At 73.5% G+C, this 57671-nt stretch carries 46 protein-coding genes, 1 other RNA gene and 2 riboswitches (1 of these 49 running past the window's edge); of the genes, 25 read left to right on the top strand and 22 right to left on the bottom strand.

All coding sequences use genetic code 11. The annotated features are described in order from the left end of the window. On the bottom strand, window positions 1-35 hold the 5' end (the start) of the coding sequence (locus DOO78_RS05700) for a hypothetical protein (protein WP_111468782.1). It extends 148 nt beyond the left edge of the window; 35 of the gene's 183 nt are visible here — the first part of the coding sequence; the start codon lies at window positions 33-35; the stop codon falls past the left edge of the window. A 192-nt stretch (window positions 36-227) separates the two neighbouring features. Between DOO78_RS05700 and DOO78_RS05695 the strand changes: the two genes are divergently transcribed. After that, window positions 228-2468, top strand: a complete 2241-nt coding sequence (locus tag DOO78_RS05695) for a TonB-dependent siderophore receptor (RefSeq protein ID WP_243634413.1) — start codon at window positions 228-230, stop codon at window positions 2466-2468. Between the two features lie 119 nt (window positions 2469-2587). Here the strand turns inward: DOO78_RS05695 and DOO78_RS05690 are convergent, their stop codons facing one another. The 4 genes from DOO78_RS05690 to ispH form a co-directional block, all read right to left on the bottom strand. Beyond that, the gene (locus tag DOO78_RS05690; protein ID WP_111468780.1) at window positions 2588-3574 is read right to left on the bottom strand and encodes a Bug family tripartite tricarboxylate transporter substrate binding protein; all 987 of its coding nucleotides are present in this window, start codon (window positions 3572-3574) and stop codon (window positions 2588-2590) included. A gap of 102 nt (window positions 3575-3676) precedes the next feature. Continuing rightward, window positions 3677-4126 carry a ribonuclease HI gene (gene rnhA, locus DOO78_RS05685; RefSeq protein WP_243634412.1) on the bottom strand — a complete coding sequence of 150 codons (450 nt, stop codon included), beginning with the start codon at window positions 4124-4126 and terminating at the stop codon, window positions 3677-3679. Window positions 4127-4130: 4 nt separating this feature from the next. Next, complete coding sequence (locus tag DOO78_RS05680) at window positions 4131-5111, bottom strand: homoserine kinase (protein WP_111468778.1); 981 nt, start codon at window positions 5109-5111, stop codon at window positions 4131-4133. Window positions 5112-5188: 77 nt separating this feature from the next. Next, a complete protein-coding gene (ispH, locus tag DOO78_RS05675; protein ID WP_111468777.1) occupies window positions 5189-6172 on the bottom strand; it encodes a 4-hydroxy-3-methylbut-2-enyl diphosphate reductase in 984 nt (327 codons plus the stop codon). A gap of 213 nt (window positions 6173-6385) precedes the next feature. Between ispH and DOO78_RS05670 the strand changes: the two genes are divergently transcribed. The 5 genes from DOO78_RS05670 to DOO78_RS05650 all read left to right on the top strand — a co-directional run bounded on the left by DOO78_RS05670 (window position 6386) and on the right by DOO78_RS05650 (window position 12334). Next, window positions 6386-6841 carry a hypothetical protein gene (locus DOO78_RS05670; RefSeq protein WP_128080004.1) on the top strand — a complete coding sequence of 152 codons (456 nt, stop codon included), beginning with the start codon at window positions 6386-6388 and terminating at the stop codon, window positions 6839-6841. Window positions 6842-7047: 206 nt separating this feature from the next. Next, a riboswitch (glycine riboswitch) is annotated at window positions 7048-7159 on the top strand. A 3-nt stretch (window positions 7160-7162) separates the two neighbouring features. Further along, window positions 7163-7255, top strand: a riboswitch (glycine riboswitch). A gap of 49 nt (window positions 7256-7304) precedes the next feature. Next, window positions 7305-8411 carry a glycine cleavage system aminomethyltransferase GcvT gene (gene gcvT / locus DOO78_RS05665; RefSeq protein ID WP_279387771.1) on the top strand — a complete coding sequence of 369 codons (1107 nt, stop codon included), beginning with the start codon at window positions 7305-7307 and terminating at the stop codon, window positions 8409-8411. 16 nt (window positions 8412-8427) lie between these two features. Continuing rightward, window positions 8428-8805, top strand: coding sequence for a glycine cleavage system protein GcvH (gene gcvH / locus DOO78_RS05660; protein ID WP_111468774.1), 378 nt, complete (start codon window positions 8428-8430; stop codon window positions 8803-8805). Next, entirely contained in the window at window positions 8802-11732 is a 2931-nt protein-coding gene (gene gcvP / locus DOO78_RS05655) for an aminomethyl-transferring glycine dehydrogenase (protein WP_111468773.1), read from the top strand. The genes gcvH and gcvP overlap by 4 nt, the downstream gene beginning before the upstream one ends. Beyond that, entirely contained in the window at window positions 11729-12334 is a 606-nt protein-coding gene (locus tag DOO78_RS05650) for an NUDIX hydrolase (protein WP_243634411.1), read from the top strand. The genes gcvP and DOO78_RS05650 overlap by 4 nt, the downstream gene beginning before the upstream one ends. A 69-nt stretch (window positions 12335-12403) precedes the next feature. Here DOO78_RS05650 and DOO78_RS05645 read toward each other — a convergent pair whose 3' ends face one another. After that, window positions 12404-14056, bottom strand: coding sequence for a flavin-containing monooxygenase (locus DOO78_RS05645; protein WP_111468772.1), 1653 nt, complete (start codon window positions 14054-14056; stop codon window positions 12404-12406). Window positions 14057-14207: 151 nt separating this feature from the next. After that, complete coding sequence (locus tag DOO78_RS05640; RefSeq protein WP_111469064.1) at window positions 14208-15431, bottom strand: ABC transporter substrate-binding protein; 1224 nt, start codon at window positions 15429-15431, stop codon at window positions 14208-14210. A 223-nt stretch (window positions 15432-15654) separates the two neighbouring features. Between DOO78_RS05640 and DOO78_RS05635 the strand changes: the two genes are divergently transcribed. The 12 genes from DOO78_RS05635 to DOO78_RS05585 all read left to right on the top strand — a co-directional run bounded on the left by DOO78_RS05635 (window position 15655) and on the right by DOO78_RS05585 (window position 26950). Next, window positions 15655-17817, top strand: coding sequence for an acetate--CoA ligase family protein (locus DOO78_RS05635; protein WP_165838741.1), 2163 nt, complete (start codon window positions 15655-15657; stop codon window positions 17815-17817). A 22-nt stretch (window positions 17818-17839) separates the two neighbouring features. Beyond that, window positions 17840-18136 (top strand): DUF6166 domain-containing protein, encoded by a 297-nt coding sequence (locus DOO78_RS05630; RefSeq protein ID WP_111468770.1) that lies wholly within the window; start codon window positions 17840-17842, stop codon window positions 18134-18136. 151 nt (window positions 18137-18287) lie between these two features. Then, entirely contained in the window at window positions 18288-19601 is a 1314-nt protein-coding gene (locus DOO78_RS05625; protein WP_111468769.1) for a PQQ-dependent sugar dehydrogenase, read from the top strand. Window positions 19602-19681: 80 nt separating this feature from the next. After that, complete coding sequence (locus DOO78_RS27845; RefSeq protein WP_207802801.1) at window positions 19682-20539, top strand: phosphate/phosphite/phosphonate ABC transporter substrate-binding protein; 858 nt, start codon at window positions 19682-19684, stop codon at window positions 20537-20539. Further along, window positions 20539-21285 carry a phosphonate ABC transporter, permease protein PhnE gene (gene phnE, locus DOO78_RS27840; RefSeq protein WP_207802800.1) on the top strand — a complete coding sequence of 249 codons (747 nt, stop codon included), beginning with the start codon at window positions 20539-20541 and terminating at the stop codon, window positions 21283-21285. The genes DOO78_RS27845 and phnE overlap by 1 nt, the downstream gene beginning before the upstream one ends. Further along, a complete protein-coding gene (locus DOO78_RS05615; RefSeq protein WP_111468768.1) occupies window positions 21285-21914 on the top strand; it encodes a phosphonate ABC transporter ATP-binding protein in 630 nt (209 codons plus the stop codon). The genes phnE and DOO78_RS05615 overlap by 1 nt, the downstream gene beginning before the upstream one ends. Further along, window positions 21902-22741 (top strand): metallophosphoesterase family protein, encoded by an 840-nt coding sequence (locus DOO78_RS05610; protein ID WP_243634409.1) that lies wholly within the window; start codon window positions 21902-21904, stop codon window positions 22739-22741. Before DOO78_RS05615 ends, DOO78_RS05610 begins: the two co-directional genes overlap by 13 nt. Window positions 22742-22803: 62 nt before the next feature. Beyond that, window positions 22804-23280, top strand: coding sequence for a regulator (locus DOO78_RS05605; RefSeq protein WP_111468767.1), 477 nt, complete (start codon window positions 22804-22806; stop codon window positions 23278-23280). A gap of 305 nt (window positions 23281-23585) precedes the next feature. Continuing rightward, the gene (locus tag DOO78_RS05600) at window positions 23586-24257 is read left to right on the top strand and encodes a GntR family transcriptional regulator (RefSeq protein ID WP_165838740.1); all 672 of its coding nucleotides are present in this window, start codon (window positions 23586-23588) and stop codon (window positions 24255-24257) included. Window positions 24258-24381: 124 nt separating this feature from the next. Next, window positions 24382-25206, top strand: coding sequence for a sterol desaturase family protein (locus DOO78_RS05595; protein ID WP_207802799.1), 825 nt, complete (start codon window positions 24382-24384; stop codon window positions 25204-25206). A 5-nt stretch (window positions 25207-25211) separates the two neighbouring features. Then, the gene (locus DOO78_RS05590; protein ID WP_111468765.1) at window positions 25212-25418 is read left to right on the top strand and encodes a hypothetical protein; all 207 of its coding nucleotides are present in this window, start codon (window positions 25212-25214) and stop codon (window positions 25416-25418) included. A 353-nt stretch (window positions 25419-25771) separates the two neighbouring features. Beyond that, window positions 25772-26950 (top strand): hypothetical protein, encoded by a 1179-nt coding sequence (locus tag DOO78_RS05585; RefSeq protein ID WP_111468764.1) that lies wholly within the window; start codon window positions 25772-25774, stop codon window positions 26948-26950. Window positions 26951-26968: 18 nt separating this feature from the next. Here DOO78_RS05585 and DOO78_RS05580 read toward each other — a convergent pair whose 3' ends face one another. The 12 genes from DOO78_RS05580 to DOO78_RS05525 form a co-directional block, all read right to left on the bottom strand. Beyond that, the gene (locus DOO78_RS05580) at window positions 26969-28024 is read right to left on the bottom strand and encodes a 2-oxoacid:ferredoxin oxidoreductase subunit beta (protein ID WP_111468763.1); all 1056 of its coding nucleotides are present in this window, start codon (window positions 28022-28024) and stop codon (window positions 26969-26971) included. Then, window positions 28021-29859 carry a 2-oxoacid:acceptor oxidoreductase subunit alpha gene (locus DOO78_RS05575; protein ID WP_111468762.1) on the bottom strand — a complete coding sequence of 613 codons (1839 nt, stop codon included), beginning with the start codon at window positions 29857-29859 and terminating at the stop codon, window positions 28021-28023. The genes DOO78_RS05580 and DOO78_RS05575 overlap by 4 nt, the downstream gene beginning before the upstream one ends. Window positions 29860-29866: 7 nt before the next feature. After that, window positions 29867-31666, bottom strand: coding sequence for an FAD-dependent oxidoreductase (locus DOO78_RS05570; RefSeq protein ID WP_111468761.1), 1800 nt, complete (start codon window positions 31664-31666; stop codon window positions 29867-29869). Window positions 31667-31965: 299 nt separating this feature from the next. Further along, window positions 31966-32193 carry a ribbon-helix-helix domain-containing protein gene (locus DOO78_RS05565; protein ID WP_111468760.1) on the bottom strand — a complete coding sequence of 76 codons (228 nt, stop codon included), beginning with the start codon at window positions 32191-32193 and terminating at the stop codon, window positions 31966-31968. Next, window positions 32193-33602, bottom strand: coding sequence for a class II fumarate hydratase (locus DOO78_RS05560; protein ID WP_111468759.1), 1410 nt, complete (start codon window positions 33600-33602; stop codon window positions 32193-32195). Before DOO78_RS05560 ends, DOO78_RS05565 begins: the two co-directional genes overlap by 1 nt. Window positions 33603-33750: 148 nt before the next feature. Continuing rightward, window positions 33751-34149, bottom strand: a complete 399-nt coding sequence (locus DOO78_RS05555; RefSeq protein WP_111468758.1) for a VOC family protein — start codon at window positions 34147-34149, stop codon at window positions 33751-33753. A 39-nt stretch (window positions 34150-34188) separates the two neighbouring features. Further along, a complete protein-coding gene (locus DOO78_RS05550; RefSeq protein WP_111468757.1) occupies window positions 34189-34614 on the bottom strand; it encodes a RidA family protein in 426 nt (141 codons plus the stop codon). A 175-nt stretch (window positions 34615-34789) separates the two neighbouring features. Next, window positions 34790-36391, bottom strand: coding sequence for a fumarate hydratase (locus tag DOO78_RS05545; protein ID WP_111469062.1), 1602 nt, complete (start codon window positions 36389-36391; stop codon window positions 34790-34792). A 356-nt stretch (window positions 36392-36747) separates the two neighbouring features. Beyond that, on the bottom strand, window positions 36748-37239 hold the full coding sequence (locus DOO78_RS05540) for an SspB family protein (protein ID WP_111468756.1): 492 nt from the start codon (window positions 37237-37239) through the stop codon (window positions 36748-36750). 84 nt (window positions 37240-37323) lie between these two features. Further along, window positions 37324-37653: a transfer-messenger RNA gene (gene ssrA / locus DOO78_RS05535) on the bottom strand. A gap of 39 nt (window positions 37654-37692) precedes the next feature. Continuing rightward, complete coding sequence (locus DOO78_RS05530; protein WP_165838739.1) at window positions 37693-38979, bottom strand: hydantoinase/carbamoylase family amidase; 1287 nt, start codon at window positions 38977-38979, stop codon at window positions 37693-37695. Then, the gene (locus tag DOO78_RS05525; protein WP_111468754.1) at window positions 38976-40106 is read right to left on the bottom strand and encodes a CaiB/BaiF CoA transferase family protein; all 1131 of its coding nucleotides are present in this window, start codon (window positions 40104-40106) and stop codon (window positions 38976-38978) included. Before DOO78_RS05525 ends, DOO78_RS05530 begins: the two co-directional genes overlap by 4 nt. A gap of 59 nt (window positions 40107-40165) precedes the next feature. On the opposite strand from DOO78_RS05525, the gene DOO78_RS28375 reads away from it, so the two are divergent. The 4 genes from DOO78_RS28375 (at window position 40166) to DOO78_RS05510 (ending at window position 43805) form a co-directional block, all read left to right on the top strand. Next, on the top strand, window positions 40166-40645 hold the full coding sequence (locus DOO78_RS28375; protein WP_207802798.1) for a Bug family tripartite tricarboxylate transporter substrate binding protein: 480 nt from the start codon (window positions 40166-40168) through the stop codon (window positions 40643-40645). Further along, window positions 40614-41153, top strand: coding sequence for a tripartite tricarboxylate transporter substrate-binding protein (locus DOO78_RS28070; protein WP_341538230.1), 540 nt, complete (start codon window positions 40614-40616; stop codon window positions 41151-41153). Before DOO78_RS28375 ends, DOO78_RS28070 begins: the two co-directional genes overlap by 32 nt. A 68-nt stretch (window positions 41154-41221) precedes the next feature. Next, complete coding sequence (locus DOO78_RS05515; RefSeq protein ID WP_111468753.1) at window positions 41222-42235, top strand: NADPH:quinone oxidoreductase family protein; 1014 nt, start codon at window positions 41222-41224, stop codon at window positions 42233-42235. A gap of 130 nt (window positions 42236-42365) precedes the next feature. Continuing rightward, the gene (locus tag DOO78_RS05510) at window positions 42366-43805 is read left to right on the top strand and encodes a DHA2 family efflux MFS transporter permease subunit (RefSeq protein ID WP_243634408.1); all 1440 of its coding nucleotides are present in this window, start codon (window positions 42366-42368) and stop codon (window positions 43803-43805) included. Window positions 43806-43958: 153 nt separating this feature from the next. Here the strand turns inward: DOO78_RS05510 and DOO78_RS05505 are convergent, their stop codons facing one another. Genes DOO78_RS05505 through DOO78_RS05495 form a run of 3 tightly spaced genes read right to left on the bottom strand, consistent with a single transcriptional unit; the run spans window position 43959 to window position 48538 of the window. Next, a complete protein-coding gene (locus DOO78_RS05505) occupies window positions 43959-44291 on the bottom strand; it encodes a DHCW motif cupin fold protein (RefSeq protein ID WP_111468751.1) in 333 nt (110 codons plus the stop codon). Continuing rightward, window positions 44288-47389: an efflux RND transporter permease subunit gene (locus tag DOO78_RS05500; RefSeq protein WP_111468750.1), complete on the bottom strand. Its 3102-nt coding sequence runs from the start codon at window positions 47387-47389 to the stop codon at window positions 44288-44290. Before DOO78_RS05500 ends, DOO78_RS05505 begins: the two co-directional genes overlap by 4 nt. Window positions 47390-47410: 21 nt before the next feature. Beyond that, window positions 47411-48538: an efflux RND transporter periplasmic adaptor subunit gene (locus tag DOO78_RS05495; protein WP_111468749.1), complete on the bottom strand. Its 1128-nt coding sequence runs from the start codon at window positions 48536-48538 to the stop codon at window positions 47411-47413. Window positions 48539-48796: 258 nt separating this feature from the next. Here DOO78_RS05495 and DOO78_RS05490 point away from each other — a divergent pair, with 258 nt between their 5' ends. The 3 genes from DOO78_RS05490 to DOO78_RS28065 all read left to right on the top strand — a co-directional run. Continuing rightward, a complete protein-coding gene (locus DOO78_RS05490; protein ID WP_111468748.1) occupies window positions 48797-53998 on the top strand; it encodes an alpha-2-macroglobulin family protein in 5202 nt (1733 codons plus the stop codon). Beyond that, complete coding sequence (gene pbpC / locus DOO78_RS05485; RefSeq protein ID WP_243634402.1) at window positions 53995-56049, top strand: penicillin-binding protein 1C; 2055 nt, start codon at window positions 53995-53997, stop codon at window positions 56047-56049. Before DOO78_RS05490 ends, pbpC begins: the two co-directional genes overlap by 4 nt. Before the next feature lie 131 nt (window positions 56050-56180). Next, window positions 56181-57671: acyltransferase family protein (locus tag DOO78_RS28065; protein ID WP_133258030.1), on the top strand; the 1491-nt coding region annotated here is incomplete at its 3' end.

The raw sequence follows: 57671 nt of genomic DNA, 5'->3' as shown, positions 1-57671 counted from the left end.
ATCCGCTCCTTCGCCCCCTGCGGCGGTTCGGCCATGCCTGGCGCCCTTCCTTCCGTTGCCGCCGGCCCAACGCGCCAGGACGGGCAAGGCTGCGGCCCGGCGCCGGCGCCGTGGCGCCAAAGCCACATGGATCCGCCATGGCAATGTCGCGCGGCCAGAATGCCCTTCACACTGCGACTGCGTCGCATTAGCAGACCGTCACGCTTCGGCATGGTGAGGAGGATCGGGTGCGTCGAGTTCCAGGTCAGCGCGGCAAGCGGCGGGGGTTCCGCCCGCTCGGCGCCGCGGTCCTTTCAACCCTCGCCATGGGCCCGGCCTGGGCGCAGGCGCCGGGCGAGGCGGCCGCCGACCCGACCGCCGCGGCCATCGAGCTGCCGCAGCTCGACGTGCAGGCGACGGCCTGGCGCTCCTGGCAGCCGGTCTCGGGCTATGTCGCGCCCGTCACCACCACCGGCGCCAAGACGGATACGCCGCTGATCGAGGCGCCGCAATCGGTCGGCGTCGTCACCCGCGACCAGATCGACGACCAGGGGGCGCTCAGCGTCTCGCAGGCGCTGCGCTACACCGCGGGCGTGCTGCCGGAGGTGCGGCCGAGCGCGCGCTACGACAGCGTCTTCGTGCGCGGCTTCGGCGGCCAGGGCACCGGCGCCGCCTATGTCAATTTCCTCGACGGGTTGCGCCAGGGCCGCGGCCTCTATTACGGCGTGCCGAACACCGATCCCTGGCTGCTGGAGCGCATCGAGGTGCTGCGCGGCCCGGCCTCGGTGCTCTATGGCCAGACCGGCGCCGGCGGCATCGTGAACCTCGTCAGCCGCCGCCCGACCCCGACGCCGGTGAACGAGGTGCGGCTCGAGGCCGGGTCTTACGGCCTCGCCCAGGCGGCCTTCGATTTCGGCTGGCCGCTCACCGAGGACGGCAAGTTCCTCTACCGGCTGACCGGCATCGGCCGCACCGCCAACACGCAATTCGACTTCAGCGACGAGAAGCGCATCGCCATCGCGCCCGCCCTGACCTGGCGGCCGACGGACAACACCTCCATCACCTTCCTCTCCTCCTACCAGTACGATCCCTACGGCGGCTTCTACAATTTCGTCCCGGCGCTCGGCACGGTGCTGCCCAGCCCCTATGGGCGGCTGCGGTCCAACTTCTTCGGCGGCGATCCCAACTACAACAAGTACGAGCGCACCCAGGCGGCGGTCGGCTACCAGCTCGAGCACCGGGTCGACAACGTCTGGACCGTGCGGCAGAATTTCCGCTACTCCTACGTCGATTCCGAGTTCAACGTCCTCTCGATCGCCGGCATCGGGGCGGATGGCCGCACCGCCACGCGCCGCGCCACCTTCGCCAAGGACCACGCCAACTCCTTCGCGCTGGACAACCAGGCGCAGGCCACCTTCACCACCGGGCCGCTGCAGCACACGGCGCTGTTCGGCCTCGACTGGCAGCGCACCTCCACGCGCGGGCGCATCACCACCGTCGCGGCCGGCATCCCGACCCTCAACATCTTCGCGCCGGTCTACTACCGCACCATCCCGGCCATCTACAGCGGGCTCGGCGACAAGACGAACCAGGAGACCGACCAGCTCGGCCTCTACGCCCAGGACCAGGTCTCCTACGGCCGCTGGCGGTTCAACATCGGCCTGCGCTACGACCATGCGACGCAGAACACCACCACCCACCTGGCGAGCGGCGCCAATGCGGGCCAGCAGTCGCAGGTGGATGACGAGGTGACCTGGCGCACCGGGCTGCTCTACCTGTTCGACAACGGCATCGCGCCCTATGCTAGCTACTCCACCTCCTTCCTGCCGAACGCCGGCACCTCCGCGCCGCAGCGCGGGGCCACGCCCTTCGCGCCGACGACCGGCGAGCAGTTCGAGGTCGGCGTGAAGTACCAGCCGCCTGGGATCGACAGCTTCATCCAGCTCGCGGGCTACCAGATCCGCCAGCAGAACGTGCTGACGCCCGACCCGGTCTACACCACCTTCAGCCAGCCGACCGGCGAGATCCGCTCGCGCGGCATCGAGCTCGAGGGGCGCGCCAGCCTCAACGACCACCTCGACCTCATCGGCACCTACACCTACATCGATGCCGAGATCACCAAGTCGAACACCGCGGGCGTCTCGGGCAACCGGGTGCCGCAGGTGCCGAACCACGTCGCCAGCGGCTGGGCCAATTACAGCTTCACCGATGGGGCCTTGCGCGGCCTCTCGCTCGGCGGCGGCGTCCGCTATGTCGGCTCGAGCTACGGCAACGACGCCAACGCCTTCAAGGTGAACGACGTCACCCTGTTCGACGCCGCGATCCGCTACGACATCGGCGCTCGCTTCGACCTGCCCACCAGGCTGGAGCTGACGGTGAACATGCAGAACCTGGGCGACCGCGAATACATCGCCAGCTGCTCCGCCGCCACCGCCTGCTATTTCGGCCTGCGCCGGCTGATCATCGGCGGGCTGCGGGTGCGGTGGTGAGCCGGGCCCGGGCGGCGCGCCGCTGGAGGGGGACCCACCGAAAGGCGTGACTCACGCGACCCAACACCGCGCCAGACCAGGGTCCGCGACCTTGCGGGAGCGGATCATGGTCCAGCCGGTCAATCCCGGTTCACCCCGGACTGGCGGATGATCGCCGTCCATTTCGTCACCTCGGCCGCGATGCGGGCCTGCATCGCGGCCGGGCCGCGTTCGGCCGGCGGCGACGGGCTGCTCGCCAGCTCCTGCAGCCGGGCCTGCAGGCCAGCATCCCCCTGCGCCGCCTCCAGCGCCTCCGCCAGCCGGGCGGTGACGGGGGCCGGCAGGCCGGGCGGGCCGGCGAAGCCGTTCCAGATCACCAGGTCGAAGCCCGGCAGCCCCGCCTCGGCGAAGGTCGGCACCTCGGGGAGCTGCGGGATCCGGTGCGGCGCGCTCACGGCCAGCGCAACCGCCGTGCCGCCGCGATGCGCCGGGATCATGGTCACGGTCTGATCGATGACGGCATCGACCACGCCGGCGGCGAGATCGTTCATGGCCGGGCCGGACCCGCGGTAGGATACCAGCGTGGCCTTCAGCCCAACGAGATGCAGGAGATAGCCTGGCGCCAGGTGGCTGGTCGTGCCGAGCCCGGCGGTGCCGAAGCTGACCCGCCCCTCGCTCCGGCGGATGTGGTCCAGCAGCCCGGCCAGGGTGCGTATGCCGCCGCGCGGGCTGGCCGCCAGCACCATCGGCACGTCGACGACGAGGGAGAGGGGCGTCATGTCGCGCCGCGGATCGAAGCCGCCGCCCGGGTTGAGCACGTAGCCGACCGCCATCACGCCCATGTTGCCGAAGGCCAGGGTATGGCCATCCGGCTCCGCCCGCGCCAGGCGCTGCATGCCGACCAGGCCACCGGCGCCGCTGACATTCTCGACGACCACGCTGCGGCCGAGGCCGGGGGCCATGGCCTGGGCGAAGAAGCGCGCGACCGCATCGAGCGTGCCGCCGGGGGCGGAGGGCACGATGATCGTCACGGTGCGCTGCGGAAAGGCTTCGGCACGGGCCCCCGCGGCGGGGGCCGCGAGCAACGGCGTGGCCAGCGCCAGGCGCCGGCTGACGGATCGTGGCATGGCGACCTCCCCTGACCGCACGGGACCGAGGCGCCGACTCTGCCGCCTGCGGCGCCGGGCGCCTAGGGCACTTCCCCTGAACACCGGTTCACGGGAAGCGCCCTAGCCCAGCCGCAGCCGCGCCTCGGTCGCCAGCCGGTCCGCCCGCTCGTTCATCGGGTCGCCGGCATGGCCGCGCACCCAGCGCCACTCCACCTCATGCGGCTTCGCCGCGGCCAGCAGGCGCTGCCACAGCGCCATGTTCGCCACCGGCTCCTTCGCCGCGTTGCGCCAGTTGTTGCGCACCCAGCCGTTGATCCAGCGGCTGATGCCGTTGCGCACGTATTCGCTGTCGGTGTGCAGCACAACCTTGCGCGGCCGCTTCAGCGCCTCGAGCGCGCTGATCGCCGCCATCAGCTCCATGCGGTTGTTGGTGGTCGCCGGGTCGCCGCCGGAGAGCTCCCGCTCCACCGCGCCGTAGCGCAGGATCGCCGCCCAGCCGCCGGGGCCGGGATTGGGCTTGCAGCCGCCATCGGTCCAGATCTCGACCGGCGCCGCCTCGTCAGGGGCCAAGGCGTCAGAGGCCAAGGGAGGCGGGCCCCTCGGCGCGGGCGAAGAAGCGCAGCTTGCGCAGGTATTCCAGCGGGTCCTTGCGGGTGACCAGCGCCCCGGCCGGCGTCGCCGTCCAGTCATAGAGCCGCGTCAGCAGGAAGCGCATCGCCGCGCCGCGGCAGAGCACCGGCAGCGCCGCCCGCTCCGCCGCCGAGAGCGGCCGCAGCCGCTGATAGGCGGCGAGCAGCGCATGCGCCCGGGTCACGTTGTAGGAGCCGTCCGCCTCGAAGCACCAGGCGTTCAGGCAGACCGCGATGTCATAGGCCAGCAGGTCGGTGCAGGCGAAGTAGAAGTCGATCAGGCCGGAGACGCAGGGGCGGCCATCCGCGCCGTCGAGGAAGAAGACGTTGTCGGGAAAGAGGTCGGCATGGATCTGCCCGAGCGGCAGCGTATCCGTCGCCGGCCAGGCGGCCAGGATGCCGGCGAGCGCCGCGTCCAGCTCGGCGACCAGGCCCGGCTGCACCGCATCGCCCCCCGGCCGGCAGCGCTCCAGCAGCGGCCCCCAGGCCTCGGGGCCGAGGCCGTTCGGCCGCATCTCGGCGAAATCCGCCCCCGCCAGGTGCAGCCGCGCCAGCGCCCCGCCGAGCGGCGCGCAATGCTCCGGCCGCACGCGGCGCGGCCAGAGGCCGGGGAGGAAGGTGCAGATCGCCGCCGGCCGGCCCGCCAGGCTGCGGAGCGCCAGCCCGTCCGTCGCCTTCACCGGCAGCGGGCAGCCGATGCCGCGCGCCGCCAGATGCTCCATCAGGGCGAGGAACCAGGGCAGCTCGCGCGGATCGACCCGCTTCTCGTAGAGGGTCAGGATGAAGTCGCCCGCCGCGGTCTTCAGCGCGTAATTCGAGTTCTCCACGCCCTCGGCGATGCCGCGGAAGGCGAGCAGCTCGCCGAGGGCATAATCGGCGAGGAAGGCGCGCAGCGCCTCGTCGGTGACTTCGGTGTAGACGGCCATGCGGGGCTTCTACAGCGGATCGCCCCGCGGGCGGAATGCCCCCGCCCCGCTCCTCCGCGCCGGCGCGGCGCCGGCCGTCAGGCGTGCTGCAGGCCGGAGGGCAGCTTGAAGGTGATGCGCTCCTCGGCCACCACCACCTCCTCGATGACGATCTCGAAATGCTCGGAGAGCCGGGTCAGCACCTCCTCGACCAGCACCTCCGGCGCGCTGGCCCCGGCGGTGATGCCGACGGTGCCGAGCCCGGCGGCGAGCGTGGGGTCGAGGTCGCGGCCGCGCTGGACCATGAGGGCGCGCGGGCAGCCGGCCCGCTTCGCCACCTCGACCAGCCGCAGCGAGTTCGAGGAATTGGGCGCGCCGACCACCACCATCAGCTCCGCCCGTGGGGCGATCGCCTTCACCGCCGCCTGGCGGTTGGTGGTGGCGTAGCAGATATCCTCCTTGGCCGGGGCGTGGATCGCCGGGAAGCGCTGGCGCAGCGCCGCGACGATGCCGGCGGTGTCGTCGACCGAGAGGGTGGTCTGGGTGATGAAGGCGAGCGGGCGCTCCGTCGGCACCGCGACGCTGCGCGCCTGCTCCTCGTCCTCGACCAGCGTCACCGTGCCCTGGGGGAGCTGCCCCATGGTGCCCACCACCTCCGGATGGCCGGCATGGCCGATCAGCAGGATGTGGCGGCCGCGGGAGAAATGCTGCTCCGCCTCCCGGTGCACCTTGCTGACCAGCGGGCAGGTGGCGTCGAGATAGAAGAGGTTGCGCCGGCTCGCCTCGGCGGGGACCGATTTCGGCACGCCATGGGCGCTGAAGACCACCGGCGCGTCGTCCGGCACCTCGTCCAGCTCCTCGACGAAGATCGCCCCCTGGCGCTCCAGGCTCTCGACGACGTAGCGGTTGTGTACGATCTCGTGCCGGACGTAGACAGGCGCGCCGTAGCGGCGGATCGCCTCCTCGACGATCTTGATGGCGCGATCCACGCCGGCGCAGAAGCCGCGCGGGCCAGCCAGCAGGACGTTGAGGCGGGGCTTGCCGCCGGCGTCGCTGGGGCGTGCGGTGGTGGTCTGGTGCATGGGCTGGGTTCGCTCGCGGGCCACGGGTTGCCGTGCCGGCCGGCCGGCGGGCAGGGTGCGTCTGGTATTGTCCAGTGGCGCACACTAGCCAGCGCGGCTTTGGGCTCAAGGGGGAAGATGGGGATGCGGGTGCGGTTTGTCCTGGGGGCCATGGGCGCCATGGCGGCCCTGGCGCTTTCGGGGTGCGGGGATACGAGCAATCAGCGGCTGCCGGTGGCCTGTCCGCGGCCGGGCATCCTGGGGGAGGGCGCCGACCTCACCCGCTACCGCCCCGGCGCGGTGCGCGACCTGACGACCCTGGAATGGGATGCGCGGCTGGCCGGGATCAGCGGCGGCTGCAACCCGGGCAACAAGAATCGCAGCATCGATGTCACGTTGAGCGCCAATTTCACCGTCGAGCGCGGCGCCGGCACCGAGGGGCGGGTGGTCGACCTGCCCTGGTTCGTCGCCGTGGTCGATGCCCGGGACGAGCGGATCCTGGCCCGGCACAGCTTCGTCGACCGCATCCTCTTCGCCCGCAACGAGACGCGGACCAACGCCGAGAGCGCGCCGGTCAGCCTCACCCTGCCGGTGGGGGAGGGGCGCCGCGGCACGGATTACCGCGTCTACGTCTCCTTCGACCTGACGCCGGAGGATCTCGCCCTCAACCGCCGGCGCGGGCCGCGCTGATTCATGTCCCCGCGACGCCGCCGCGCGTCTTCGCGGGGGGGGCCGGGATGTCCCTCCTGGCCGAGGGGGCGTCACAGCCTGCCGCGGCGAGGCCGCGGCAGGGCAACGGGGGGGCGAGGGCTTCGATGGGTGGGCCTGAACCTCAGGCGCCGCCGTGCGGCGCGGTTGCGCCGGGGGGGGCGCCGGGTTAGACCGGACGCTCCCGCTGATCCCGCGCGGGAGAGAGGGTGGCATCCGGCCGTGACGGCCGGGCGGCCGCCCCGCCGAAGGCGCAACCGGCCCCCGGAAACGCTCAGGCAGAAGGGCCGCGCGGGGAAGGGGCCTCTGGAAAGCCTGGCTGCCGCAGGGCGGCCGGCACCGACGGAGTAAGGCCGCAAGCCAGCCGGCCGAATCTCTCAGGTCACCGGACAGAGGGGGGCCACGGAGCAGCAACTCGCGCCACGCAGCCGTGGCAGGGGGAACCGTGGCGGAATCGGAGACATTGTTGGAAACGCCGCTCGGCGGCCTGCATCGCGCGCTCGGCGGGCGCATGGTGGGCTTCGCCGGCTATGCCATGCCGGTGCAGTACCCGGCCGGCATCATGGCCGAGCACCTGCACTGCCGCAGCGCCGCCTCGCTCTTCGACGTCTCGCATATGGGCCAGGCGGAGCTGCGGGGCGAGGGCGCCGCGGCGGCGCTGGAGCGGGTGACGCCGGCCGACATCCAGGGGCTGAAGCCCGGCCGCCAGCGCTACGGCCTGCTGACCACCGAGGCGGGCGGCATCTTCGATGACTTCATGGTGGCCAATCTCGGCGACCGGCTGTTCCTCGTCGTCAATGCCAGCCGCAAGGCGGTGGATTTCCCGCTGATCGAGGCCGCCCTGCCGGCCGGCGTCACCCTGCGCCCGCTGCCCGAGCGCGCCCTGCTCGCCCTGCAGGGCCCGGCCGTCGCCGGGCTGCTGGACCGCCTCGCCCCGGCCCTCGCCGCCCTCTCCTTCATGGGGGTGGCCGAGGCCGAGATCGGCGGCATCCCGGTGCTCGCCTCGCGCTCCGGCTATACCGGCGAGGACGGGGTCGAGATCAGCGTCGCCGCCGACCGGGCCGAGGCGCTGGCGCGGCGGCTGCTGGAGCAGCCGGGGGTGCAGCCGGCCGGGCTCGGCGCCCGCGATTCGCTGCGGCTGGAGGCCGGGCTTTGCCTCTACGGCAACGATATCGACGAGACGACCAGCCCGGTGGAGGCGGCCCTCACCTGGTCGATCGGCAAGCGCCGGCGCATGGCCTGGGATTTTCCCGGCGCCGCGCGGGTGCGGCAGGAGCTGGCCGATGGCCCGGCCCGGCTGCGCGTCGGCCTGCGGCCGGAGGGGCGGCAGCCGGCCCGCGCCCATACCCCGATCCAGGCCGCCGATGGCAGCCCGGTGGGCGAGGTGACCTCCGGCGGCTTCGGCCCCTCGCTGAATGCCCCGATCGCCATGGGCTATGTCGCCCGCGCCCAGGCCGAGGACGGCACGGCGCTCGATCTGATGGTGCGCGGCAAGGCCCTGCCGGCCCGCATCGCCCCCACCCCCTTCTGTCCCCATCGCTACAAGCGCTGATCCGGAGAGCCGCTCCATGTCCGAGCTGAAATTCACCAAGGACCATGAATGGGTGCGCCAGGACGGCGACGCCGCGGTGATCGGCATCACCGACCATGCGCAGAACGCGCTCGGCGACGTCGTCTTCGTCGAGCTGCCGGAGGTGGGCCGCGAGGTCGCGGCGGGCGAGGCCTGCGCGGTGGTGGAGAGCGTGAAGGCCGCCTCCGACGTCTATGCCCCGATCGCCGGCCGGGTGGTGGAGGTGAACGCCGCCCTCGCCGAGGATCCGGCGCTGATCAACCAGGACCCCGTCGGCCAGGGCTGGTTCTTCAAGCTCGAGCCGAAGGACCCGGCCGAGATCGCGGCGCTGCTGGACGAGGCGGCCTATGCCCGCTTCGTGGAGAGCGAGGCATGAGCCTCGGCACCCCGGACGGGAGGACGGCGGAGAGGGCGCCGCTCGACGCCCTCGCGGCGCTCGAGGATGGGGGCGAGTTCGCCCGCCGCCATATCGGGCCCGGCCCCGAGGACATCGCCGCCATGCTGCAGGTGGTCGGGGTGCCGAGCCTGGAGGCGCTGGCCGCGCGCACCGTGCCGGCGGCGATCGCCGGCGCCGATCTCTCGGCCCTGCCGCCGCCGGCGACCGAGGCCGAGGCGATCGCCGAGTTGCGGGCGCTGTCGGAGCGGAACCGCCGCGTGAAGTCGCTCATCGGCCTCGGCTACCACAACACCCATGTGCCGCCGGTGATCCTGCGCAACGTGCTGGAGAATCCCGGCTGGTACACCGCCTACACGCCCTACCAGGCGGAGATCGCCCAGGGGCGGCTCGAGGCGCTGGTGAATTTCCAGACCCTGGTGGCCGACCTCACCGGCCTGCCGGTCGCCAATGCCTCGCTGCTCGACGAGGCGACGGCGGCGGCCGAGGCGGTGGCGCTGGCGCATGCCGCGCACAAGGCCAAGGGCCGCATCCTGCTCGCCGCCGCCGACCTGCATCCGCAGACCCTGGCCGTGGTGCGGACGCGCGCGGAGCCGGTCGGCATCGAGGTGGTGGTCGCCCCGCCGGCCGAGATCGCAGCGCGTGCGAAGGCGGACAAGCCCTTCGCCGTGCTGCTGCAATATCCCGGCACCACCGGCGAGGTGCGGGACCTGGCGCCCGAGATCGCCGCGGCGCATGACGCCGGCGGCCTCGCCATCGTCGCCGCCGACCCGCTCGCCCTCTGCCTGCTGACGCCGCCCGGCGAGATGGGCGCCGATGTGGTGGTGGGCAGCACCCAGCGCTTCGGCGTGCCGCTCGGCTATGGCGGGCCGCATGCCGCCTATATGGCGGTGAAGGACGGGCTGAAGCGGCTGCTGCCGGGCCGCCTCGTCGGCGTCTCGGTCGATGCCGCCGGCAGCCCGGCCATGCGCCTCGCCCTGCAGACGCGCGAGCAGCATATCCGGCGCGAGAAGGCGACCTCGAACATCTGCACCGCGCAGGTGCTGCTGGCGGTGATGGCCAGCATGTACGCCGTCTGGCACGGGCCGGACGGGTTGAGGCGCATCGCCGGGCGGGTCGCGTTGCAGGCGCGGCTGCTCGCCGGCGCAGCGCGGCGGGGCGGCTTCGCGCTGCGCCACGACGCCGTCTTCGACACCATCGCCATCGAGGCGGGGGAGCGCGCCGGGTCGCTGGTGGAGGCGGCGCTGGCGCAGGGCTTCAACCTGCGCCGGGAGGGCGGGCTGGTCTGCCTCGCCCTCGACGAGACCGTCACCCGCGCCGAGCTGGCGACGCTCGCGGCGCTGCTCGGCGGCGGCGCGCTGGACGGCATCGCGCCCGAGGGCGGCATCCCGGCCTCGCTCCTCCGCCAGAGCGGCTTCTGCGCGGCCGAGGTGTTCAACAGCCACCATAGCGAGCATGCGATGCTCCGCTACCTGAAGCGGCTGGAGGACAAGGACGTCGCGCTGAACCGCAGCATGATCCCGCTCGGCTCCTGCACGATGAAGCTGAACGCGACCGCGGAGATGATCCCGATCACCTTCCCGGGCTTCGCCGAGATCCATCCCTTCGCCCCGGCGGACCAGGCCGAGGGGTATCTCGAGATGATCCGCCGGCTGCAATCCTGGCTCTGCGCCGTCACCGGCTTCGCCGCCGTCTCCGTGCAGCCGAATGCCGGCAGCCAGGGCGAATATGCCGGGCTGCTGGCGATCCGCGCCTGGCACCGGGCGCGGGGCGAGACGGAGCGGGATGTCTGCCTCATCCCCGCCTCGGCGCATGGCACCAACCCGGCGAGCGCGGTGATGGCCGGGATGAAGGTGGTCGTCGTCGGCTGCGACCGGGAGGGCAATGTCGACCTCGCCGATCTGCGGGCGAAGGCCGAGCAGCATTCGGCGCGGCTGGCGGCGCTGATGATCACCTATCCGAGCACGCATGGCGTGTTCGAGGAGGAGATCCGCGGCATCTGCGAGCTGGTCCATGCCCATGGCGGCCAAGTCTACATGGACGGCGCCAACATGAATGCGCAGGTCGGGCTGACCAGCCCGGCGGCGATCGGCGCCGATGTCTGCCACCTGAACCTGCACAAGACCTTCTGCATCCCGCATGGCGGCGGCGGCCCGGGCATCGGGCCGATCGGCGTCGCGGCGCATCTGGCGCCGCACCTGCCCAACCACCCGCTGCTGGCCGAGGCGGGGCCGGCGACGGGCTATGGCCCGGTCGCGGCCGCGCCCTTCGGCTCGGCCTCCATCCTGCCCATCTCCTACGCCTATATCCGCATGATGGGCGCCGAGGGGCTGCGGCGGGCGACCGCGGTCGCCATCCTCAGCGCCAATTACGTGGCGCGGCGGCTGGAGGGGCATTTCCCGGTGCTCTATCGCGGCCAGCGGGGGATGGTGGCGCATGAATGCATCCTCGACTGCCGCGGCTTCCAGCAGGGGGGCGGCGTGCTGGTCGAGGACATCGCCAAGCGGCTGCAGGATTACGGCTACCACGCGCCCACCATGTCCTGGCCGGTGCCCGGCACGCTGATGGTCGAGCCGACCGAGAGCGAGCCGAAGGAGGAGCTGGACCGCTTCTGCGACGCCATGATCGCCATCCGCGCCGAGATCCGGGCGGTGGAGCAGGGCCGCGCCGACAGGGCGGACAACCCGCTGAAGAACGCGCCGCACACCGCGGCCGAGGTCATGGCGGCGGACTGGTCGCATCCCTACAGCCGCGAGCAGGCGGCCTTCCCGCTGCCCTTCGTGCGGGGGCACAAATTCTGGCCGCCGGTGAAGCGCGTGGACAATGTCCATGGCGACCGCAACCTGGTCTGCACCTGCGCCCCGCTCGAGGACTATGCGCAGCAGATGCAGCTCCAGGCGGCGGAGTGACGGAGGAGACCCCGCCGGCCGGCTGGCCGGTGGGACCGCTGCCGGAGGCGGAGCGGCCCTGGCGGCTGCTCTCCCGCCGCGCGGTGGTGCGCGACCGGCATCTCGACCTCGATGCCGAGGCGGTGGAGACGGGCGCGGGCGCGGTGCTCGACCCCTATTGGGTGATGACCTACCCGGACTGGGTGCTGGTGGTGGCGCTGACGCCGGAGGACCGCCTGGTGCTGGTGCGGCAATGGCGCCAGGGGGCCAAGGCCTGGGTGCTGGAGCCGCCGGGCGGCGTGATGGATGTCGGCGACGCCGATCCTTGCGCGACGGCGGCGCGCGAGCTGCGGGAGGAGACCGGCTATGCCGCGGCGCGGCTGCGCCTGGTGGCCTCGCTCTGGTCGGACCCGGCGCATAACAGCAACCGCCTGCATGTGGTGCTGGCCGAGGAGGCGGTCGATACCGGGCGGCTGGCGCGCGAGGCCGGCGAGGAGCTGGAGACGGTGCTGCTGCCCGCCTCCGAGGCGCTGGCCGGCGCCGCGGCCGGCCGCTTCGCCCATGCCATGCATCTCGGCGGCCTGCTGCTGGCGCTGCGGGCCGCCGGGCGGCTGTCCTTCTGATATCGGGCGCCCGAATGGGCGCCACCGGCTTATGCCGCGAAGCCAAGCGAACCGGAGGTTCGCGCCCGGCTATTCCGCCGCGGCGGCGGGCGTCGTCTCCCCGGCCAGCGCGAAGCCGCGATAGCCCTCGGCGGCGATCGTGTCGCAGGTCTCGCGATAGGCGCCGACGCCGCCGATATAGGGCATGAAGACCCGCGGCTTGCCCGGGATGTTCGCGCCCATGTACCAGGAGGCGGCCGAGGGGTAGAGCGTCTTCTCCGCCACCTCCATGCCATGCCGCACCCACGCCTCCTGCGCCTGCTCGGTCGCCTCGACGCGGGCGAGGCCGCGATCCTGCATGTGGCCGAGCAGCCCGGTGATCCAGTCCACATGCTGCTCGACCGAGACGATCATGTTGCTGAGCACCGAGGGGCTGCCCGGCCCGGTGATCATGAACATGTTGGGGAAGCCCGCGACCATCAGGCCGAGATAGCTGCGCGGCCCGTGCTCCCACTCCGCCGAGAGGCGGCGGCCGCCGCGGCCCGCGAAATCGACCTTCAGCAGCGCCCCCGTCATGGCGTCGAAGCCGGTGGCGAAGACGATGACGTCGAATTCGCGGGTGCCGTCGCTGGTGCGGATGCCGGTCTCGGTGATGGTCTCGATCGGCGTCTTGCGCAGGTTGACCAGGGCGACGTTCGGCCGGTTGTAGGTCTCGTAGTAGTCGGTGTCGACGCAGATGCGCTTGGTGCCGATCGGGTGGTCCTTCGGTGCCAGCGCCTCGGCGGTCTCCGGGTCCTTGACGATCGACCGGATCTTGTTGCGCACGAACTCCGCCGCGGTGTCGTTGGACGCCTTGTTGAGGATCAGGTCGTGATAGGCGCCCATGAAGGCGGTGCCGCCATTGGCCCAGCGCCGCTCGTATTCCGCGCTGCGCGTCGCCTCATCGACCTCGATCGCCGATTGCGGGTTGATGTCGTAGAGGATGCCGGTGCGCATCAGGCGCGCCTGCCGCCGCTTCGCCGGGTAGTCGGATTTCCACCAGGCCTCGTATTCCGCATCCATCGGCGCGTTGCGCGAGGGGATGGAGAAGTTCGGCGTGCGCTGGAAGACCGTGACCTGCGCCGCCTCGGCGGCGATCACCGGGATCGCCTGGATGGCCGAGGAGCCGGTGCCGATCACCGCCACCCGCTTGCCGCTGAAATCCACCTTGCGATGCGGCCAGTAGCCGGTGTGGTAGGTCTCGCCGCCGAAGCTGGCGATGCCGGGGATGTCCGGCAGCCGCGCCGCCGAGAGGCAGCCCGTCGCCATGATGCAGAAGCGCGCCGAGACCACCTCGCCGGCCTCGGTGGCGACGGTCCAGCGATCCGCCGCCTCGTCGTAGCGGGCGCTGGCCACGCGGGTCTCGAAATGGATGTCGCGGCGCAGGTCGTAGCGGTCGGCGACGTGGTTGGCGTAGCGCAGGATCTCCGGCTGGGCGGCGAAGCGCTCGCTCCAGTGCCAGTCCTGCTGCAGCGCCTCGTCGAAGGAGAAGGAGTACTGCATGCTCTCGACGTCGCAGCGGGCGCCGGGGTAGCGGTTCCAGTACCAGGTGCCGCCGACCCCGTCCGCGGCCTCGAGGATGCGGGCCGAGAGGCCGAGGCCGCGCAACCGGTGCAGCATGTACAGGCCGCCGAAGCCGGCGCCGACGATGACGGCATCCAGGCGGGCGGGCAGGGGCTTCCTGGCGGGGCTGGTCTCGGCCATTCCTCTCTCCGGACTGCGATCTCTGGCGGATCATAGATTGCAAGCTAACTATATCGGCGCATGAAGCGGCGGCGCCTGTCAACTCATCTTGCGGCCGGCGCTCGCCGGCCGGCCGCACGATGTGGGCCTTCTCAAGGGGTTGGCGGCCGCTTCACCGCTTCACCAGCGGGCATTCGCTCTGCGCCAGGGAGCGGAAGGCCTCCTCGCCGGGGATGCGGGTGAGGATGCGGTAATAGTCCCAGGGGCCCTTGCTCTCCTCCGGCGCCTTGGCCTGGACCAGCAGCATGTCGTGCAGCACCCGGCCATCCTCGCGGATGCGGACGTTGTCGTTGTTCATGTCCTGCACCGGCATCCGCCGCATCATGGCGGCGACGGCCTCGCCGTCATCCGTGCCGGCCGCCTCCACCGCCCGCAGGTAGTGGCGCACCGCCGAATAGGTGCCGGCCTGCACCATGGTGGCGGCGCGGCCGCCATGCGCGGCGGCGAAGCGCCTGTGCCAGTCCCGCGTCCGCTCGTCGCGGTCCCAGTAATAGCTGGTCGTCGCCACCAGCCCCTGGGTCACCGGCAGGCCGAGGGCATGGATGTTGCTGATGAAGACCAGCATCCCGGCCATGCGCTGGCCGCCCTTCACCAGGCCGAATTCGGCTGCCTGCTTCAGCGCGTTGTCGAAATCCGTCCCGGCATTGGCGAAGCCGACCACCTTGGCGCGCGAGCCCTGGGCCTGCAGCAGGAAGGAGGAGAAGTCGGCGGTGTTCAGCGGGTGCCGCACCGAGCCGAGCACCCGGCCGCCGGCATCGCGCACGAAGGCGCTGGTGTCGCGCTCCAGCGCATGGCCGAAGGTGTAGTCGGCGGTGATGAAGAACCAGGAATTGCCGCCCTGCTGGGTCAGCGCCCGGCCGGTGCCGTAGGCGAGGGCGTAGGTGTCGTAGGTGAAGTGGAAGCCGGTCGGGCTGCAGAACTTGCCCGTCAGGTCGGAGGTCGCCGGGCCGCTCGCCAGGAAGACCTTCTTCTTCTCCTTCGTCACCTCCTGGATGGCCAGGGAGGAGGAGCTGGCCGAGCCGTCGGCGATGGCGTCCACCCGGTCGCTGTCGATCCAGCGCCGGGCGGTGGCGGAGGCGATGTCGGCGCGGTTCTGGCTGTCGGCGAAGACGATCTCGATCGGCCGGCCGAGCAGCGTGTTGCCGAACTCCGCCGCCGCCAGCCGCGCCGCGACGACCGAGCCCTGGCCGCCGATATCGGCATAGACGCTGCTCTGGTCGTTCAGCACGCCGATGCGGATGGCCTCGTCCGAGACCTGGGCATGAGCGGGGCGCGGCGCGGCGCAGGGCGCGGCGATGAGGCTGGCGCAGAGCAGCGCCGTCCAGCGAGGCAGCATGGGGTCCCGGTTCTCCTTGGGCGTGATGGGGTGTTGGGCCGGCCCGGATGCGCCGCATCCGGGAGCCGCAGCCGTTGCGGCGGCGAGAGTGGCGGATTCCCGCGGCCGCGAACATGCCGCGGCGCATCACCCTCCAGCTAGCGGCTTGACCACCGGCACGCCCTGTCTAGGCTGCCGCATGGGCAAGAACGCCGCGTCGCAGCGCGGGAGACGGGAGGGGCGATTGCAGCAGCAAGGCATGGCCGGCGAGACGTCAGGCGGTTCGGCGCCCGCGCCGCTGCGCGATCCGGCGGCATTGCGGCGGGTGCTCTCGCCGCGCAGCGTCGCGGTGATCGGCGTCTCGGCCGAGCCGACGCGCTTCGGCGGCCGCACCGTCACCAACCTCGCCAATTTCGCCGGGCCGGTCTGGGGCGTGAATCCCAAATATGCCGGCCGCGACCTGCATGGCCGCCCCTGCCTCGCCAGCCTCGACGACATCCCCGAGGTGCCGGACTGCGTGCTGATCGCCCTGCCGCGCGAGCAGATCATGGGGGCCGTCGAGGCCTGCATCCGCAAGGGGGCGGGCGGCGTCATCGCCTATGCCTCGGGCTATGGCGAGACCGGGCTGGCGGAGCGCGTCGCCGAGGAGGCGGCGCTGCGGGCGCGCTGCCGCGAGGCCGGCCTGCCGCTCGTCGGCGTCAACTGCCTCGGCATCGTCGACCATGTGCTGAAGGCCGGCGTCACCTTCATGCCGGAATATGCCCGCCTCGTCGCGCCGGCGGGCGGCGTCGCCATCACCAGCCAGTCCGGCGCGCTCGGCTATGCGCTGATGCAGGCGGCCGAGCGCGGCTTCTCCGTCTGCCACATGACGACGGCGGGCAACGCCACCGATCTCGATGTCTGCGACCTCGCCGCCTACCAGCTCTCCATGCCGGAATGCCGCGCCGTGGCGCTGGCGGTGGAGGGCCTGCGCGACGGAAGGCGGCTGCAATTGCTCGGCGAGGCGGCGCGCCGCGCGGGCAAGCCGATCGTCGCGCTGAAGCTCGGCCGCGGCGAGGCGGGCGCGGCGGCCGCCGTCTCGCATACCGGCTCGCTCGCCGGCAGCGCCGCCGCCTGGTCGGCCGCCTTCCGCCGCGCCGGCATGGCGGAGGTGGAGGATTTCGACGCGCTGCTCGAGACCGCCGGCCTCTTCGCCAAGGCCGGCCGGCCGAAGGCGAGGGGCGTCGCCATCGTCACCGCCTCGGGCGGCGCCGGCATCATGGCCGCCGACCATGCCGAGGCGCTGGGCCTCGACATGCCGCAGCCCGGCGCCGCCGCCAAGGCGGTGCTGGAGGCGGCGATCCCGGATTTCGGCGCGGCGCGCAACCCCTGCGACCTGACGGCGCAGGCGGCGGGCGACCCGACCAGTTTCGGCAAATGCGTGCTGGCGATGGCCGCCGACCCGCAATACGGCGTCATCGTCTATCCGCAGGTCTATTCCCACCACCAGACCACGCCGGGCCGCATCGCCGAGATCGCCAGCCTGACCGAGCAGTGCGGCAAGCCGATCATCGTCGCCTGGATCCCGGAGCAGCTCGAGGGCCCGGGCGCGGTGGCGGCGGATGCCTCGCCGGTGGTGCCGCTGTTCCGCTCCATGCGCCGGCTGATGAACGCGGTGCGGCTGTGGCAGGAGCATTACGCGACGCCGCCCGCGGGCGAGCCCGAGGCGCCCGCCGGCCTGGCCGGGGCGCTGGCGGCGCTGCCGGCCAGGGGCGCGGTGCTGACCGAGGCCGAGGCCAAGACGCTCTTCGCCCGCGTCGGCGTGCCGGTGGTCGAGGAGCGTCGCGCGGCGACGGCCGAGGCGGCGGCGGAGGCGGCGGCCGCGCTCGGCTTCCCGGTGGTGCTGAAGCTCGACAGCCCGGACATCGCGCACAAGACCGAGGTCGGCGGCGTGCGGCTGCGCCTCGGCGATGCCGCGGCGGTGCGCGCCGCCTTCGCCGAGATCATGGGCTCCGCCCGGCGGCACGCGCCCGCGGCGCGGCTGGACGGGGTGCTGGTGCAGCGCATGTCGCGCGGCGGCGTCGAGCTGATCCTCGGCGGGCGGCGCGACGGGCAGTTCGGCCCGATGGTGCTGGTCGGCACCGGCGGCGTGCAGGCCGAGCTGTGGAAGGACGTGGCGCTCGACATCGCGCCGGTCAGCCCGGCCCGGGCCGAGGCGATGCTGCGCAGCCTGCGGGGCTTCCCGCTGCTGGATGGCTTCCGCGGCGCGCCGAAGGCCGATCTCGCGGCGGTGGCGCGGGCGGTCTCCGCCTTCTCGGTGCTGCTCGCCGCGGCCGGGGAGCGGATCGCCGAGGCGGAGGTGAACCCGCTGATCGCCGGCGACTGGGGCTGCCTCGCCGTGGACGGGCTGGTCCGCGCCGGGGAATGAGGCTGGATCGGGAGGGGGCGCCATGAAGATCTACGAGGGCGGCCGCGGCCTGGGCGGGGCGCAGGTGACGGTGGATGGCGCCCCGCTCGATCCGCGCTTCGAGGTGAAGACCTTCTCGCCGATGGGCTTCGAATGGACCTATGAGGGCGATGGGCCGCGGCAGCTCGCCCTCGCCCTGCTCTGCGACCATCTCGGTGATCCGGCGCGCGCCCTGGCCCTGACCGAGGATTTCATGCGCCGCGTGGTGGCCGAGCTGGACAATGCCTGGCTGCTGACGAGCGAGGAGATCGCGGCGGCGCTGCCGGCTGGGGCCGGCTGACCGCGCGGCCCGCCCCACCCGCCAAGCCCGCGCCCCCGTCGCCGGCGATGGCGATGGCGATGGCGAGGCGGAACGGCGCTACCCGGATCCACCGGCCCGGGCCATCCTCCCCCGCGAGGCCGCCACGGCGGCGCAGCAGGAGCAGGGACCATTGAGCTTTTCGTCGGCATTCGCCCGCGTCGTCGCGGTGGTCGGGGGCGCGGCCCGGATGTCCCGGCGGCTCACCCAGGGCGCGCACGAGCCCGCCTGGGGCAACGGACCGCGGATCCCCGAGGCGCGGCCGCAGGGCAGCCTGCCGACCCTGAAGATGCCGACGGCCCGGGGCTGGCCGGACGGGATGCTGCCGGCGGCGGCGCCCGGGCTGCGGGTCAATGCCTTCGCCGCCGGCCTCGACCATCCGCGCTGGCTGCAGGTCCTGCCCAATGGCGACGTGCTGGTGGCCGAGGCGACCAGCGTCCTGCGCTCGCCGCGGTCGCTCTTCGACTACGCCATGGTGAGCACGATGCGCCGCGCCGGCGCGATGGGCGTGAGCGCCAACCGCATCATCCTGCTGCGCGACGCGGATGGCGACGGCGTCGCCGAGACCCGGCACGTCTTCCTCGAGGGCCTGAACCAGCCCTTCGGCATGGCGCTGGTCGGCGACACCTTCTATGTCGGCAACACCGATGGCCTGGTGGCATTCCCCTACGTCCCGGGCGCGACGCGTCTCACCGGCCCGGGCCGGGTGCTGGCCCGCTTCAAGCCCGGCGGCCACTGGACGCGCAGCCTGCTGCCCAGCCCGGATGGCCGCACGCTCTACATCGCCGTCGGCTCGCTCACCAACATCGCCGACGAGGGCATGGCGGTGGAGGAGGGCCGCGCCGCCATCCATGCCTACGACCTGGCGAGCGGCACGCTGCGCCCCTTCGCCACCGGCCTGCGCAACCCCGTCGGCATGGCCTGGGAGCCGCGGACCGGCGCGCTCTGGACCGTGGTCAACGAGCGCGACGGGCTGGGCGACGAGACGCCGCCCGACTACCTGACCTCGGTCCGCGACGGCGGCTTCTATGGCTGGCCTTATTGCTATTGGGGGCGGACGGTCGATGACCGGGTGCCGCAGGACCCGGCGCTGGTGGCGCAGGCCCTCACGCCGGATTACGCGCTGGGTGGCCACACCGCCTCCCTCGGCCTCTGCTGGCTGCCCGCCGGGACGCTGCCGGGTTTCCCCGAGGGCATGGCGATCGGCCAGCACGGCTCCTGGAACCGCAGCACGCTGAGCGGCTACAAGCTGGTCTTCGTGCCCTTCGCCGAGGGCCGCCCGGCGGGCCCCGCCCGGGATATCCTCTCGGGCTTCCTGGCGCCCGACGAGCGCGAATCCTATGGCCGCCCGGTGGGCGTGACGATCGGCCCGGATGGCAGCGTGCTGATGGCCGACGACGTGGGCAATGTCGTGTGGCGCGTGACCGCCGCCGGCAGCGGCGCGTGAGCGGGCGAGCCGGCCTCGCCGCTGGCGGGCCGCGCCGCGACGCCATAGGCTGCGGCCTCCACCCCCGGTCCGGAGTGCGCATGCGACGCAGACGCCTGATGAGCCTCGGCGGCGCCCTGGCGCTGCCGGCCTGGACTGCCCGGGCCCAGGCGCAGCCGTTGCGCTGCGCCGTCGGCCCCTTCCAGCCGACCGCCGGCGACACCCGCCGCGCCTACGAGCCCTTCTTCGCCCATCTGGCCGCGGCGGTCGGCCGGCCGCTCGCGCTGACGGTCACCACCGACTGGGCGGGCATCGCGGTCGCGCTCTCGACCGCGCAGGTGGACCTCGCCTGGATGGGCCCCTGGGGCTACGTGCTCGCCAAGGACCGCGCCGGGGCCGAGGCGCTGGCGGTGGTGAAGTACCAGGGCAAGCCGACCTACCACGCCATCATCCTGGCCCGTCCCGAGCTGCGGATCGCGCGCTTCCCGGAGGATGCGAAGGGCCTGTCCATCTCCTTCGCCGATGCCGGCTCGACCAGCGGCTGGCTGATCCCGCATTACTGGTTCAAGACCCAGGGCATCGATCCGCGCACCTATTTCCGCTACCGCGACGGGGCGTCGCACCCGGCCAACGACATGGCGGTGGCGAGCGGCCAGGTGGACCTCGCCACCGACTACGACCGCAACTTCGCCGCCATGGTCGCGGCGGGGCGGCTGCGGGAGGACCAGGCGCGCATCGTCTGGCGTTCCGAGCCGCTGCCGAACGACGCGCTGGCGGTGCGGGCGGGGCTGGAGCCCGCCCTGGCGGCGCGGCTGCGCGAGGCCGCGCTCGCCATCGACGAGGCCACCGCCGCCCGAGTGATGCCGGCCAATTACACCGGCTGGGTGGCCGCCGCGCCGGACAGCTACGCCCTGATCGAGGCGGCCGGCCGGGCGCTCGGGCGCATCGGCGCGGGCTGATGCGCCGCCTCGCCGGGCTGCTCGCGCTCGGCCTTCTCTATGGCGGCAGCCTGCTCGTCGTGCAGCCCGACCTGCCGCGGCTCTGGACCGGGCTGCCGCGCCTGGCCCATTGGCTCGGCGGCGCGGTCCCGCCCGATTTCTCCGGCCTGCCCGACCTGCTGCGCCGGGCCGCCGAGACGGTGGGCATCGCCACGCTCGGCACCACCCTGGCGGCGGCGATGGCGCTGCCCCTGGCGCTGCTGGCGGCCCGGCCGGTCGTCCCCCTGCCGGCGCTCTACCATCCGGCGCGCGCCCTGCTGGATGCGCTGCGCGGCGTCGACGGCTTCGTCTTCGCCCTGATCTTCGTCGCCGCGGTCGGGCTCGGCCCCTTCGCCGGCATGCTCGGCGTGGCGCTGCACTCCGCCGGCAGCATCGGCAAGCTGTGGTCGGAGGCGCTGGAGACCGCCGACCCGGCGCCGCTCGAGGCGGCGCTCAGCGCCGGCGCCAGCCGGGCGCAGGCCGCGGCCGTCGTGCTGCTGCCGGAGAGCCTGCCGCAGCTCGCCTCCGTCCTGCTCTATGTCTGGGAGTTCAACATCCGCGCTTCCACGGTGCTCGGCCTCGTCGGCGCCGGCGGCCTCGGGCAGGAGCTGAAGAACGCCGTCGACCTGCTCGACTTCGCCCGCGTCCTGGCGATCCTGATCCTCGTCGTCGCCCTGGTGCTCACGGCCGACCGGCTCTCCGCCCTGCTGCGGCGCCGCCTCGGCTGATGCTGCGGGTCGAGGGGCTGGTCGTCGCCCTGCAGGGACGGCGGGTGCTGCACGGCATCAGCCTCGCCGTCGCGCCGGGCGAGGTGGTGGCGATCGAAGGCCCCTCGGGCGCCGGCAAGACCACCTTGCTGCGGGCGATCGCGGGGCTGGTGCCGGCCGAGGCGGGGCGGATCGTGGCGCCGGAGACGGCCCTCGTCTTCCAGCAGCACGCCCTCGCCCGCCGCCTCTCGGCGCGGGACAACGTGCTGGTGGGCGCGCTCGGGCGCATCGGCTTCTGGCGCCCGGCGCTGCGGCTCTGGCCGGTGGCGGAGCGGGCCGAGGCGATGGCCTGCCTGGCGCGGGTCGGGCTGGGCGCGCTGGCGGGGCAGCGGGCCGACCGGCTCTCCGGCGGCCAGCGCCAGCGCGCGGCGGTGGCCCGCGCCCTGATGCAGCGCGCGCCCCTGCTGCTGGCGGACGAGCCGGTGGCGAGCCTCGACCCGGAGAATGCCGCCGCGGTGCTTGCGCTGCTGCGGGATCTGGCCTCGCATGGCGGCCGCTCCGTGCTGGTCGCCCTGCACCAGCCGGAGCTGGCCCGCCGCTACGCCGATCGCCGGCTGCGCCTGGAGGAGGGACGCCTGTGCCGCCGGTGACCGCGATGCGCTGCGACGGGCCGCTGCTCTGCTTCGGCGGGCCCTATTCCAACCTGCAGGCGTTGCAGGCCCTGCTGGCCGAGGCGGCGCGGCGCGGCATCCCGCCCGGGCGCATGCTCTGCACCGGCGATGTGGTGGCCTATTGCGCCGATGCCGTCGCGACGCTCGACCTGATGATGGCGAGCGGCATCGCCACGGTGATGGGGAATTGCGAGGAGAGCCTGGCCGCCGGCGGCGCGGATTGCGGCTGCGGCTTCGCCGCCGGCACGGCCTGCGACCGTCTCTCGCGCGACTGGTTCGCGCATGCCAGCCGCCAGGTGACGCCGCGGCACCGCGCCTGGATGGCGGCGCTGCCGCGGCGGATCCCGGTCGAGATCGGCGGCCGGCGGCTGGTCGCGCTGCATGGCGGCGCGACGGCGATCAACCGCTTCCTCTTCGCCTCCGCGCCCGAGGCGGCGCTCGCCGCCGAGATCGCCGCGGGCGGGGCGGAAGGCGTGATCGCCGGCCATTGCGGCCTGCCCTTCAGCCGCCTCCTCGGCCGCCGGCTCTGGCACAATGCCGGGGCGATCGGCATGCCGGCGAATGACGGCACGCCGCGCGGCTGGTTCTCGGTGCTGACGCCGCAGGGGGCGGGCCTGCGGATCGAGCATCTCGCCCTGGCCTATGATCACCGGTCGGCGGCGCGGGCGATGCGGCAGGCCGGGCTGGCGGCCTATGAGGCGGCGCTGGCGAGCGGCCTCTGGCCCTCCTGCGACGTGCTGCCGCCGGAGGAGCGGGCGCGCCGCGGCCAGCCGATCGAGGCCTGCGACCTGCGCTGGGCGGCCTGATGCGAGGCTGCCCGCCAGGGCAGGATCAGGCCAGGGAAGGGCCAGGAGGGGAGGGGGAGACGGTGCAGGAATTCCGGTTCGACGACCGCCATGTCACCTGGCAGCGGGTGCAGCCGATCGACGCGCAGGTCTATGTCCTGGCGATGGACGCGGCCCTCGGCATCGCCGATGTGCTCATCAGGTTCGAGCCCGACAGGCCGGGCAGGCTGCATCGGCATGTCTGCGACTTCAGCACCTTCGTCGTGCAGGGCGAGCTGCGCTTCTGGCGGCCCGACGGGTCGCTCCGGGAGATCCGCCCGACCGGCAGCCATGTGCGGGTTGCCGCGCATGGCGAGCCGCATGCGGAGGGGGCCGGCAGCCAGGCGGCGATCGTGCTGTTCAGCTTTCGCGGCAGCACCGGCGACATGATCCTGTATCTGGGCGAGGGATCGGAGGTGGTGTTCCGGCTCGGCTTCCCGGAATTCGAGGCCGTCCTGGCGCAGCAGGTGGCCACCGGCGCCACCGCGAAGCTCGCGCCGCGGCTGGTTCCCGCCGGCTGAGACCGAGCGCAGGCCGGCCTCACCCTCCTGCGCCTCGAACGCCGGGCGCAACCCTCCGGTTGGCCTGGGCCTTCGCCGCACGCAAGCGAACGGGCCACGCAGGGCGTTTCGCCAGGAGCAGATGCCCCTGGTCGGAAACCGCCCGCGCGGCCCGCACCCAACCTCCCCAAACTCGGCTTTTTCTGGTGCGGTGATATATCTCCCGCAGGACACAGGGTGTCCCAGGACCGATGGCCTGTCAATGGATGGAGGGCGCGTGACATCAGTTTTCCCGCATAGGCTGCACCATGCCTGACACCACACCCATGCCGCGCCACAACCGCCCAGCGGAGGCCGATGGCACGCTCACCGAGCAGGCCTACCGCGCCATCGAGGAGGCGATCGTCACCCTGCAGGTCCCGCCCGGGGAGGAGGTGAGCGAGGCCCAGCTCGCCGCGCGGGTCGGCTTCGGCCGCACCCCGGTGCGCGAGGCGCTGCAGCGCCTGGCGCGGGAACGGCTGGTCCGCATCCTGCCGCGCCGCGGGATCATCGTCGCGGCGGTGGATGTCGAGGAGCAGCTCCGCCTGCTGGAGGTGCGCCGGGAGATCGAGCGGCTGAGCGCCCGCGCGGCGGCGCGGCAGGCGGATGCGGCGCAGCGGGCGGCATTCCGGGCGATCGCCGGGGCGATGGAGCAGGCCGCGGCGGCGGAGGACGAGACCGGCTTCCTGCGGCTCGACCGGCAGCTCAACCTGCTGGTCCTGGCGGCGGCGCGCAACGAGTTCGCCACCGCGGCCATGGCCCTGCTGCACGGGCTGTCGCGCCGCTTCTGGTTCCTGCACTGGCGGCGCTCGGCCGGGCTGGAGGGCTCGGCGCGGGTGCATGCCGCCCTGGCGCGCGCCATCGCCGAGGGCGATGCCGATGCCGCCGGAGCCGCTTCCGATGCCCTGATCGACTTCATCGAGGCCTTCACCCGCCGCGTCCGGGCGTGCGGGGCCTGATGTCGGCGGGCCGGGGGCGGGTTTGGGGCGGGCTTGGGGGCGGCCATCTGCTGGATGGCCGCCTTGACCCCCGGCGCGGCGCACTGATATATCAGACGCACACCCTGCCCTGGGGAGGAATGCGATGGATGGCACCACGGCGCCGGCAACCGCCGCCCTGAAGCGGGAGCGCCTCTCCCGGCGGCAGCAGGCCTTCCGGGCCGATTTCCGCGAGCGGATCGGCCGGCTCTATCACGGCTGGGCGCATGTCGCGCTGATCTACGCCATCGGCGGCGCCGCCATCTGGTACTGCGCGCGGCAGATCGTGGCGCCGGCCTGGTACGAATGGCTGATCGTGCCGGCCGCCTTCGTCACCGCCAATGTCTTCGAGTGGTGGATCCACAAATACGTCATGCACCGCCCCCTCAAGGGCTTCATGGGGATCTACAAGCGCCATACCCTGGCGCACCACCAGTTCTTCACCGAGCACGAATACACCATCGACGATGCGCGGGATTTCCGCATCGTCTTCTTCCCGCCCTATGCGCTCATCACCTTCCTGGCGATGTCGCTGCTGCCGGCCCTGCTGCTGAAGGCGCTGGGCTTCCCCGATGCCGGCTGGCTGCTGCTGATCACCAACACCGCGCTCTACCTGAACTACGAGTTCTTCCACTTCTGCTGCCATGTGAAGGATGACCGGATCGTCCGGCACATCCCCTTCATCAACACCATCCGCCGCCACCATGCCGCGCACCACAACACGGCCATCATGATGGAGCGGAATTTCAACCTCACCTACCCGATCGCCGATTGGTTCTTCGGCACCAGCGATCTCCGGCGCGGGCTGCTCGGGCATCTGCTGAACGGCTACGACGCGCGCTTCGTGCGCGGCGACCTCAAGCGGGTGCGGAACAGCCTCGACGATCCGCGGGCGGGCATGCCGCGCGCGGGCGCCATGCCGGCGGAGTGACGGCGATGGCCGCGAAGCTCGCGCCGCTCGACGGCGGCGCCATCAAGACCTCCCGCGCCTCGCTGATCGGCGGCATCGCGGTGGCGATCGGCGTCTTCGTCCTCTGGCTCGCCCTCGCGGCCGATCTCGGCCTGCGCGGGGTGGGCAGCGCCATCCTGGGCGGGGCGGTGAGCCTCCTCATCGGCCTCTGGATCTGGCGCGCCGACCTGTAAGGACCGGGCGAGCCCCGCAGCGTCGGGAACTCCCAGCGGGGGAGCCGACGGCACGCGCATGGGGGATTTGCCGTCGGCCCAGGTGACGGTTAATGCTTCTGCATGCGATGCCGAGAGTCGCAAAAAGCATTTTGCTGCACTGCAAATCACCGCAGGCCGCCGGGCAGGATCATCGCGGCGCAGCATTTACCGGGCCGGCAGTTCCGCCGCCGCCCTGCCATTTCCACGCATGGCCGGCGCGGCACGGGCGGCGAGATCACAGCTGCAATCCTTCTTGGTGGTATCACGTCATTTCAATCCCATCTGCCGGTTCCGGCGCTTAAAGCAGGCTGGTGGGAATCGGGGAGCCCAGAGTGAACAAGGAGACGGAGCTGCACCCCACCGGGGCCATGCCGCAGCCGCCAACGGACGATGCCGCCCTGCTGGGCGCCTTGCCGAAGGGCTGGGTCATGCTCGGGCGCTGTCGTGCCGGCCTGGCCAAATCCGCCTATCCCACCGGCTGCTGGGCCCTGGCGCATCCCACCTCAGGGATCGCGCTGCTGGACATCGCGCCGAACGTGACGCCGAGCGCCGAGGCGCGGCTGCGCCAGGCCCTCGGCGCCGCCTATTTCTGGCCCGCCTTTCCCGGCTACCTGCCGGTCTGGCATGGGCGGATCGAGTCCGCCGCCTCGCGCAGCCTGCCGGGCCGCATGGCGCAGGGCTTCGCCGAGCTGCCGCCGCTGACGGTGCCGGGCAAGGGCGCCTGGATCGCCGCCGCGCGGGCGGCGCTGGCCGATGACCCGGCCTGGATGGTGCCGGGCGCCGCGCCCTGCGGCCGCCGGCCAAAGGCCATGATCGAGCCGCCCTTCGACCTGGACGACCCGCCGCCCGAACGGCCGCCGCTGTGGCGCGGCCGGTTCGGCATGGGCCTGGCGCTGCTCGGCACCTTCACCATCGGCGTGGTGAGCGGCGTCATCCTGCTCTCCGGCGCCACCTCCGACCCGGCGCCGCAGCCGGTGGCCTCGGTGGCCCAGCCGCCGCAGGCAGCGCCGACCAGCCTGGCGGCGGCCAGCCTGTCCAGCGACCCGGCGCCTGGTCCGGCCGAGCGGGGGCCGGTCCCCCCGCCGCAACGCCCGACCCAGACCTCCGCCGCGGCGGCGGTGGCTGCCCTGGCGGCCGAGCTGGAGGCGACGCTGGCCGCGGCGCGCGCCTCGGCGGCCTCGCCGCTCGTCTCCGAGACGCCGCCGCCTGCCGATGCGCCGGCGGAGCGGCCTGCCATGGCGGAGAAGCCCGCCGCGCCGGTCGAGGACGGGGCCAGCGCCGCCCCGCTGGCCATCGTCCCGGCATCGCTGCCGATCCCGCCGCCGGTCCCGGGCGCGCCGCCGGCGGCGCGCCAACGGCCGCAGCCACAGCCCCAGAAGGTGAGCAACCGGCCGCCGCCCGAGCGCATCGACCGGACCTGCGCCGCGGCCGTGTTCCGCTTCCAGCAGGGCCTGCCGCTGACCCAGGCCGAGTCCGGCTATCTGCGCAACGGCTGCGCCACCCGGCGATAGGGGCGCGCCGCCGCCGCCTCAGCGCAGGGCGGCGTTGATCCGCTCGAGCGCCGCGGCGCCCGGCACCAGCGCGGCATCCTCGAGCGCATTCAGCGGCCGCTCGACCGTGCCGAGATGCGCATGCATGTCCTGCGGCTCGGGATCGACATAGAGCAGGCCGGTGACGATCTCGCCCGCCGCCTTGCGCTCGTGCAGGTGGTGCAGGGCGGCGACGCGGTCGGTCGGGTCGTAGCCCTCGTGCAGCTTGCGCAGGCGCAGGACCGAGCCGTCATGCTGCGTCACCTCCCGCACCTCGCCCGGCGCGTATTCGGTGGTGATCGGCATGCGGCCGAGGATGACGTCGAGCTGGTTCATCGCCTCGTTGTGCTCGCGCACGAAGTCGTAGCTCTTGGTCGAGCCCTCATGGTTGTTGAAGGCGACGCAGGGGCTGATGCAGTCGATGAAGGCGGGGCCGGGATGCCGCAGCGCGCCCTTGATGAGGGGCACGAGCTGCGCCTTGTCGCCGGAGAAGCTGCGGGCGACATAGGTGGCGCCGAGCTGCAGCGCGATGCCGACCAGGTCGATCGCCTCGTCGGTGTTGACCGCGCCCTTCTTGGCCTTCGAGCCCTTGTCGGAGGTCGCCGAGAACTGCCCCTTGGTGAGGCCGTAGACGCCGTTGTTCTCGACGATATAGGTCATGTTCACGGCGCGGCGGATGCTGTGCGCGAACTGGCCGAAGCCGATGGAGGCGCTGTCGCCGTCGCCCGAGACGCCGAGATAGAGCAGGTCGCGGTTGGCCATGTTGGCGCCGGTCAGCACGCTCGGCATGCGGCCATGCACCGAGTTGAAGCCGTGGCTGGCGCCGAGGAAGTAGTCCGGCGTCTTCGAGGAGCAGCCGATGCCGGACATCTTCGCCACCCGGTGCGGCGCGATGGAGAGCTCCCAGCAGGCCTGGATGATGGCGGCACTGATCGAATCATGGCCGCAGCCGGCGCAAAGGGTGCTGATCGCCCCCTCGTAGTCGCGCCGGGTGAAGCCGAGCTCGTTCAGCGGCAGCTTCGGGTGATGCAGCTTGGGCTTGGGGAGGAAGCTCATTCCGCGGCGGCTCCGGCAAAGGGCACGACCTTCAGCGTCGAGGCGCGATCGGCGATGGCGGCGCGGATGAAGCGCGCGGTGATCGGCGTGCCGTCGTAGTGGAGGATGGGGATCAGGCGGGCGGGGTCGATGTTCCCCTCCGTCATCAGAAGGGTGCGGAGCTGCGCGTCGCGGTTCTGCTCGACGACGAAGACCCGCTCGTGGCGGGCGACGAAGTCCAGCACGTCGTCATGGAAGGGGAAGGCGCGGATACGCATGGCGTCGAGATGCACGCCATCCGCCTCCAGCGCCGCGAGCGCCTCCTTCATCGCCGCCGAGGAGCTGCCGAAATAGAGCACGCCGAGGCTGGCCGGCTCGGCCGCCTTACGCTCCACCGGGCGCGGCACCAGGGATTTCGCCGTCTCGAATTTCCGCAGCAGTCGCTGCATGTTGTCGACATAGGCGCTGCCGACCTCGGTGTACTTGGCGAAGCGGTCGCGCGAGGTGCCGCGGGTGAAGAAGGCGCCCTTCTCCGCATGCGTGCCGGGATAGGTGCGGTAGGGGATGCCGTCGCCATCGACGTCGAGGTAGCGTCCGAAGGTGCGGCCGGCCTCGAGCTCCTCGGCCGTCATCACCTTGCCGCGGTCGAGCCGCCGGCTGTCGTCCCAGGCGAAGGGCTCGCAGAGCCAGTCGTTCATCCCGATGTCGAGATCGAGCAGCACGAAGACCGGCGTCTGCAGCCGGTCCGCCAAGTCGAAGGCCGCGGCGCCGAAATCGAAGCACTCCCGCGGGTCCTCGGGCAGCAGCACGACATGCTTGGTGTCGCCATGGCTGGCATAGGCGGCGGCCAGCAGGTCGGATTGCTGGGTGCGGGTCGGCATGCCGGTGCTCGGCCCGGCGCGCTGGACGTCGAAGATGACGGCCGGGATCTCGGCGAAATAGGCGAGGCCGACGAATTCCTGCATCAGCGAGATGCCGGGGCCGGAGGTGGCGGTGAAGGCGCGCGCGCCGTTCCAGGCGGCGCCGATGACCATGCCGATCGAGGCCAGCTCGTCCTCCGCCTGCATGATGGCGTAGCGCTTGCGGCCGGTTTCGGGCTCGGTGCGCAGGCGCTTGCAGTGGCGCTCGAAGGCCTCGGCGAGGGAGGTGGAGGGGGTGATCGGGTACCAGGCGCAGACCGTCGCGCCGCCATAGACGGCGCCGAGCGCCGCCGCGGCATTGCCCTCGACATAGATGCGGTTGCCGACCGCGTCGGCGCGCGCGAGCTGCAGCCCGATCGGGCAGGAGAGATGGGCCAGCGCCCAGTCGCGGCCCATGTGGAAGGCGTCGCGGTTCGGCTTGGCGAGCTTCTCCTTGCCCTTGTACTGCTCGGCGAGGAGCTGCTCGATCACCGCCGGCTCGATGCCGAGCAGGGCGGAGAGGGCGCCGACATACATGATGTTCTTCAGCAGCTGGCGCTGCCGGGCATCGGTGTAGTTGGCGTTGCAGATCTGCGTCAGCGGCACGCCGATGACCTGGATGTCGTCGCGGAAGCGCGAGGCGGGCATCGGCCGCGTGCTGTCGTAGAGGAGGTAGCCGCCGGCATCGATCTCGGCGATGTCGCGCTCCCAGGTCTGCGGGTTCATCGCCACCATGAGGTCGACGCCGCCGCGCCGGCCGAGATGCCCCTCGCCGCTGACCCTCACCTCGAACCAGGTGGGCAGGCCCTGGATGTTGCTCGGGAAGATGTTGCGCGAGGCGATGGGGATGCCCATGCGCAGGATCGACTTGGCGAAGAGCTGGTTGGCGCTGGCCGAGCCGGAGCCGTTAACATTGGCGAATTTGACGACGAAGTCGTTGACCGCTTGACGGGGCATCTCGGCTTCACTCCGCCGCCATGGGCTGCGCGCAGGGGGCGGCCTGGGCGGATTGCAGCAGGAATTTCTGCATGTCCCAGGCGCCGGTCGGGCAGCGCTCGGCGCACATGCCGCAATGCAGGCAGACATCCTCGTCCTTGACCATGACGCGGCCGGTCTTCAGCCCGTCCGCGACATAGAGCGGCTGGTCCATGTTCAGCGCGGGCGCCTTCAGCCGCTGCCGCAGCTCCGCCTCCTCGCCATCGGCGGTGAAGGTGATGCAGTCGGTCGGGCAGACATCGACGCAAGCATCGCATTCGATGCAGAGCTTGGCGGAGAAGACGGTCTCGACATCGCAATTCAGGCAGCGCTGGGCTTCCTTGAAGGCGAGCGCCCGGTCGTAGCCGAGCTCCACCTCCAGCGCGATGTCGCGCAGCGCCACCTCCTCGGCCGCATGCGGCACCTTGAAGCGGAGGTCGAGCGAGACGTCGTTGTCATAGCTCCATTCGTGGATGCCCATCTTCTGGCTGATCAGCCGGGCATCGGGCGGCGGCCGGTTGCGCACATCCTCGCCGCGGCAGAAGAGGTCGATGGAGATCGCCGCGGCATGGCCATGCGCCACCGCCCAGATGATGTTCTTCGGACCGAAGGCGGCATCGCCGCCGAAGAAGACCTGCGGCACCGTCGACTGATGCGTCGCCGCATCCAGCACCGGCAACCCCCACTGGTCGAATTCCAGGCCGATGTCGCGCTCGATCCAGGGGAAGGCGTTCTCCTGGCCGATCGCCACCAGCACGTCGTCGGCCTCGATGGTGACGTCCGGCTCGCCGCTCGGCACCAGGCGGCGGCGGCCCCTGGCGTCGTACTCCGCCTTGACCGTCTCGAAGACCATGCCGGTGAGGCGGCCGGCCTCGTGCAGCACCTGCTTCGGCACCAGGTAGTTGAGGATCGGGATGCCTTCGCGCATCGCATCCTCCTTCTCCCAGGGGCTCGCCTTCATCTCCTCGAAGCCGGAGCGGACGACGACCGAAACCTGCTCGCCGCCGAGACGGCGCGCCGAGCGGCAGCAATCCATCGCCGTGTTGCCGCCGCCGAGCACGATGACCCGCCGGCCGATCTCCTTGACATGGCCGAAGGAGACGGAGGAGAGCCAGTCGATGCCGATATGGATGTTGGCCGCCGCCTCGGCGCGGCCGGGCACGTCGAGGTCGCGGCCGCGCGGCGCGCCGGAGCCGACGAAGACCGCGTCATAGCCTTCGGCCAGCAGCGCCTTCAGGCTCTCCACCCGCTGGCCGTAATGCGTCACCACGCCGCCGCGGTCGGTGACGTAGCCCACCTCCTCGTCGATCACCTCGGCGGGCAGGCGGAAGCGCGGGATCTGGCTGCGGATGAAGCCGCCGCCCTGCGCCGCGCCGTCATAGACATGCACCTCGTAGCCGAGCGGCGCGAGGTCGCGGGCGACGGTGAGGCCGGCCGGGCCGGCGCCGATGCAGGCGACGCGCTTGCCGTTCCGCGCCGCCGGGATCGGCGTCAGCCGGCCGCGGATGTCGGATTTGTTGTCGGCGGCGACGCGCTTGAGCCGGCAGATCGCCACCGGCTCCTCCTCCACCCGGCCGCGGCGGCAGGCCGGCTCGCAGGGCCGGTCGCAGGTGCGGCCGAGGATGCCGGGGAAGACGTTGGAGTGCCAGTTGACCAGATAGGCGTCGCTGTACCGGCCTGCGGCGATGAGGCGGATATATTCCGGGACCGGGGTATGGGCGGGACAGGCCCATTGGCAGTCGACGACCTTGTGGAAGGTGTCCGGGTTACGAATATCGGTCGGCTTCAAAGCGGACGTTTCCCTCAGCACGAGGATGCTCGGGCTGCTCCGCGGTCACGGCATCGAGTCGAACCCTCGGCGCCTGGCACCGGCCGGGCGCCGTGGCCGCGAGACCCATTGATTCCTCCCTCGCCCTTCCGGGCATCCCGCAGCTTGCCCCACAACCGCAAGTCCCGCAACGACCGCGCGGGCGATCAGGTATGGGCCATGCCGCCGGACGGCCCGGGGAGCAGGTCGCCTGATCATGGGCCTCGGCAGGGGGCGCTGCGAGGCGTGCGGCAGACACGTCAGCGTGCGAGCGCCCGCCCTCAGCCGCGGCCCGCCTCGGCGAGCGCATGCAGGCGGAGCGCGCTCGCCAGCGGATGCGACGCATCCGCGCGCGCGGTGTCGATCTCGGTCACCAGCGCCGCCAGGCTGAGGCCGCGGCGCCGCGCCGCGGCCTCCAGCGCCGCCCAGAATTCCGGCTCGAGCGCGACCGAGGTGCGATGGCCCGCCAGCTGGAAGCTGCGCTTGCGCAGGTGGCGGGCGGGCCGCATCAGTCGCCGAGCGAGGCGCCGGGGGCGATCATCGTCTCCGGCCGCACCCAGCGGTCGAAATCCTCGAGCGTGACATAGCCGAGCTGCGCCGCCGCGTCGCGCAGGGTCAGGTTCTCCGCCAGCGCCTTCTTGCCGATCCGCACCGCCTTGTCGTAGCCGATATGCGGGTTCAGCGCCGTCACCAGCATCAGCGACCGGGCGAGGTTGTCGGCGAGCCGCTCGCGGTTCGGCTCGAGCTTCAGGACCATGTGCTCGGCGAAGCTCTCGGCCGCATCGGCGAGCAGGGTCGCCGATTGCAGCACCGCCTGGATGATCACCGGCTTGAAGACGTTGAGCTCGAGGAAGCTCTGGGCGCCGGCGAAGGTGACGGTGGTGGTGTTGCCCATCACCTGGGCGCAGACCATGGTCAGCGCCTCCGCCTGGGTCGGGTTGGTCTTGCCCGGCATGATGGAGGAGGAGAGGCCGTCCGCCGGCACGATCAGCTCGGCGAGGCCCGAGCGCGGGCCGCTGCCGAGCAGGCGGATGTCGTTGCCAAGCTTGTTGAGCGAGACGGCGATGACGTTCATCACCCCCTGCAGCTCCACCATCGCGTCATGCGCGCCCATGCCCTCGAACTTGTTCGGGTTGGGGCGGAAGGCGAGGCCGGTGCGCTCGGCCAGGATCTCGCAGAAGACCTGGTCGAATTCCGGCCGCCGGTTCAGCCCGGTGCCGACGGCGGTGCCGCCCTGCGCCAGGGCCAGCAGCCGCGGCAGCACGCCGCGCAGCCGCTCCTGCCCCAGCTCCACCTGCCGCGCCCAGGCGCCGAATTCCTGGCCGAGCGTGACCGGCACCGCATCCATCATATGGGTGCGGCCGATCTTGATGATGGCATCCCATTCCTGCGCCCGCTGCCAGAGCGCCGCGTGCAGCCGCCCGAGCGCCGGCAGCAGCCGCCCCTCCACCACCTCGGTGGCGGCGATGTGCATCATGGTCGGGAAATTGTCGTTCGAGGACTGGCCGCGATTGACGTGGTCGTTCGGGTGCACCGGCTTGCGGCTGCCGAGCGGCTGGCCGAGCAGCTCGTTGGCGCGGTTCGAGATCACCTCGTTGGCGTTCATGTTGGTCTGGGTGCCGCTGCCGGTCTGCCAGACGGGGAGGGGGAACTCGGCGTCGCGCCGCCCCTCGGCGATCTCCTCCGCCGCCTGCTTGATCGGCCCGGCCAGCTCGGCCGGCAGCTCGCCGAGGCGGGCATTGGCCTCGGCGCAGGCCCATTTGTGCAGGCCGACGGCGCGGATCAGCCCGGGCGGGAAGCGCTCGCCGCCGATCCGGAACAGGCGCCGCGCCCGCTCGGTCTGCGGCCCCCAGTAGCGCTCGGCGGGGATGTCGATGGTGCCGAGGCTGTCGGTTTCGGTGCGGGTCTCGTCGGCCATGGCCAATACTCCCTTGCGGCGCCGGGCCCCGGCGTGGATGGGGCCGGGCGGTGCCTCCCGAACGCGAGCCGCCGCCGGCGGTGCCCGCCAGGGCCGGCCCGCCTCAGGACGAGTAGCCTCGGGGCAAGTAGCCTCGGGGCAAGTAGCCTCAGGGCGAGTAGGAGGAGACCTCGATCAGGTTGCCCTCCGGGTCCCGGCAATAGACCGAGCCCATGGGGCCGAGGGCGCCCTGGCGCGTCACCGGGCCGAGCTCGATGCGCACGCCGCAGCTATGGAACTGGCCGACGATGTCGGGGACCGCCACCGCCACGATGAAGCAGAGGTCCTGGGTGCCGGGCAGGCAGGTCTCGGCGGCGATCCAATCCTCGGCGCTGGCGTCATGCGGCCGCAGGTTGATCTTCTGGCCGCCGAATTTCAGGGCGACCCGCGGCGGGCTGCCGAAATCCTCGCGCTCCATGCCGAGGACGCGCTGATACCAGCTCGCCATCTTGTCGATGTCGCGGCAGTTGATGACGCAGTGGTCGAGGCGGTCGACGGCGAAGCGCATGGAATGGTGCTCCTGAGGGCTGCAATCGGCCGCCTGATATCATCCTTCGTGCCGCTCCGCGCCCGGCCCTGGGCGGGATGGCTGCGGCAGGCGGGCCGTGACCTCGATCTCGATGCGCATGGCCTCGGTCTGCAGCCCGGCATGGATCAGGGTGGAGGCGGGGCGGGCGCGGCCGAGCCAGCGCTTCACCACCGGCCAGCAGGGCTCCCAATCCTCCCGCCGCGGCACGATGAAGAGCACCCGCACCACCTCGTCGAGGCTGGTGCCGGCCTCGGCCAGCGCCAGGGCGATGTTGCGGAAGGCCTGGTCGGCCTGCGCCACCACGTCCTCCGCGATGGTCATGCGGGCATAGTCGTAGCCGGTGGTGCCGGAGACCCAGACATGCTCGCCATCGACGACGGCGCGGCTGTAGCCGATCTCCGCCTCGAAGCGGGAGCCGGAGGAGATGTGGCGGCGCTCGGTCATGCTGGCTCGGCTTCCTCTCCGGCTCTCCCGGGGCGCCGGGCGGCCGCCCGGGAGAGCGTCAGGGTAGGGAGATGCCCCGGCAGGGTCCAGCGCGGCGGCCGGCGGGGGGCTGTGGCGGATCGCGGTCGGGGGCGCTGCACGCGCCCAGCCGGTCACGCCCCTCCGCGATCGGCGCCTATTCCAGCCCCTCGTAGAAATCGTTCCCCTTGTCGTCCATGACGATGAAGGCGGGGAAGTCGACCACCTCGATGCGCCAGACCGCCTCCATGCCGAGCTCCGGATATTCCAGCACCTCGACCTTCTTGATGCAGTCCTGCGCCAGCCGCGCCGCCGGGCCGCCGATGGAGCCGAGATAGAAGCCGCCATAGGCCTTGCAGGCGTTCAGCACCGCCTTGCTGCGGTTGCCCTTGGCCAGCATCACCAGGCTGCCGCCGGCCTTCTGGAAGGCCTCGACATAGCTGTCCATGCGGCCCGCGGTGGTCGGGCCGAAGCTGCCGGTCGGCAGGCCCGCCGGCGTCTTGGCCGGGCCGGCATAGTAGACCGGGTGGTCCTTGATGTAGTCGGGCAGGCCCTGGCCGGCATCCAGCCGCTCTTGCAGCTTGGCATGCGCGATGTCGCGCGCCACCACCATGGTGCCGGTGAGGGAGATGCGGGTCTTCACCGGGTGCTTCGAGAGCTCGGCGCGGATCTCCGCCATCGGCCGGTTGAGGTCGATCTTCACCACCTCGCCGCCCAGGATCTCATCCGTCTGCTCGGGCAGGTAATGCGCCGGGTCGTGCTCGAGCTGCTCGAGAAAGACGCCCTCGGGCGTGATCTTCGCCTTGATCTGCCGGTCGGCCGAGCAGGAGACGCCGATGCCGATCGGCAGGCTGGCGCCGTGCCGCGGCAGGCGGATGACGCGGACGTCGTGGCAGAAATACTTGCCGCCGAACTGCGCGCCGATGCCGAGCTTCTGCGTCAGCTTGTGCACCTCCGCCTCCAGCTCGGGGTCGCGGAAGGCGTGGCCGGAGGCGTCGCCCGTGGTCGGCAAGCCGTCGAGATAGCGAGTGGAGGCGAGCTTCACCGCCTTCAGGTTGGTCTCCGCCGTGGTGCCGCCGATGACGATCGCCAGGTGGTAGGGCGGGCAGGCGCTGGTGCCGAGGGTCTTGATCTTCTCCTCGATGAAGCCGAGCAGCTTCGGCTTGTTCAGCACCGCGCGGGTCTGCTGGTAGAGGAAGGTCTTGTTGGCCGAGCCGCCACCCTTCAGCACGAACATCAGGTGGAACTCGTCGGCATGGTGCTCGCCGGGCGCGGCGAGGATGGTGAAGTCGACCGGCAGGTTGTTGCCGGTGTTCACCTCCTCGAACATCGAGAGCGGCGCCATCTGCGAGTAGCGCAGGTTGGTCTCGGTATAGGTGCGGGCCACGCCGAAGGAGAGGGCCTCCTCCTCGTCGCCCTCGACCCAGACGCGCTGGCCCTTCTTGCCGAAGACGATGGCGGTGCCGGTGTCCTGGCACATCGGCAGGGTGCCGCCGGCGGCGATGGCGGCGTTCTTCAGCAGGTCGAGCGCGACGAAGCGGTCGTTCGCGCTGGCCTCGGGGTCCTTCAGGATGTTCGCCAGGCTCTGCAGATGGCCGGGCCGCAGCAGGTGGGAGACGTCGTGGCAGGCGGCGAAGGCGAGCTGCTCCAGCGCCTCGGGCCGGATCCGCAGCACCCGCCTGCCCTCGACCTCAATGGTCGAGACGCCCTCGATCGGCAGCTTGCGATAGGGGGTCTGGTCGGCGGCCAGCGGGAACATCGGGCTATACTGGAAGCCGGAGGGCCGCGTCGGCTGGGTCACCGGGCCGGCATCGACATCCTGTGCCGGGCCGCGCAGATCGTCCTTCGTGGGCGTTTCCACGGCGGCATCCTGGGGAGGGGTCACGGGCAGTCTCCGCGCGATCGGCGCCGCGCGGCCCATGCCGGGTGCAGGGGCGGGGAGCAGCGCCGTCAGATGCCAGCGGCTTACTCCAGCGGGGACCCCAAGCCAACCGGTATGCCGGGGCGGGGAAGCTGGAGCGTGATCGCCTGAGGTGGACTCACCGAAGGCGTGAATCACGCGACCAGACAACGGGCCAGACCAGGGTCCGCGAACCGGCGTGAGCGGATCGTGGTCTAGTCGCGCTTGCGGCGGAAGGCGTCGAGGCTGACCACCTGCGGCTGCGGCGCCTCCTCCGATGCCGCCTCGGTCGGGGCGGAGACGGGGGCGGCCGCCGCCGCCAGGGGCTCGGCCACCGAGAAGCGCAGGCCGAAGCGCACATGCGGGTCGGCGAAGGCGGTCATCGCCTTGAAGGGCACGACGAGGGTGGCCGGCACGCCGCCGAAGGACAGGCCGACCGAGAAGCTGCCGGCGCCGCGATCCACGGCGAGGTCCCAGAATTTGTGCTGCAGGACGATGGTCATCTCCTGCGGGTAGCGCGCCTTCAGATGCCCCGGGATGGCGACGCCGGGATGATCGGTGCGGAAGGTCACGTAGAAATGGTGCTCGCCAGGCAGGCCCTTGCGGCTGGCATGGTCCAGCGCCTCGACGGCAACGGCGCGCAGCGCTTCCTCCGCCCAGTCGGAATAGGGCAGCAGGCTGTCACTCGGGGTAATCGTCTCGTTCATGATTCAACCCTTCCCCTCTTACCCAAGGGGAGATCAACTCACGGAAGCGGGAGGGTTTGTTAACGTGACCGCGGCGGTGGCGGAAGTGGGGGGCTTCTGTTGCCCGGTGCCCCCCGAACCGCGCTTGTTTACTGCTTACGCAGCAACAGCGAGTGCGTCGTTGTCGTTCGCACTTAGATTTGGCCCGATGACGGCGGAACCATGCCGGGCAAAAGCGACCCCATTACCACGCGCGTCGAGCCTGTTTCGCCCCCTTGCCGCCGCCCCGACACGGGCGGCTGAGGTGGTGGAGGCGCCGGGCACTGCCCCCGGGTCCGCAACGCTTATCCCGAGCCACGTTTATCACCATAGCCGCCGGGATCGCTCCCGGCCGGCAGTGCCGATATAGGGCAGGCGGCGCCGGGGTTCCAGGGCCTCGATGCCGTCGCGTGGCCCGGCCGCGGGCCGCCGGCATCAGGCGGACGGGCCGGCACCGGCGCGCGTCGCCAGCCAGGCCGCCAGCGCCCCCGTCGCGGCCATCAGGTCGGCGGTCTCCATCGCCTCGGCCGGGTTGTGGCTGCCGTTGCGGTTCCTGACCAGCAGCATGCCGGTCGGCACGCCGGCGGCGGCGAAATTGTTGGCGTCGTGGCTGCCCGGGCTGTTGAGCCGTGGCGCCGGACCCCCGGCCGCCGCCGCGGCGTCGGCCAGCGCCTCGAGGATCGCCGGGTCCATCGCGCCCGGCGCGGCGGCGCTGCGCGGGCCGGGGTCGATCTGGACGCCGCGCCGCGCCGCGACCCCGGCGAGGATCTCGGCCAGCCGGCCCTCCAGCGCCGCCAGATGCGCCGGGTCATAGGCGCGGAGGTCGAGGCTGAGCTCGAACCGGCCGGAGACCATGGTCAGGCTGTGCCGCTCGGCCGGGGTGTGGAAGCGGCCGATGGTGACCGCCATCGGCCGGCCCGCCGCCTCCTCCTGCAGCCAGAGCCCCTCCAGCGCCAGGGCCAGCTCGGCGCCGGCGAGCGCCGCGTCGCGGCGGAAGCGGTGCGGCAGGCCGGTATGGGCGTCCTCGCCGGTGATGCGGATCTGCGGGTGGCGGAGGTTGCCGGGATTGGCCAGGCAGAGGCCGAAGGGCGCCCCGGCCTCGACGAGCTGCGGCGCCTGCTCGATATGCAGCTCGAGATAGGAATCGAGCCGCGCCGGGTCGCGCAGCGGCGCCCCCTCCCGCAGCCGCGCCGGGTCGCCGCCGCAGGCGGCGATGCTCTCGGCCAGCGTCGCGCCGCTGCGGGCATGGCGGAGATCGAGCGCCCCGGGGGGCAGCCGGGCCAGCAGGCAGCGGCTGCCGATCAGGCCGAGGCCGAACCACACCGCCTCCTCGCAGCGCAGCGCCAGCAGCTCGATGCTGCGGCGGGGCCGGACCCCGGCCGCCCGCAGCCCGGCGATGGCGGCGAGGCCGGCGACGACCCCCGCCGCGCCGTCGAAATTGCCGCCCTGCACCACGCTGTCGAGATGCGAGCCGATGAGGATGGGCGGCGCCTCCGGGTCGCGGCCCGGCCAGCGCAGGGCGAGGTTGGCGCCGGCATCCACCGCGCGCTCCAGCCCGAGCGCCTCGCCGGCCTCAGCGATCAGCGCATGCGCCGCGTTCTCGCCGGGGCCGAAGGCCTCGCGGGTGATGCCCGGCGGATCGGCGCCGATCGCGGCCAGCCGGTCGAGCAGGCGCTGCGCCAGCGGCGCCGCCGCCGCGACGGCCGCCGCGATCTCCGTCACAGGCCGAGTTCGGCCAGCACCGCCTCGGTGTGCTCGCCGAGGGCCGGCGCCGGCACGCTCCAGGGGCCGAGGCCCGGCAGGCGCGGGAAGGGCAGGGTGCCGAGCCCGGGCTGGGGCAGCGGCACCGCCGCCCCGACCGCCTCGGCATGCGGGTCGGCCAGCCAGTCGAGCGGCGTGTTGACCAGGTCGCAGAGCATCCGCGCCGCCTGGAAGCGTTGCACCCATTCCGCCGCCGGGCGGGCGGCGATGGCGGCGCGGATCTCCGGCAGCAGCGCCTCGCGGTGCTCGGCCCGGGCGGCGAAGCTGGCGAAGCGCGGGTCCTCGGCCAGATCCGGCCGGCCGATGATGGCGCAGAGCTGGTGGTATTCGGGCTCCCGCAGCAGCGCCACCATGAACCAGCGGCCGTCGCTGCCCTGGTAGGTGCCGGCCGGCAGGTTGGCCACCGGCGGCACCCGGCCGAGCAGCCCCTGCTCGGCGATGTTGAAGGCCATCAGCGCCGCCGCGCTCTGCATCAGCGAGACGTCGAGCACCCGGCGCTGCGGCGCCGCGCCCGCCGCCCGGTCCCGCGCCTGCTCGGCGAGCGCCGCCTGCACGGCGATGCAGGCGGAGAGGCCGGTGACCATGTCCACCGTCATGATCTGGCCGGTGCGGTGCGGCACGCCGTCCATGCCGATGTTGAGTGAGACCATGCCGCTATAGGCCTGGGCCACGCTGTCGGTGCAGGGCCGCTCGGCATGCGGCCCCTGCTGGCCGAAGCCGGAGATGGAGAGGAAGACCACATCCGGCTTCCCCGCCTCCGGCACCAGGCCGAGGCGCCGGGCGACGCCGGGGCGGAAGGCCTCGATCATCACATCGGCGCGGGCGGCGAGGCGGCGCATCGCCGCCTGGCCCGCCTCGGTCTGCAGGTCGAGCACGACGCTGCGCTTGCCGCGGTTGAAGGCGACATGCATGACGCTCTGCGTGCCCTCCCGCGTCGAGAGGCCGCGCGACCAGTCGCCGGCCGGCGGCTCGATCTTCACCACCGTCGCGCCGCAGGCGGCGAGCTGGGTTGCGCAATAGGGCCCGGCGATGCCCTGGCTGGCATCGAGCACGAAGAGGTTCCGATAGGGCTGCGGCCGGTCGGCCATGGCGTTTCCCCTGTCCTGGTTCCTGCCTATCCTGCCCGGAACGGCGGGGAGGGGAAGGGATGACCGGCAGGGGAATGGCGCGGCGGCTCGTGCTGGGGGGCCTGCTGGCGGCGCCCGCGCTGCGCGGCCGGGCGGCGGGCGAGGCCGAGGGCTGGCCGGCCCGCCCGGTGCGCTTCGTCGTCCCCTATCCGCCGGGCGGCCCGACCGACATCCTCGGCCGCGTCGTCGCCGGCGCGCTGGCGCCCGCGCTCGGCCAGCCCATGGTGGTGGAGAACCGCCCCGGCGCCTCCGGCACCATCGGCGCCGAGGCGATCGCCCGGGCGGCGCCGGATGGCCAGAGCGTCCTGATGAACGCCTCCATCCATGTCATCATCCCGCACCTGAACCGCAGCCTGCCCTTCGACGCGCTGGCCGATTTCACGCCGGTGACGAACATGGCCTCGGTGCCGCTGGTCGCGGTGGTGAACCCGCAGCTGCCGGTGCGCAGCATCCCCGAGCTCATCGCCTATCTGCGGGCCAATCCCGGTCGCGTCTCCTAACGCCTCCTCCGGCAATGCCTCGGCGCTGCATCTGGCGGGCGAGATGTTCAAGCTGATGACCGGGACCGAGATGGTGCACGTGCCCTATCGCGGCGCCGGCCCGGCGGTGCAGGACCTGATCGCCGGCCAGGTGCAGCTCATCTTCGATAGCGTGCCGAGCAGCGCCGCGGCCGTCCGCGCCGGGCTGCTGCGGCCGCTGGCCGTCACCACGGCGCATCGCGTCGCCGCCTATCCCGAGCTGCCGACCATCGCCGAATCCGGCTTGCCGGGCTTCGACATCGCCACCTGGTACGCGATCTGGGGGCCGCCGCGCCTGCCGGCCCCGATCGCCCGGCGGCTGCAGGGCGCGGTCGCCGAGGCGGTCGCCCGGCCGGAGGTGCGGGAGCGGCTGGCGACGCTCGGCGCCGAGCCGGTGGCCGACACGCCGGAGGCGTTTGCCGCCTTCTGCGCCCGCGAATACGAACGCTGGGGCCGGCTGGTGCGCGAGGCGCGGGTGACGCTCGACTGAGCGCGCCACGCCGCCGCGGCCGGCCGTGCCGCGGGACGCGATGGCCATCATGGGCGGGAGACACAGGCATGCGCGCATTGGTCTGCGAGAGCTGGCGCGAATTCGACGCGCTCGAGCTGAAGGAGGTGCCGCCGCCGGCGCTGCGGCCGGGCGGGGTGCGCATCCGGGTGGAGGCGGCCGGCGTCTCCTTCGCCACCCAGCTCGTCGTCGCCGGCAAGTACCAGCGCAAGCCGCCGCTGCCCTTCACCCCGGGCACCGAGATCGCCGGCACGGTGATCGAGAGCGCGCCGGACGTGCCGGACCCGCTGCCGCCCGGCACCCGCGTCTTCGCCGTGCTCGACTGGGGCGGGCTGGCGGAGGAGGCGGTCGCCGACGCCATCCATGTCATGCCGATCCCCGACGGGCTGCCGCTGGCGCCGGCCGTCGCCATGCCGATCAGCTACCCGACCGCCGCCTCGGCCCTGCTGTGGCGGGCGCGGCTGGCGCCCGACCAGGGCGGACCCTGGGTGCTGGTGCATGGCGCGGCGGCCGGCGTCGGCCTCGCCGGGGTCGAGATCGCCAAGGCGCTCGGCGCCCGGGTGATCGCCCGCTGCGGCGCGGCGAAGCGGGCGGTGCCTGAGGCCCGCGGCGCCGATCTCGTCCTCGACAGCGCCGCGCCCTTCCGCGAGGCGGTGCGCGAGGCGACCGGCGGCGCCGGTGTCGCGGCGCTGCTCGACACCCTCGGCGCCCCGGTCTTCGAGGACAACCTCCGCTGCCTCGGCGATGGCGGCATGATGGTGACCATCGGCTTCGCCGCCGGCGGCATCCCGAGCCTGCCGCTCAACCTGCTGCTGCTGAAGAACATCGCCGTCGCCGGGGTGAATTGGGGCACCTATGTCGGCTGGTCGCCGGGCGACAACCGGCAGGCGCATGCGCCGCGGGTGCGGGCGCTCTGGCAGCGGCTCATCGACTGGTGGGCCGCCGGCGCCCTGACGCCGGAGGTGCATGCGAGCTTCCCGCTGCCGGAATTCCGCGCCGCCATGGCCGAGGTGCGCGGCCGCAACGCCGTCGGCCGGGTGGTGCTGCGGCCGGGCGAGAGGTAGCGCCCCCGGGATGCGCCACGGCGGGCGGGCTGTTTCCCTGGGTGGCACGGAAGGCTAGCTTGGTCGGATGACCGATACCGGCGGGGCGGACCCCGCCTCCCCCAGCCCGCGGCCCCCGCCCGAGACGCCCGTGCCCGAGACGCCCGCGCCTGGGGCGAAGGCCGATCCGCGGCTGATCGCCGCCATCGTCGCCAGCGCCCTCTTCATGCAGAATCTCGACAGCAGCGCGGTGACGACGGCGCTGCCGGCCATGGCGCGGGACCTGAACGTCGAGCCGGCGCGGCTCGGCGCCGCCATCACCTCCTATCTCGTCGCGCTCACCGTCTTCATCCCGGTCTCCGGCTGGGTGGCCGACCGCTTCGGCGCCAAGCGCGTCTTCATGGTGGCGATCGTCGTCTTCACCCTCGCCTCCGTCCTCTGCGGCCGGGCGAGCGGCGTCGTGGAGCTCATCGGCGCGCGCGTCCTGCAAGGCGTCGGCGGCGCCATGATGGTGCCGGTCGCGCGGCTGCTGCTGCTGCGGCAGATCCGCAAGGACGAGATGCTGAGCGCCATGGCCTGGCTCACCATGCCGGCGATGATCGGGCCGATCAGCGGCCCGCCGCTCGGCGGCTTCCTGACGGATGCCTTCGGCTGGCAATCGGTCTTCCTCATCAACGTCCCGATCGGCCTGCTCGGCCTGGTCATGGTGGCCTGGAAGATCCCGCCCGTCGCGCCCAGCAACCCCGGGCCGCCCGATCATCTCGGGCTGGTGCTGATCGGCCTGGCGCTGGCCCTCTTCATGTTCGGGCTGGAGACGGTCGGCCGCGGCGTGGTGCCGCCCGGCCTGCCGCAGGCCGGGCTGGTGCTCGGGGCGGTGTTCGGCTGGGCGGCGATCCGGCATTGCCGGCGGGCGAAGCGGCCGGCGCTCGACCTCTCGCTGCTGCGCATCCCGACCTTCAACACCTCGACCCTGGCCGGCAGCCTGTTCCGCATCGGCGCCGGCACCTCGCCCTTCCTGGTGCCGATGCTGCTGCAGGTGGGCTTCGGCCGCAGCGCCTCGGAGGCTGGGCTCGTCTCCTTCGCCACCGCCCTCGGCGCGCTGGCGATGAAGCCGCTGGCCCGGCCGGTGCTGAAGCGCTTCGGCTTCCGCCAGGCGCTGATCGGCGCCTCGCTGCTGGCGGCGGTGGGCGTGGCGCTGCCGGCGGCCTTCACCCCGGCCTGGCCGGCGCCGCTGCTCTTCGCCGTGCTGGCGCTGGGCGGGCTGTTCCGCAGCCTGCAATTCACCGCCCTCAACACGCTGGCCTTCGCCGATGTGCCGCCGGCGCGGCTCTCGGCGGCGACCAGCTTCGCCGGCACGGCGCAGCAGCTCGCCCCGGCGCTCGGCGTGGTGCTGGCGACGACGACGCTCGAGGTGAGCGCCCGGCTGGGGGGGCGGCACATCCCGGCGGAGCCCGATTTCACCACCGGCTTCCTGGTGGCCGGGCTGGTCATCGCCGCCTCGGCGCCCTTCTTCGCCCGGCTGGCGCCGGATGCGGGCGAGGCGGTGAGCGGCCATGGCGCCGGCCCGGCCAAGCGCCTGCCGGCGGAATGACGCGCCCCACGACGCCGCTGCGCGGCGTCGTGGGCCCCCCGGGATTCGCCTCTGTCCCGAGGCGCGTCACGGCCTGCCGTGGCAACGCCACGCCAGGGCAACGGATGGCGACACGGAGAGGCGCGCGCTCTGGGCGGCTCGTATGGTCGGCGCTCAGTCGACGATGAACAGCTTCGCGCCGGTGCGGGTGGAGGAGCGGTGGGCGGCGTCGCCGAAATCGGAGACCTGGTAGCTCATCCCCGGCCGCAGCACGAAGCGCCGCCCGTCGCGCAGCTCGGTCTCCAGCTCGCCCTCCAGCACCAGCAGCACATGGCCGCGGTCGCACCAGTGGTCCGCCAGGTAGCCCGGCGTGTACTCCACCATGCGCACGCGCAGGTCGCCGATGTCGAGGGTGCGCCAGATCGCCTCGCCGCTCTCGCCGGGGTGCCGGGTTTCCGGCACCGCCGACCAGTCGGTGACGGTGAAGGCGAGGGTCGGGATCTTCATTCGGCCGGCGCCGCCGCCGGCACCGCGCCGCGGCCGAAGCTCAGCTTCCGCGCCAGGCTGTCGAAGCCGAGATAGAGCACCGGAGTGACGAAGAGGGTGAGCACCTGGCTGACGGCCAGGCCGCCCACCACGGCGAGGCCGAGCGGCTGCCGCAGCTCCGCCGCCGCGCCCCAGCCGGCGGCGATCGGGATGGCGTCGGCGCCGGCGGCGAGCGTCGTCATCAGGATCGGCCGGAAGCGCAGCAGGCAGGCCTCGCGCACCGCCGTCAGCGCCGGCGAGCCGGCCCGCTGCCGTTGCAGCGCCACGTCGACGATCATGATGGCGTTCTTCTTCACCAGCCCGATCAGCAGCAGCACGCCGATGACCGCGATCACCGAAAGGTCGAGGCCGAAGAGGTAGAGCGTGGCGAAGGCGCCGAGCGCGGCCGCCGGCAGGCCCGAGAGGATGGTCAGCGGGTGGATCAGGCTCTCATACAGCACGCCGAGCACGACATACATGATGAGGACGGCGGTCAGCACCAGCATGCCCTGGCCGGCCAGCGCCTCCTGGAAGACCTGGGCCGCGCCGGAGAAGCCGGTGACGATGGTGGGCGGCAGGCCCATCTCCCGCTCCACCGTGCGGATGGCGTTCACCGCGTCGCCGAGCGCCACCCCGGGCGGCGTGTTGAAGCCGATGATGACGGCCGGCAGCTGGCCCTGATGCGAGACGTTCAGCGGGCCGGAGCGCCGCTCGATGGTGGCGACGGCCGAGAGCGGCACCAGCCGGCCGGAGGTGGAGCGGAGATAGAGCTTGGCGAGGCCGGTCTCGTCCCGCTGATCCTCCGGCAGGGCCTCTAGGATCACCGGATAGGCATTGGCCTGGCCGTAGATGGTGGAGATCTGCCGGGCGCCGAAGGCGGAGAAGAGGGCCTGCCGCACCTGGTCCACCGTGACGCCGAGGCTCGAGGCGCGGTCGCGGTCGATGTTGACCAGCACCACCGGGCTGTCGAGCTGCAGGTCGGTGTTCACGTCCTGCAATTGCGGCAGGGTCTGCAGCCGCTCCTCCAGCCGCGGCGCCCAGCCATAGAGCTCGTCCAGCTTCAGCCCCTGCAGGGTGTAGAGATACTGCGTGCGGGTCGGGCGGGCGCCGAAATTGATGTTCTGGATCGGCTGCATGAAGACGCGCAGGCCCGGGAAGCTGGTAGCGGTGCGCCGCAGCGACTGGATGACATGCTCGATCTGCGGCCGCTCGGCACGCGGCTTCAGCTCGACGAAGAGGCGGCCCTGGTTGATGGAGATGCTGCCGCCGACGGTGCCGAGGTTGGAAACGACGTTGGTGACATAGGGCGTCTGCAGCAGCGCCTCGCTCAGCTCGCCCTGCATGGTCGCCATCGCCGCCATGGAGGCGCCGCGCGGCCCCTCGGTGTTGATGAGCAGGAAGCCGGTGTCCTCGACCGGGAAGAAGCCCTTCGGGATCACCACCGCCACATAGGCCGCGGTGCCGAGCGAGGCGAGGAAGAGCAGCCAGACCACCAGGCGGAAGCGCAGCGCCTTGTCCAGCAGCCAGGCATAGGCGCGCTCGATCGCCTGGAAGCCGCCCTCCAGCACCCGGTCGAGCAGCGGCGGGCGCTTGCCCGGGACGTGGTGGCCGCGCAGCCGGCTCGCCATCAGCGGCGTCAGGGTGAGGGAGACGATGCAGGAGGCGATGACCGAGAGCGAGACCGTCGCCGCGAAGGCGTTGAACACCCGCCCGACCACGCCGCCCATCAGCAGGATCGGCAGGAAGACGGCGATGAGCGAGAGGGTGATGGACAGGACGGTGAAGCCGATCTCGCGGGAGCCGCGGATCGCCGCCTGCATCGGCGCCATCCCCGCCTCGATGTGCCGGACGATCGCCTCCAGCACCACGATCGCGTCGTCCACCACGAGGCCGACGGCGATGGTCAGCCCGAGCAGCGTCACGTTGTCGATGCCGTAGCCGAGCGCATACATCAACCCGAAGGCGACGCAGAGGCTGATCGGCACGGCGACGGTCGGGATCAGCGTCGCCGTCACCCGCCGCAGGAAGAGGAAGCAGACCAGCACCACCAGCCCGATGGCGATCAGCAGGCTCTCCTGCACGTCGTGCACCGCGTCGCGGATCGAGCGCGAGCGGTCGAGCATGACGTTGAGCTCGGCCCCCGGGGGCAGGGAGGATTGCAGCGCCGGCAGGCTCGCCTTGACCCCGTCCACCACCTCCACCGTGTTGGCGTCCGGCTGGCGCAGCACGGCCAGCACCAGGGCGCGGGTGTCGTTCCGCCAGGCGGCGACGCGCTCGTTCTGCACGCCATCGACCACCTGGGCGATCTCGGAGAGCCGCACCGGCGCCTGCGCCCGGCCGGCGACGACGAGCCGGCCGAACTCGGCCGCGCTCTGCGGCTGGTCGTTGGCGCGCAGGGTGAGCTGCTGGCGGGTGCCGTTCAGCAGCCCGACCGGGGTGCTGGAATTCGCCGCCGCGACGCTGCCCAGCAGCGTGTCGAAGGGCAGGCCCATGGCGGCGGTGCGGTCGGGGTCGAGCCGCACGCGCACGGAATAGAGCTGCTCGCCATAGGTCTGCACCTGGGCGACGCCCGGCACGCGCGACAGGGCCGGGGCGATGATGGTGCTGGCGATGTCGTTCAGCCGATAGAGCGGCGCGTCGCCGCCCGAGAGGGTCAGCAGCACCACCGGGGCATCCGCCGGGTTCACCTTGCGGTAGTTCGGCGGGATGGTCATGTCGATCGGCAGCCGGCGCTGGGCGCGCGTCATCGCCGCCTGCACGTCCTGCGCCGCGGCGTCGATGTTGCGGCCGAGCACGAATTGCACGGTGATCTGGGTCGTGTCCTGGCCGTTGATCGAGGTCATGCTGTCGACGCCGGCGATGGTCGACAGCTCGCGCTCGAGCGGCAGGGCAACGCTGGTCGCCATGGTCTCCGGGCTGGCGCCGGGGAAATTCGCGTAGATGGTGATGACCGGGAAATCCACCCGCGGCACCGCCGCGACCGGCAGCTTCGTGTAGGCGAAGGCGCCGGCGACGATGGCGGCGAGCGACAGCAGCACCGTCATCACCGGACGGCGGATGCAGAGTTCGGAGATGTTCATCCTGTCCCGCCCCGCCCGGCGCTATTGCAGACTGGAGACGCGCGACGCCGGATCGCGCTCCGTCGCCCGCGTGCCCTCGGTCACCCGTTGCGCGCCGTCGACGATCACCCGCTCGCCGGCCGCGAGCTCGCCCTTCACCACCGCCCGGTCGCCGGCGGTGCGGACATACTCCACCGCCCGTCGCCGCGCCGTCCCGTCGGGGGCGAGGACGAAGACGTAGCGGCCATGCTGGCCGGTCTGCACCGCCGGGGCGGCGACGGTGATCGCCGCCGGATCGACCCGCGGCGCCAGGCTCACCTGCACGTACTGGCCCGGCCAGAGCTTGCGGGCGGTGTTCTCGAAGCGGCCCTTCAGCAGGATGGTGCCGGTGGTGGTATCGACCGCGCTGTCGACGAAGACGAGGCGCCCTTCGGCCGCCGGCGCCTCGTCCGCCTCGGGCTTGGCCCGCACCACCGGCGGCTCGCCGCGCATGGCGGCCTGGATGGTCGGCAGCCAGCGCTCCGGCACCGCGAAGCTGACCAGGATCGGGTCGATCTGGGTGAGGGTGGTGATGGCGGTGTTCTCCGCCTGGCGGACGAAATTGCCGGCCCGCAGCGGGATGGCGCCGAGCACCCCGTCCATCTCGGCGGTGATGGTGGCGTAGTCGATGTTCAGCCGGGTCTGGGCGATCAGCGCCTCGGTGGCGCGGACCGTGGCGATGCCGGCGAGCGCATCCGCCTGCGCCTGCTCGAAGCGCTGCTGCGAGGCGAAGCTCTCGCCGCGCAGCGACTGGTAGCGCCGCTGGTCGGCCGCGGCCCGCGCCGCCTGCGCCTTGTCCCGGGCGAGCTGCGCCTCCTGCTGCGCCAGCAGCGCCTGGTTCATCCGGCTGTCGAGGACGAAGAGCGGCTGGCCGCGGCGCACCATCTGCCCCTCGGCCGCCAGCACCTGCTCGATCTGCCCATCGACCCGGGCGCGGATGGTGACGACCGATTCCGCGGCGACGATGCCGTTGGCGAGGATCTCGACCGGCACCGGGCCGATCCGCACCGGGTCGGTGGTGACCGGCACCGCGCCGCCGGCCTGCTGCCCGGCCGCCCCCACCGCCGGGCCGACGCCCAGGAGGACGGCCAGGAGCGCGCGCCGCAGCCGCGATGGCAGGTTTGACGTCATGATGCTCCCCGCCTGGGCCCGGCGCCGCGGAGGCATCCCCCCGGCCGAGCGACCCGATCCTATACGGATGCCGGCCTGCCGTCCCACGCGGTCGACCGATTTCTGCGACGATCGGGCCCTCTGGATGAAAAATTGAGCGGCGGCCCGGGGCCGGAATGACGAAAAAGCGTGCAGCCGCCCGCGACCGGCCGGCCGGCGCGGCGGCCGGCCGCCGCCTGTGGCATGCTGCGGCACGCCCGTCACAGGTCCCGCCCCGCCATGCGCCTGCCCCCGCTGCTCCTCGCCCTGTTGCTCGCTCCCCTCCTCGCCATGGCGGCGGCGCGGGCCGAGGAGCTCGACCTGCCCGGCCTCGCCGGCGACACCGCGGCCTATCAGCGCGACCTCGCCCGCCGCTTCCCCGCCGGCGCCACGCCGCAGCAGCGCGCCGCCGCCGAGGCGCGCGCCGCCGGGGCCGAGCGGCAACAGAATTGGGCGGCGGCGGCGCAGGCCTGGGAGGAGCGCGCCGGCAGCGGCGAGGCGCGGCCCGAGCACTGGCTCGCCCTGGCCCGGGCGCAGCTGCAACGCACCCCGCCCGAGCCGGCGCGGGCCTTGCAGGCCGCCTGGCAGGCCTTCCAGATGCTGCCGACCGGGGCCGCCGAGATCCCGGCGCTGCTCGTCATGGCCGATGCGCTGCAGCGGCTCGACCGGCCGGCGCAGCAGATCCGGGCGCTGCAGGCGGCGGTGGAGCGGGCGCCGGACACGCCCCGCCTGCGCCAGGCCCTGGCCGAGGCCCGCCGCGCCGCCGGACTGCTGGTCGCCGGCATCGCCACCGAGCCGGAGGCCGAGCCGGCCCGCGCCTGCCTCCGCTTCACCACCCCGCCCGCCCGGCGCACCGACTGGCAGCCGGCGGACTGGGTCCGCACCGAGCCGCCCATCCCCGGCCTCGCCGTGCTGCGCGAGGGCGAGCAGCTCTGCCTCGCCGGCCTGCCGCATGGCCAGGCCACCCGCGTCATCCTCCGCCCCGGCCTGCCCGGCGAGGACGGGCTGCGGCTGAACCGGGAGACCACGCTGCGCATCGCCATGCCCGACCGGGCGGCGCGCATCGCCTTCGATGCCAGCCGCTTCATCCTGCCGCGCGGCCAGGCGCAGCGGGTCGGCCTCGCCACGGTGAACCTCTCCGCCCTCGCCCTGAAGGTGGTGCGGGTGAGTGAGCGCAACCTGCTGCCCTTCGCCCGCAACGGCTGGACGCCGGGCGAGGCGATCGCCGGCTGGAACGCCGAGGACATCCCGGAGAGCTGGGGCGCCACGGTCTGGGAGGGCCGGGTCGAGCTGCCCGCCCGCGCGCCCAACCGCACCGAGCGCCTGGCCCTGCCGCTGCCCGAGGCGCTGCGGCGCGCCGGCCCCGGCCTCTATGCGCTGGTGGTGCGCCCGGCCGATGGGGCGAAGGCCGCCGCGGCGGCGCTGCCGGTCATCGTCACCGATCTCGGCCTGACCGCCTGGCGCGGGCCGCAGGGGCTCGCGGTGCAGGCGCGCGGCCTGGCGGGGGGCCGGCCGCTCGCCGGGGCGCGCATCCGCCTGCTCTCCCTCGGCAACGACATCCTGGCCGAGGCCGAGGCCGGCGCGGACGGCACGGTGCGCTTCGCCGGGCCGCTGCTGCGCGGCCAGGGGCCGATGGCGCCGCGCGCCCTGCATGCCAGCCTCGGCGAGGATTTCGTCGCCCTCGATCTCGACGCCGCCGCCTTCGACCTCTCTGACCGCGGCGCCGGTGGGGCGCCGCAGCCGGGGCCGCTGGAGGCCTGGTTCTGGCTCGACCGCGGCATCTACCGCCCCGGCGAGACGGTGCAGGCCATGGCGCTGCTGCGCGACGCCGCCGGGGCGCCGCGCGACCTGCCGGCGCGGCTCAGGGTGCGGCGGCCGAATGGCAGCGTCTTCGCCGAGAGCGTGCCGGCGCGCGGGCCCGGCGCCTCGCTCGCCTGGCCCGTCGCCCTGCCGGCCGGCGCCCCGGCCGGGCTGTGGAGCATCGAGGCCTTCGGCGACCCGGCGGCGCCGCCGATCGGCCGCGCCGAATTCCGCGTCGAGGCCTTCGTGCCGGAGCGGCTGGCGGTGACGGCCGGTCCCGCGCCCGGCCCGCTCGTCCCCGGCCAGGCCCTGAAGGTGCCGGTCGCCGCCCGCTTCCTCTACGGCGCCCCCGCCGCCGGCCTCGCCGGCGATGCCGAACTGCGGCTGCTCGCCGAGCGCTCGCCCTTCCCGGCCTACAAGGACTACGTCTTCGGCCTGCAGGACGAGGAATTCGCCCCCGAGCTGCTGCCCTTCGAGATCGAGCCGCTCGATGCCGCCGGCGAGGGCGTGCTCAGCCTCGCCCTGCCGCGCACCCCCGACACGACGCGGCCGCTGCGCGCCGAGGTGGCGATCGCCATCGATGAGCCGGGCGGCCGCGCCTCCCGCACCAGCCTCTCCCTGCCGGTGCGCGGCCCCGCCCGGCTGATCGGGGTGCGGCCGCTCTTCGCCGATCTCGCCGTGGATGCCGGGGCCGAGGCGGGCTTCGAGATCGTCGTCCTCGATGCCGAGGCCAGGCCGGTGGCGGCGCGGCTGCGGGCGCGGCTGCTCCGCGAGCGGCCGGACTGGCGCATCGTCGCCCGCGACGGCCAGGCGCGCTACGAGACGGTCTGGCGCGACGAGCCGGTGGACAGCGCCGCGCTCGACATCGCCGCCGGCCAGCCCGCCCGCTTCGCCCGCAGCCTGCCCTTCGGCCGCTACCGGCTGGAGGTGAGCGAGGCAGGCGGCGGGCTCGCCGTCACCTCGCTGCGCTTCCGCGCCGGCTGGGCCGGCGGCGAGACGGCGGAGGTGCCGGACAAGGTGGATGTCGCCGCCGACCGGCGCGCCTATGCGCCCGGCGAGACGGCGCGGCTGCGCATCACCCCGCCCTTCGCCGGCCCGGCCAGCCTCGCCGTGCTGACCGACCATCTGGTGGCGATCCGCGAGATCGAGGTCGCGGAGGGCGGCACCGAGGTGGAGTTGCCGGTCGATCCCGGCTGGGGCGCCGGCGCCTATGTCGCCGTCACCGCCTTCCACCCCGGCGAGACGCGCGAGGGGCAGCCGGGACGGGCGCTTGGCCTCGCCTGGCTGCAGCTCGACCCTGCCGCCCGCCGCCTCGACGTCGCGCTCGCCGCCCCGGCCGGGGCCCGGCCCGGCCGGCGGCTCGAGGTGCCGTTGCGCCTGAGCCCCGCCACCGAGGGGGCGATGGTCACCCTCACCGCCGTCGACGAGGGGATCCTGCGGCTGACCCGCTTCGCCGCCCCCGACCCGCTCGGGCATTTCCTCGGCCAGCGGCGCCTCGGGGTCGATATCCGCGACGATTACGGCCGGCTGATCCCGCCGCCCGAGGGCGAGCCGGCCGTGCTGCGCCAGGGCGGCGACGAGGTCGCGCTGCCCGATCTGGCGGTGCCGCAGCGGAGCCTCGCGCTCTTCTCCGGCCCGGTGGCGGTGGCCCCGGACGGCACCGCGACCATCGCGCTCGACATCCCGGATTTCGCCGGCGAGCTGCGGCTGATGGCCGTCGCCTGGGCCGGCGAGCGGCTCGGCGCCGCGAGCCAGCCCGTCACCATCCGCGACCCGGTGGTGGCCGAGCCGGCCCTGCCGCGCTTCCTCGCCCCGGGCGACGAGGCGCGGCTGCCGGTGCTGCTGCACAACCTGGAATTGCCGGCGGGCGAGGTGGCGGTCGATCTCACGGCCGAGGGGGCGATCGGGCTCGCCGGCCCGGCCCGCCTCGCCGCCAGCCTGGCGCCCGGGGCGCGGGCCCTGCCGGCGAGCGCGCTGCGCGCGACCGCCAGCGGGGAGGGGGTGCTGCGCCTCGCCGTCAGCGGGCCGGACGGGTTCCGGGCGCTGCGCGAGGCGCGGATCACGGTGCGGTCCTCCCGGCCCCTGGCCACCGACGTGGCGGCGCAGGAGATCCCGCCCGGGGCGGAGCGGGCGCTGCCGCTCGATCCCGGGCGCTGGGTGGCGGGAAGCTGGGTCGCCACCGCCCGCTTCGGCGGCCCGGTGCGCTACGACGCGACCGGGATGCTGCAGCAGCTCGAGCGCTACCCCTTCGGCTGCCTGGAGCAATCCGCCTCCCGCCTGCTCGCCTTCGCCCTGGCGCCCGGCTGGGGCGAGGCGGCGGAGGCGGGGGCGGCCCGGATGCAGCGGGCGGCGCAGCAGGTGCTCGACAAGCAGCGCTTCGACGGCGGCTTCGGCCTGTGGTCGGCGCAGGGCGAGGCGGAGGAATGGACCGGCGCCTATGCCGTGGAGGCGCTGCTGCGGGCGCAGGCCGCCGGCGCCGCCCTGCCGGAGGCGGCGCTGGCCGCGGCGCTCCAGGCCATCGCCGAGCAGGCCGAGGACGTGGCGCCCGACACGCCGGAGGCCATGGCCGCCCAGGCCTATCGGCTGCACGTGCTGGCCCTGGCCGGCCAGCCGCGGCCCGGCGCGGCGCGGCGGCTGCTGGAGCAGCTCGAGGCGTTGCCGACGCCGCTCGCCCGGGCGCAGCTCGGCGCCGCCTTCGCCCACGCCGGCGACCGGGCGCGGGCGGAGCAGGCCTTCGCGGCGGCGCTGCAGGCGCCGGCGCGGGAGGGCTGGATCTACGACTATGGCAGCGCCGCGCGCGACGCCCTGGCGGTGGCGCTGCTGCTGCGCGAGAGCGGCGTGCTGGCCGGGCGCCTGCCGGAGGCGATCGCCCGCCTGCCGGGGCCGGATTTCGCCCCGGCGCGCATCAGCACCCAGGAGCAGGCCTGGGGGGTGGCCGCCGCCGCCGTGCTGGGGCGGGACGGGCGGCCGGTGCGGCTGGCGCTGGATGGGCGGGAGCAGCCGCCGGCGCCGCTCCTCGCCCTCGCCCTGACGGCCCCCGGCCGGGCCCGCAACCTCGGCGAGGCGCCGTTCTGGGCCAGCCTCTCGGTCACCGGCATCCCCGTCCAGCCCGCCCCGGCCGGGCGCAGCGGGCTGCGCATCAGCCGCCGCTTCCTCGATGCCGCCGGGCAGCCGGTCGATCTCGACCAGCTGCGCCAGAACCAGGTCTTCGTGCTGCTGCTGGAAGGCCGCAACGAGAGCGGCCAGCCGGTGCGGGCGCTGGTGCAGCAGGGGCTGCCGGCGGGCTGGGAGATCCTCGGCCGGCTGGCCGGGGAGGAGGTGCCGGGCATGCCCTGGCTCGGCCCGCTGAGCGAGACGGAGGCGATGCCGGCGCTCGACGACCGCTTCGCCGCGGCGCTCGAGCTGACGCCGCAGGAGCCGGAGTTCCGCCTGGCGGTGCGGCTGCGGGCGGTGACCGCCGGGCGCTTCGAGCTGCCGGGGGCGCAGGTGGAGGACATGGTGCGGCCCGCCTTCTTCGCGCGGCAGAACACCGGCCGCGTCGCGGTGCTGGGGCCGGACGACCCGGCGCCGGCCCCGCCGCAGACCCAGCCGCAGGCTCCATCGCAGGCCCAGCCGCCGCTGCGCCCGGCGCCGCCGCGGTGACGGCGCCGGCCGGCGGCGGGCGGTGGGGCGGGCGGCTGGCCGGCGCGGCGGCGCTCTCCCTGGGGGTGGTCCTGGCGCTGGTCCTGGCGCTGGTCCTGGCGCTGGCCTTGGCCCTCGATCGGGCGCTGCCGCCGGATCTCTCGCGCTTCCGGGCAGTGGGGACGGAGGTGCTGGACCGCGAGGGGCGGCTGCTCTCCGTGCTGCCGGCGCCGGGCGGCGTCTGGCGGCTGCGGACGGATGTGCGCGACGTGCCGCCCGAGCTGCTGGCGCTGCTGCTGGCGGCCGAGGACCGGCGCTTCCGCCAGCATCCCGGCGTCGATCCGCTGGCGCTCGGCCGCGCCGCGCTGCAATGGCTGCGCGCCGGCCGCGTCGTCTCCGGCGGCTCGACCCTGACGATGCAGGCGGCGCGGCTGCTGGAGCCGCGGCCACGCACGCTCCGCAGCAAGGCGATCGAGATCCTCCGCGCCCTGCAGCTCGAGGCGCGCTTCTCCAAGGACGAGATCCTCGGCCTCTGGCTGACCCTGGCGCCGATGGGCGGCAACCTCGAAGGGGTGCGGGCCGGGGCGCTGGCCTGGTTCGGCCGCCCGGCCGCGGGGCTCGGCCCGGCCGAGGCGGCGCTGCTGGTCGCCATCCCGCGCCGGCCCGAGGCGCTGCGGCCGGACCGCCACCCCGAGGCCGCCGCGGCGGCGCGCGCCACGCTGCTCCGCCGCCACGCGCCCGCCCTGGCCGGCCCCGGTCCGGACGAGGCCGGCCCGGTGCCGCGCGCCCGGCTGGCCATGCCGCGCCTGGCGCCGCATCTGGCGCGGGAGCTGGCCCAGGATCCGGTCACCCGGGTTCAGGGACCGGGGTCAGGCGATCACGCGCCAGCGGCGGACGCGGCGGCGGCCCGGATCGTCACCACCCTCGACCTGCCCCTGCAGCGCGCCGCCGAGGCGATCGCCGCCGAGGCGCTGCGCGGCCTGCCGGAGCGCGCCACGGTGGCGCTGCTGGTCGCCGACCTGCGCGCGCATGCGGTGCGCGCCCTGGTCGGCGGCGAATTCGGCTCGGCGAGGCGGGCCGGTTCGCTCGACCTGACACGGGCGGTGCGCTCGCCCGGCTCGGCGTTGAAGCCGGCGCTCTATGCCCTCGGCTTCGAGGCCGGGCTGGCCGGACCGGAGACGCTGCTGGCCGACCTGCCGCGCCGCTTCGGCGGCTATGCGCCGGAGAATTTCGACCGCGGCTTCGCCGGGCGGGTCACGGTGGCCGATGCCCTGCGGCAATCGCTGAACCTGCCGGCCGTCGCGCTGCTCGATGCGCTCGGCCCGATCCGCTTCGCCGCGGCGCTGAAGGCGGCCGGGGCGCCGCCGCGCCTGCCGCCCGGCGCCGACCCCGCCCTGCCGCTGGCGCTCGGCGGCCTCGGCACGACGCTGCGGGAGATGACCGCGCTCTATGCCGCGCTCGGCGACCATGGCCGGGCGGCGCCGCTGCGGCTGCTGCCCGGGCCGGAGGCGGCGGCGCGGCCGGTCTTCGCGCCCTCCGCCGCCGATCTCGCCGCCGCCATCCTGGTGCAGCCCTTTCCCGGTGGCGGGCCGGCGGGCATCGCCTGGAAGACCGGGACGAGCTGGGGCGGGCGGGATGCCTGGGCGATGGGGATGGATGCCGGGCATGTCGCCGGCGTCTGGGTCGGTCGGCCGGATGGCACGCCGATCCCCGGGGCGACCGGCGCCCGGCTGGCGCTGCCGCTGCTCGCCCGGCTCTTCGAGCGCCTGCCGCCGGCGCCGCGCGCCGGGTTGCCGGCGCGGCCCGCCCAGGCGGCGGCGGGGGCGGCGCTCGATCGCCTGCGCCTCGCCTTCCCGCCACCCGGGGCGGTGCTCGCGGCGGCGGGCGAGCCGGTGACGCTGCGCGCCGCGGGCGGGCGGCGGCCGCTCACCTTCCTCGTCGACGGCAGCCCCCTGCCGGCCGAGCCGGCGCGGCGCGAGGCGGCCTGGACGCCGCCCGGCCCCGGCTTCTACCGGGTGACGGTGCTGGACGCGGCCGGGGAGGCGGCCAGGGCGGAGTTGCGCGTGCGCTGAGGGCGCCGCCCGGGACGCCGCTGCGCCGCGTCGGCCTGCTTGCAGGCCGCCGGGCGCCGGGGGATAGGGAGGCCCCGCCCGCTCGGCGTCCCGCCCGGCCGTGCGCCTGCATCGGGAACCGCCTCGGCCCCATGATCCTCTCGCCGCTTCTCGTCCTCGGGCTGCTGGGCCTGGCGCTCGCCGCCGCAGGGCTGGTGCTGCGGCTCTCGCCGGCGGCGCGCGGGCTGCTCGCGGCCGAGGCGGGCCGCACCCCGGCGCTGGACGGGCTGCGCGGGCTCCTCGCCCTCAGCGTCTTCGTCCACCACGCGGTCATCACCTGGTTCTTCCTGCTCGGCCGCGGCTGGGCGCTGCCGCCCTCGCGGCTGCATGGCCAGCTCGGGCAGGTGGGGGTCGCCCTGTTCTTCATGGTGACGGCCTTCCTCTTCTGGGGCCGGGTGCTGGCGCGGCGGGGTCGTCTCGACTGGGGCGGCTTCCTGATCGGTCGGCTCTGGCGGCTCTACCCGGCCTGGCTGCTGGCGCTCGCCGGGGTGTTGCTGGCAGTGCTGCAAGCAGGGGGCTGGCGCTGGCGGCAGCCGGCCGGCGAGACGCTGCGGGGGCTCGGCGCCTGGCTGCTCTTCGCCTATCCGGCGCCGGCCGATCTCAACGGCTTCGCCGGCACCGGGCGGTTGCTCGCCTATGCCGCCTGGTCGCTGCCTTATGAGGTGCTGTTCTACGCCCTGCTCCCGCTGGCCGCGATGCTGGTCTTCCGGGCGCCGCGGCCGGGGGCGATCCTGGCCTGCCTGGGGATGATGGCCGGCATGCTGGCGCTGGCCGGCGGGCATTGGATCTTCCAGGGGCCGGTGCTGGCCTCCTTCGCCGGCGGCATCGCCGCGGCGCATGTGGCGCGCCGGCCGGCCTTGCGGGCGGGATGCGCCAGCCCCTGGGCGGTGCCGCCGGCCCTGCTGGCGCTCGGCCTCGTGCTGTTCGGCCTCGACACCGCCTATGCCATGCCGGCGACGCTGCTGCTGACGCTGGTCTTCGTCCCGGTCGCCTGCGGCAACGGCTTCGGCGGCGCGCTCACCCGGCCGGCCCTGGTCTGGCTGGGGCAGGCCAGCTACAGCCTCTACCTGCTGCACGGGCTGGTGCTCTGGCTGGTCGCCGACCGGCTGGGCGGCTGGCTGGACCCGGGGCGGGGCAGCGAGGCGCTGTATGCGGGACTGCTCCTCCTCGCCTGCCCGCTGCTGGTGCTGCTGGCGAGCCTCGCCGCCCTGGGCGTCGAGCAGCCGGGCATCGCCGCGGGGCGTCGGCAGGCGGCGCGCCGGGCCGCGGCGGGCTTGCGGCCGGCGGCCCCGGCCCGCATAGCGGGGCATGATCCTTTACGTGGATGGGGATGCCTGCCCGGTGCGGGAGGAGGTGTTCCGGGTGGCGACGCGGCTCGGCCTGCCGGTGCGCGTCGTCAGCAATGGCAGCCGCCCCGTCCGGCCGCCCGGCCTGCCGAATGTCGAGATGGTGGTGGTCGCCGCGGGACCGGATGCGGCGGATTGGCTGTGTCCATGAATGTTGGCCCACCAGTGCTGACGAATTCTGGCCCACCTGCCGCTTCTGACCGCCCTGGCCGGGCCGCGGCCCGGCCAGGGCGGTCA

The organism is Roseicella frigidaeris (assembly GCF_003258945.1).
GTDB lineage: Bacteria > Pseudomonadota > Alphaproteobacteria > Acetobacterales > Acetobacteraceae > Paracraurococcus > Paracraurococcus frigidaeris.
This window is presented reverse-complemented; position numbering and strand designations above follow the sequence as displayed.

Excerpts from the sequence above, each read along its gene's own strand:
- DOO78_RS05495 (WP_111468749.1), bottom strand. The coding sequence starts at position 48,538 with ATGACGTCAAACCTGCCATCGCGGCTGCGGCGCGCGCTCCTGGCCGTC.
- DOO78_RS28375 (WP_207802798.1), top strand. The coding sequence starts at position 40,166 with ATGACCGGCAGGGGAATGGCGCGGCGGCTCGTGCTGGGGGGCCTGCTG.
- DOO78_RS05505 (WP_111468751.1), bottom strand. The coding sequence starts at position 44,291 with ATGAAGATCCCGACCCTCGCCTTCACCGTCACCGACTGGTCGGCGGTG.
- DOO78_RS05545 (WP_111469062.1), bottom strand. The coding sequence starts at position 36,391 with ATGTTCCCGCTGGCCGCCGACCAGACCCCCTATCGCAAGCTGCCGATC.
- DOO78_RS27845 (WP_207802801.1), top strand. The coding sequence starts at position 19,682 with ATGCGACGCAGACGCCTGATGAGCCTCGGCGGCGCCCTGGCGCTGCCG.
- DOO78_RS05595 (WP_207802799.1), top strand. The coding sequence starts at position 24,382 with ATGGATGGCACCACGGCGCCGGCAACCGCCGCCCTGAAGCGGGAGCGC.
- DOO78_RS05525 (WP_111468754.1), bottom strand. The coding sequence starts at position 40,106 with ATGGCCGACCGGCCGCAGCCCTATCGGAACCTCTTCGTGCTCGATGCC.
- DOO78_RS05615 (WP_111468768.1), top strand. The coding sequence starts at position 21,285 with ATGCTGCGGGTCGAGGGGCTGGTCGTCGCCCTGCAGGGACGGCGGGTG.
- gcvP (WP_111468773.1), top strand. The coding sequence starts at position 8,802 with ATGAGCCTCGGCACCCCGGACGGGAGGACGGCGGAGAGGGCGCCGCTC.
- DOO78_RS05645 (WP_111468772.1), bottom strand. The coding sequence starts at position 14,056 with ATGGCCGAGACCAGCCCCGCCAGGAAGCCCCTGCCCGCCCGCCTGGAT.
- DOO78_RS05590 (WP_111468765.1), top strand. The coding sequence starts at position 25,212 with ATGGCCGCGAAGCTCGCGCCGCTCGACGGCGGCGCCATCAAGACCTCC.
- DOO78_RS05680 (WP_111468778.1), bottom strand. The coding sequence starts at position 5,111 with ATGGCCGTCTACACCGAAGTCACCGACGAGGCGCTGCGCGCCTTCCTC.
- ispH (WP_111468777.1), bottom strand. The coding sequence starts at position 6,172 with ATGCACCAGACCACCACCGCACGCCCCAGCGACGCCGGCGGCAAGCCC.
- DOO78_RS05540 (WP_111468756.1), bottom strand. The coding sequence starts at position 37,239 with ATGAACGAGACGATTACCCCGAGTGACAGCCTGCTGCCCTATTCCGAC.
- DOO78_RS05555 (WP_111468758.1), bottom strand. The coding sequence starts at position 34,149 with ATGCGCTTCGCCGTCGACCGCCTCGACCACTGCGTCATCAACTGCCGC.
- phnE (WP_207802800.1), top strand. The coding sequence starts at position 20,539 with ATGCGCCGCCTCGCCGGGCTGCTCGCGCTCGGCCTTCTCTATGGCGGC.
- DOO78_RS05640 (WP_111469064.1), bottom strand. The coding sequence starts at position 15,431 with ATGCTGCCTCGCTGGACGGCGCTGCTCTGCGCCAGCCTCATCGCCGCG.
- DOO78_RS05515 (WP_111468753.1), top strand. The coding sequence starts at position 41,222 with ATGCGCGCATTGGTCTGCGAGAGCTGGCGCGAATTCGACGCGCTCGAG.
- DOO78_RS05630 (WP_111468770.1), top strand. The coding sequence starts at position 17,840 with ATGAAGATCTACGAGGGCGGCCGCGGCCTGGGCGGGGCGCAGGTGACG.
- DOO78_RS05575 (WP_111468762.1), bottom strand. The coding sequence starts at position 29,859 with ATGCCCCGTCAAGCGGTCAACGACTTCGTCGTCAAATTCGCCAATGTT.
- gcvH (WP_111468774.1), top strand. The coding sequence starts at position 8,428 with ATGTCCGAGCTGAAATTCACCAAGGACCATGAATGGGTGCGCCAGGAC.
- DOO78_RS05565 (WP_111468760.1), bottom strand. The coding sequence starts at position 32,193 with ATGCGGCCCGCCCGCCACCTGCGCAAGCGCAGCTTCCAGCTGGCGGGC.
- DOO78_RS05690 (WP_111468780.1), bottom strand. The coding sequence starts at position 3,574 with ATGCCACGATCCGTCAGCCGGCGCCTGGCGCTGGCCACGCCGTTGCTC.
- DOO78_RS05550 (WP_111468757.1), bottom strand. The coding sequence starts at position 34,614 with ATGACCGAGCGCCGCCACATCTCCTCCGGCTCCCGCTTCGAGGCGGAG.
- DOO78_RS05500 (WP_111468750.1), bottom strand. The coding sequence starts at position 47,389 with ATGAACATCTCCGAACTCTGCATCCGCCGTCCGGTGATGACGGTGCTG.
- DOO78_RS05560 (WP_111468759.1), bottom strand. The coding sequence starts at position 33,602 with ATGGCCGACGAGACCCGCACCGAAACCGACAGCCTCGGCACCATCGAC.
- DOO78_RS05600 (WP_165838740.1), top strand. The coding sequence starts at position 23,586 with ATGCCGCGCCACAACCGCCCAGCGGAGGCCGATGGCACGCTCACCGAG.
- DOO78_RS05490 (WP_111468748.1), top strand. The coding sequence starts at position 48,797 with ATGCGCCTGCCCCCGCTGCTCCTCGCCCTGTTGCTCGCTCCCCTCCTC.
- DOO78_RS05580 (WP_111468763.1), bottom strand. The coding sequence starts at position 28,024 with ATGAGCTTCCTCCCCAAGCCCAAGCTGCATCACCCGAAGCTGCCGCTG.